Genomic DNA, 55,890 nt, shown 5'->3' on the forward strand with positions numbered 1-55,890 from the left:
GTGCCTGTCTGCCAGACGGCCAAAATCCCATCCCACAACACAGTTGCTACAGGGATGTACTTGCGGCGTGTCCCGCGAACCCAACCCGCCCGACCCAGACACATGACCCGCATTTCGCGACCAACCACCCGCCACGAGGGGCTGCGCCGTTGGCCGACAACCGCTCAGTCGTCCGCAGACACCGTCCGCCCCGACGCCCACTCACGCAGCCCCGCCACCTGCTCGGCCATCAGCACCGACAACGGACGTGTTGCACGTATCTCGGTCATCAGCAGCCCGGTATCCAGCGGGCGGCCTTCGGCGTGCGCCGAATACAGGCCGGCCACGATCGCCTGCTCGATCTCCGCGCCGGAAAACCCGTTCGCGGCCGCCGCCAGCGCGGGCAGGGCGAAGTCATCGGGATTCAACTGGCGCCGACCCAGATGCAGGCGCAGCAGCTCCACGCGCGCATCCGGCGTGGGCAGATCAACAAAGAAGATCTCGTCGAAACGGCCCTTGCGCAGCAGCTCTGCCGGCAGTTCGTGCACCTGGTTGGCGGTGGCCACGATGAACACCGGGGCCTTGCGCTCGGCCATCCAGGTCAGCAGGTAGCCCAGCACGCGGCGCGACACGCCGCCGTCCTCACCGCCACTGGCCAGGCCCTTCTCGATCTCGTCCATCCACAGCACGCACGGCGCCAGCTGCTCGGCCGAGGCCAGCGCCTGGCGCAGGTTGGCCTCGGTTTCGCCGTGGTACTTGTTGTACAGCGCGCCCACGTCAAGGCGCAGCAGCGGCACCCCGAAGCCGGCGGCGGTGGCCTTGGCCAGCATCGACTTGCCGCAGCCCTGCACGCCCAGCAGCAGCATGCCGCGCGGCGGGTCCAGCCCGGCCGGTGCCGAGCCTGCAATGAAGGCCACGCGGCGCTGGTTGATCCAGCGCTTGAGCCGGTTGGCGCCGGCCACGTCGCCGAAGCGCGCGCTGTCATGCTCGAAGAACAGGTGGCCGCTGCGGTTCAGCAGCTCGAACTTCAGCCGTGCCAGCTGCGGCAGGTCGTCGTCGCGCAGGGCGCCGTCGGCGTAGATCAGCTGGCGGGCAATGCGCCGGGCATCGACCAGGCTCAGGCCCTGCAGGTTCTTCAGGATCTTCTTCACCGCCTCGCTGTCCACTTCCACCCGGCGCCCGCCATGTTCGCGGGCGTAGGCATCGGCCTCTTCGCGCAGCATCTTCAGCAGTGCGTTGGCATCGGGCAGGCGCGGGTTGAAGCGCACCGCCAGGGCTTCCAGCTCGGCCGGTAGTTCCACCTTCGCGCCAATCAGCACCAGCACGTGCGGCTGGCTGTGGCGGCGCTGGATCAGGTCGCGCAGTGCCCGCTGGTGGCTGGCATAGCCCAGGTAGGGGTGGAAATCGAGCAGCAGGTAGATGCCGCGCTGTTCGGCTTGGCGGATCATCTGCAGCGCCGCGCTGGCATCGGGCGGGCCGACCGCCTCGTCCTCGCGTTCCAGGTCGATGCGGCGCAGGCCTTCGGTGATGGACCAGCGGTGCAGGGCACGCCAGACATGCATCAGCGTCTGCCGGAACAGCTCCACGATGCGACCTTCATCCTGGGTCTCGATCACGATCAGGGGCGTATTGGCGCGGATCAGCGCGCTCAGGTCCTGCAGTTCGCTCATGCGGGTTCGATCCTTCGGGGGCGCCACGATAGCAAAGGCCGGGGGCCTGGGTTCAGCACAGCGCTACCTTCCGTCACGGGCACCGGTGTACGCTCGGGGCACGTACCCGGAAGCGAGGCTGGCATGAAGACGATCCTGGTGGCCGGTTCCAAGGGCGGGGTGGGCAAGACCACCGTCGCCACCCACCTGGCCGCATACGCGGCATTGCAGGGCAAGGCCACGGTGATTGCCGACGCCGACCCGCAGGGCTCCAGCACGCGCTGGGCACAGCGCCGGGCCGGGCTGGAAAGCGCGGTGCTGCCGATCGACGTGTACCGCAGGAAGCAATGGGCGCAGAAGCTGCCCGACGGGACCGATACCGTCATCATCGATGCACCGGCGGGTGCGCTGGCCGACGATATCCCCCATTTCCTTGATGCCGCCGATGCCGTGGTGGTGCCGGTGCTGCCCTCGGCGCTGGACATCGAAGCCATCGTCGGTTTCCTCAACAGCCTGGCCAGCAACCCGCGCGTGCACAGTCGCAAGCTGCCCGTTGGGCTGGTGCTGAACCGCACCAAGCCCTGGACCCAGACCTCGCAGCAGGCCTTGCAGATGTTGGCCGAATGGCCATATCCGGTGGTCACCCAATTGCGCGACAGCCAGAGTTATGTGGTCATGACCGGTCTGGGCCGCAGTCTGTTCGATTACCGTTCGGCGCAGGTGCGCGAGCACCAGGCCGACTGGGAACCGCTGTTGAGCTGGTTGAAGCTGTAAGGCCGGTGGTGTTCCACCGTGTGTCATTCCCATAGGCCAATGGAAAACTGCAATGCGTGAACTGATCCTGCTGCGCCATGCCCATGCCGAACCGGCCACCCCCGGCCAGGCCGACCTTGACCGGCCGTTGTCGCCGGTGGGGCTGGCCGAGGCCGAAGCCGCCGGCAAGTGGCTGAAGGAAAACAACCTGCTGCCCGACTGCGTGCTGTGCTCGCCGGCGCGGCGTACCCGTGAAACGCTGGAAGCGGTGATGGCGGCCATCGGTTATGTCGAGAAGCGCCTGGAAGACAGTGTCTACGAGGCGACCCCCGGCACGCTGGCGGCGCTGGTGGATGACCGTCGCGACCTTGACCGGTTGCTGATCGTGGGCCACAACCCCGGTCTGGAACGGCTGGTGGCGCTGATGACCGAAGGCACCAGCAGCGACTACCGCGGCATGCCGCCGGCAGGCGTGGCCGTGCTGGGCTTCCCGCGTGAGGCCAGCATTGAACCGGGTGTGGCCAGTCTGAACGCATTCTGGTGGCCATGAAGCCATGAGCCTGGCGCTGCCGGGCCGCTGCCTGCTGGCTTGGCTGCTGCTTCCCGGCGCAGCCTGGGCCGCAGTGCCGGCGCCCCCTGCCTCCCTGCCAACCGTGGTCAGCGAAGCCCGGCGCGCGCTGTCGCTGGACCTGGAGCGCTCGCAGATCGGCTTCGAGGTGCGCTCGCGGCTGGGCCAGCGCATCGAAGGGGTGTTTCCGCATTTCGAAGGGCGGGTGGAGGTGCTGTCCGACGGTCGCCACCAGGTGCATCTGAAGATGTTCACCCGCACCGTCGAGATACCCGGCAAGGAACGCTACACCGGTTGGATGCGTGGACCGGAGTTCTTCGATGCCGGGCATTATCCGTTCGTGGAGTTCGATTCGCTGCCGTACTGGCCGGAAACCGTGGAACGCGGTGGCGAGATCGAAGGGCGGCTGACCCTTCGCGGGGTCAGTCATCCTGAATCGCTGAAGGTCGAGAAGGCGGAATGCGCCCGTCCCGGCTATGATTGCGACGTCGTCAGCCGCGGTACCGTGCAACGAGGCCGGTACGGCATGGACAGCTGGCAGCTTGCATTGAGTGACCGAGTGACCTTCGTATTGCGCGCACGCCTGAGCGAGGCGGCCAAACCGTGAATTTCCTGTTGCGTGTGACAGCGCTGGCAACCGTGTTGCTGGGCAGTGGCTGTGCATCGTTGTCGCATGCCCAGCGTGACCGGGCCGAAGCCATCGCGGTGCAGGCCCGCTCGGCCCAGGTCGACTGCGAGCGCGCTGACCGCTGCGCGCAGGAATCGCCCCTGCGCGCGCTGGCCGGGCGGGCGTTCAGCGAATCCACCGATACCCAGCCGCGTCACTACGCCACCCTGCTGGACGAGGGCGAGGGCGCACTGGTGGCACGGCTGAACCTGCTGCGCAGCGCCACCCGCAGCATCGATCTGCAGACGTACATCTTCGACAAGGACGACAGTGCACGCCTGGTCATCGACGAGCTGCTGGCCGCGTCCCGCCGCGGGGTGAAGGTACGGGTGCTGATCGACCAGCTGTCGGCGATCTCCGATCTGCAGATCCTTGGCGCGCTGTCCGGGGCCCACCAGAACTTCCAGCTGCGGGTCTACAACCCGACCTTCGGCAAGGCGCGGCTGAACTACTTCGACTACGCCGGCAGCGTGCTGTGCTGCTTCCGCCGATTCAACCAGCGCATGCACAACAAGCTGCTGGTGATCGACGATGCGATCGGGGTGGTCGGCGGGCGCAACTACCAGGACGACTATTACGACTGGGATCGCGAATACAACTTCCGCGACCGCGATGTGCTGATCGCCGGTCCGGAAGCGCGCGCCATGGCCGCCAACTTCGATGCGTTCTGGCGGGCCCCGCGCAGCGTGCCGGCCGAGCGCCTGAACGACGTGGGCCGCACCCTGCTGCAGCACGGCGTGCCTGCGCTGCCGCCAGCACAGTTCCGGCGCCCCGAGCGGGTGGAACGGGTCAGCGAGGAGGCCGACGATCAGGCCTTCATTGCCCGCAGCTTCGTCGACACCGCCCTGCCGGTGGCATCGGTGCGCTACGTGGCCGACCTGCCGCGCAAGCACCGCCGTGAGCGTGCCGATGCGCCGCTGGCTGGCCAGCATGTCACCGAACCGCAGCTGGACAGCCTGATTGCCGGCGCGCAGAAGGAAGTGATCCTGCAGACGCCGTATCTGGTGCTGTCCAAGCCGGCCCAGGCGCTGTTCCGCGACCTGCGCAAGCGGCCCGAGCCGCCGCGCATCGTGGTCTCCAGCAACAGCCTGGCGGCCACCGACAACCCGATCGTCTATGCGCTGTCGTACAAGTACAAGCGGCGCAACATGCGCGAACTGGGCTTCAATATCTTCGAATACAAGCCGTTCCCGCTGGACGCGCCGGTGGATTACCGCAACCTGCTGCCCGACCCGATCGCCGGCAGCGGTGCGCAGGACAGCGGCCGCAGCAGCCTGCTGGGGGGCAGTGCCGCCGGCAGCAATGCAGGTGGCAGCGATGCAGCGCCCGCCGCGCCGGCCGACAGCGAACCGGTGCGCCGGGTCCATCCGCGGCTGGGCAGTGCCTATGAAAACGGCCGTGCGCGCCGCCGCGCGGCTGGCAGCGAGGTGGAAACGCGCCTGCTGCGTACCGAAACGCGCCCGTCCTTCCTGGGCAGCAAAGCGGTGAACAAGCCGCTGCCGGTTACCCGCAAGGGCGCACGCATGGGCCTGCACGCCAAGTCGCTGGTGGTCGATCGCCGCATCGGCGTGGTCGGCACCCACAACTTCGACCCGCGCAGCGAGAACTACAACACCGAAGGCGCCGTCATCATCGACGACCCGGTGTTCGCCGAGCAGCTGGCGCAGAGCATCCTGCGCGACACCCACCCGCAGAACGCGTGGACGGTGGCCCCGCGCACCAAGCCGCCGGTGCTGTCCGGGCTGAACTACAGCGTGGGCAAAGCCTCCGAGGCCCTGCCCATCCTCGATTTCTGGCCGTGGCGCTATGCCACCGATTACGAGTTCCAGCCCGGCCCCGACTGTCCGCAGCCATTGCCGCGGCAGAGCCCGGATTTCCATAAGTGCTATGTGGCCGTGGGTGACTTCCCGGAAGTCAACGTCGGCCCGAAGTGGTTGCTGGTACGCATGCTGACTGCATTCGGCGCCGGTCTCGTTCCCATTCTCTGAAGGTGCCCCATGCCGCAGGTGTTCCGCGAAGCCGTCTCGCTCGACCAGCTCAATGCCCTCAGCGGCAATACCGCCATCCAGTCGCTGGGCATCGTCTTCAGCGCCGCCGGCGAGGACTGGCTGCAGGCGACCATGCCGGTGGACGAACGCACCCGCCAGCCGTACGGCATCCTGCATGGCGGCGCTTCGGTGTTACTGGCTGAAACCCTGGGCAGCAGCGCCGGCAACCTGTGCGTGGATACGGCCAAGCAGATCTGCGTGGGCCTGGAAATCAACGCCAACCATGTGCGTGCGGTGCGATCGGGCACGGTCACCGGCACCGCCCGCGCGCTGCACGTGGGCCGCAGCACCCAGCTGTGGGAAATCCGCATTGAAGACGAACAGGGCCGGCTGGTGTGTATCTCGCGGCTGACCCTGGCCGTGGTTGCAGCAGGCCACGGCTGAGCGCGGTGGCCGCCCTGCCCCGCAGCGCAGCCCTGCCGCTGCGCATCGTGTCCAGCGGCGCCTGGCTGCCGCGCCGGCGCATCGCCTCGACTGTGTACGACCAGCGCTGGAACAAACCCGCAGGCTGGGTCGAACGCCATAGCGGCGTGGCCAGCCGTGCCCATGCCAGTGCCGATGAACGTGCCTCGTGGATGGGCGCGCAGGCTGCGCACGACGCGCTGCAGCGGGCCGGGCTGGGGCTGGGCGATATCGACTGCATCCTGTCCGCGTGCGGCGTGATGGAGCAGGCCATTCCATGCCAGGCGGTGCTGATCCAGCGCGCGCTGGGGCTGGGTGACAGCGGTGTGCCCGCGTTCGATGTCAACGCTACCTGCCTGGGCTTCGTGATGGCGCTGGAACTGGCCGGCAGCCTGCTGGCACTGCAGCGTTACCGCCGCGTACTGATCGTATGCAGCGACATTCCCAGTGCCGGGCTCGACCCCAACGACCCGCTGACCGCGCCGCTGTTTGGCGATGGCGCGGTGGCGGTGCTGGTGGAGCGCGCCAGCGAAGACCAGTCATCGGCGGTGCTGGCCACGCGCCTGCGCACCTACGGCGATGGTGCGCAGCTGTGCCAGGTGCCGACCTGCGGCACCGGCATGCGCCTGCACGATGCGCCCGAGGCCTACCGCGCGGCGCACTACTTCCAGATGCAGGGTCGCGCGTTGTACCGCGAAGCCGCGCGCCGCCTGCCCGGCTTCCTGCAGGACCTGCTGGACAGCGCCGGTGTCGGCCTGGAAGGCTGCGATGTGATCGTGCCGCACCAGGCCAGTGGGCAGGCCCTGGACCACCTGCAGCGCGTGCTGGGCCTGCCACCGCAGCGGCTGGTGCGCATCCTGGCCGAGCACGGCAACCAGTTGGCGGCATCGTTGCCGATGGCCCTGCACCAGGCCCTGCTGGACGGTCGCCTGGTTCGCGGCGGGCACGCCCTGCTGATCGGCACCGGGGCCGGCCTGGCCCTGGGCGGTGCGGTGCTGCGTTACTGATGGCGCGCGTCCTGGTCACCGGTGCCAGCGGCTTCATCGGCCAGCACGTCGCGCGCGCGCTGGCCGCCGAAGGGTGGCAGGTGCGCGCCAACGGCCGCGATCTGGTCCGCCTGCAGCCGCTTGCGATGGAAGGCATCGAGGCCTGGCCGGGCGATCTGGCACAGGCGCCGCTGCAGCCGTTGCTGCAAGGCTGCCAGGCCGTGGTGCACTGCGCTGCGCTGTCCCAACCCTGGGGCCCCGCGGCGGACTTCCAGCGTGCCAACGTGGGGGCTACCCAGCGCCTGCTGCAGGCGGCGCAGGCCGCCAGCGTGGAACGCTTCGTACACCTGGGCTCGCCCAGCATCTACTTCCGCTTCGCCGACCAGTACAACGTGGGCGAGGCCTTCCAGCCGCCAACGCGCTGGATCACCGACTACGCGCGCAGCAAATGGGAATCGGAACTGGCCGTGGCCGAGGCCGCACGGCAGGGCCTGCATACGGTGGTACTGCGTCCGCGCGCCGTGTTCGGGCCAGGTGACCGCGCCATCCTGCCGCGGCTGCTGGCCGTGGCCGCCACTGGCCGGTTCCCGCTGATCCATGCAGGCCGCGCGATGATCGACGTGACCCCGGTGGCCGATGCCGTGCAGGCGGTGCGCTGTGCCCTGCACGCCGGACCCGGGTGCGCAGGCCGCGCCTACAACATCAGTGCCGGCCAGCCGGTGGCAGTGCGCGCGCTGGTGCAGGATCTGTTCCAGGCGATGGGGCTGCAGGTGCGCCTGCGCAGCGTGCCGCGCGCGGTTGCACTGGCTGCCGCCGGTGTGGCCGAAACCCTGGCGCGGTTGCGCCCGGGTTGCCCCGAGCCGCGGCTGACCCGCTACGGCGTGGGCGTGCTGGGTTATTCGCAGACGCTGGACATCGGTGCTGCGCGGCGTGAGCTGGGTTACCAGCCGCAGGTGGCCGTGCGGGCCGCCCTGCAGCAGTTCGCCGATCACTGGCGGCGGAATGGGGGGGCGTGATGGTGCGCTTTGAGTGGGAACTGCTGGAGGCCGGCCACTGCGTGCACCCGCAGCGTGCGGTGCGCCAGGGGGCCAGCTGGCACCGCTGTGAATTTCCCGCGCTGGTTGCGCTGCTGCGCCACCCGCAGCGCGGCTACCTGTTGTTCGACACCGGCTATTCCGAGGCGTTCCTGCAAGCCACCGCTCGCTTTCCCGAGCGCCTGTACCGCTGGGTCACGCCGGTGCACCTGGCCGCCGGACAGAGCGTGCGCGCGCAGCTTCAGCAGCGGGGTATCGGCAGCGCTGACATCGACCGGGTGGTGCTGTCGCACCTGCATGGTGACCACGTGGGAGGTGTGCTCGATTTTCCCGGAGTGCCCTTGCTGTGTTCGCGCGCGGCCTGGCAGGACCAGGCGGCACGTGGGCGCCTGCGCGCGCTCAGCGTGGGCCTGTTGCCCGCATTGACCCGCGATGCCGCCCCGCGCCTGCGCTGGCTGGAAGATCTGCCGGAAGTGGCCTTGCCCGCCGCATTCACCGCATTCGGCACCGGCCGCGATGTGTTGGGTGACCGCAGCCTGCTGACCGTCCCGCTGCCCGGCCATGCCGTGGGCCAGCACGGGCTGCTGTTTACAGCGGCCGATGGCCGCCCGGTGTTCCTGGTGGCCGATGCGGCCTGGTCCAGTGCCGCCATTGCCGATGGCGTGCCGCCCCCGCGCGTGGTCACCGCCCTGCTGGGGCATACCGCCAGCTACCGGCAGACCCTGCAGCGCCTGCAGCACGTGGGCCGCCAGGTGGATGACCTGCAGCTGGTGCCCGCGCACTGCGGGCAATGGCGACCGCGCGCCCCCCGGTAGCGTCGCGCTTGCTCGACTGCTCTTGGCGCGAAATCAACCACCGTCGAGCAAGCTCGACGCTACGGGACCTCCAGGAGCGGTCGATCACGCACGCCCCCACCACCCTACGGCGCCGCCAACAGGACACCGTGTTCCCGCCCATGGCCCCCGTCAATAGGACTTATGGCCGAAATCGGCTGGCAGCGATGGCGGCCCTCCGGTATCGTTCGCGGATGACTTCCCCCACTCCGGCCCCCCGCGGCGGCGTGGCGCGTGTGTGCCGTTACCTGTACCGCGTACCGCTGCTGTTGGTCCATATCTTCGTGTTCCTGCCGCTGACCCTGATCGGCATGCTTCGGCCGTGGGCCGATATCCGTGTCGGCCAGGTTCGCCTTGGCGCCAAGGTAGTGAACCTGTGGCAGGGCGGCCTGATGTGGATCTTCGGCTTCCGCCTGTCACGGGTGGGCGAGCCGCTGCCGGGCGCCGTGCTGTTCGTGGCCAACCATGTCAGCTGGGTCGATATCAGCATCCTGCACAGCCAGCGCATGATGGGCTTCGTGGCCAAGCGCGAAATCGCCAGCTGGCCGGTGGTGGGCTGGCTGGCCGCGCGTGGCCAGACCATCTTCCACCAGCGCGGCAATACCGAATCGCTCGGTGGCGTGATGCAGGTCATGGCCGAGCGCCTGCGCGAAGGCAAGGGCGTGGGCGTGTTCCCGGAAGGACGCACCCGCGGCGGCCACGAAGTGGGCCCGTTCCATGCGCGCATCTTCCAGGCGGCCGTGGAAACCGGCGTGCCGGTGCAGCCGGTGGCGCTGATCTACGGCACGCATGGCAATGCGCAGACGATCGTGGCGTTCGGCCCTGGCGAGAGCTTCTTCGCCAATTTCCTGCGCCTGCTGGGTGAACCGGCACGACGCGCGGAAGTGCATTTCCTGGCGCCGATCAGTGCGCAGGACCTGGAAGGCCGTCGACGCATCGCCGAAACCTCGCGCGCGCGCATCGTGGCGGCCATGGAAACGCGGTGAGGCCGTGGTGGCCATGAACCCGCCACCGCCCCCGTCGGCCGCAGCGCCGATGCTTACTGCGGCCGATTACCAGCCGCCGCGCTGGCTGCGCAATCCGCACCTGCAGTCCATGCTCAGTTCCAGCCGCATGCGCCTGCAGCGTGGCCTGCTGTTGCTGGCCGCCACCGGTGCGGTCAGCGAAGAGCTGATCCTGGATGGCGGCGATGGCGTGCGCCTGCAGGGGTGGCACAACTACATCGAAGGGCGCGAGCCGAAGGGCATGGCGCTGCTGCTGCACGGCTGGGAAGGCAGTGCCGAATCCAGCTACATGCGCATGGCCGCCGCGCGCATGCTGCAGGAAGGCTTCGACGTGGTGCGGCTGAACTTCCGCGACCACGGCAACACACACCACCTCAATCCCGGCATCTTCCACTCCAACCGCATCGATGAAGTGGTGCAGGCAACCGGCGATATCGCCCGGCGCTGGCCGGGCCTGCCGCTGGTGGCGGCCGGTTATTCGCTGGGCGGCAACTTCGTGCTGCGGCTGGCCCTGCGTGCGCCGGCTGCCGGCGTGCCGCTGCTGCAGGTGGCGTCGGTCTGCCCCGTGCTGGACCCGGCACTGACCATGGACAGCATCGAAAACGGTCCGGCGATGTACGACTGGTATTTCCGCCGCAAGTGGGCCGGTTCGCTGCGCCGCAAGCGCGATCTGTTCCCCGAACTGAGCGACTGCGACGACCGCGTGCTGAAGCTGGATATCCGTGCGCTTACGGCCTGGCTGGTGGAACGGCATACCGATTTCGGCTCGCTGCAGGCCTACTTCGATGGGTATTCCATTGCCGGTGATCGCCTGTCCGCGCTGCAGGTTCCGGCCGATATCCTGATGGCCCAGGACGACCCGGTCATTCCGTATTCCACCTTCGGCAACTGGCAGTTGCCGCAGCAGGCACGGCTGGAAACCGCGTGCTGGGGTGGGCACTGCGGGTTCCTGGAAAACTGGCGCGGCGATGGCTTCTCCGAGCGCTGGGTGGCGCAACGCCTGAGCCGCGTACTGGGCGGCTGAACCGGTGGCGGCGCGTGGCCCGCTACAATGCGGGTTTGCCCTTGAACCGGACCGCCATGCAAGACCAGATCATCCAGGCGCTGCGCCAGAACCAGGCCGACCAGGCTGTGCAGCTGGCCCAGGCGTGGACCCACGATGAACCCGGCCAGGCCCAGGCCCACCGCTGGCTGGCGCTTGCGCTGCAGCAGCAGGGCCAGCCGCAGGCTGCGCTGGACGCGTTGCAGCAGGCGCTGCAGCTGGCCCCCGACGATGCCCAGCTGCACCTGCAGCAGGCCGGGCTGCTGCTGGCGCTGCGCCAGTTCGACAGCGTTGACGAGGCGCTGCTGCGCACCACCGACCTGAACCCCAATGCCTTCCCGGCCTACCTGATGCAGGCCCACCTGGCCATCAGCCGCAACGACTTCGATGAAGCGCAGCGCCTGTCCACCCTGGCCGGCAGGCTGGAGCCGGATCATCCGGAACTGCTTACCATCGACGGCATGGTGGCCCTGCGCCGTGGCGATGCCGACCGCGCCCTGGCCCTGCTGGCGGCCGCCTCACAGGCGCTGCCGGATGACCCGCGCGTGCTGTACGCACTTGGCTTTGCCTATCTGGGCAAGGACATGCTGGCCTTCGCCGAGCAGGCGTTCCGCCGCGTGCTGGTGCTGAACCCGGCCATCACCTCGCTGCACGGCCTGGTCGTGCAGCTGGCGCTGCGCCAGGGCAACCTGGATGCCGCCGCCGAGGCCATGCAGCTGGCCCTGCAGCAGCCTTCGCTGGACGTGCTGCCGATGCGCCGCCTGGCGGGCGAGCTGGCGCTGCGCAGCGGCCAGCCGCTGCAGGCGCTGGAACACCTGCTGCCGCTGCTGGAAGCGCAGCCGGAAGACCGCCAGGTGCTGCAGCTGCTGCTGATGGCCTGGCAGCGCCTGGGCCGCGAAGAGGAGGCCCGCGCGCGCCTGGATGCCGTGCTGGAAACGCACGCCACGCTGCACGACCTGTGGCTGGCCCGCCTGGCCGTGGAAGAAGTCGGCGGCGATGCGGCGGTGGCCGTGGTCGAGCGCTGGATCGCTGCCATGCCGGCGCACCTGCCGGCGCTGGAAGCGCGCATGCGCCTGCACGACATGGCGGGCCAGCCTGCCGAGGCCGAAGCCGTGGCCGAGCGCATCGTGGCACTGGAACCGGGCCGGGTGAGTGCAGAGACCCGTCTGATCGACGGCCTGCTGCAGCGCGACCCGGAAGCGGCCATCGCCCGCGTGCAGGCCATGATCGACCGGGCCGACGCCGGTGCCCAGGCCGATCTGCGCACCTGGCTGGGCGAGGTGCAGGACCGCGCCGGCAAGCCGGCCGATGCCCTGCGCACCTGGCTGGCACTGCAGGCCGAGCAGGCACCGCAGCGCCTGCCGCTGCCGCCCCAGGCCAAGGCACCGCCGAGCTGGCCAGCGCTGGCCAGCATCGACGAGGCCACCCTGCAGAGTGGTTCGGCACCCATCTTCCTGTGGGGCGCACCAGGGTCGGGCGTGGAGCGCGTGGCCACCGGCCTGGCCGCGGCCAGCCCGGTCCTGCGCAGCGATCGCTACACCGACAACGCGCCGGACGATGCTTTCCAGAACTACCACACCCTGCAGGACCTGGCGTCGGGTGTGCTGAGTCCGGAACGCCTGGTGCAGCGCTGGCGCGAACAGCTGCCGGCGCGTGGCGTGGAAGGGGACACCCTCATCGACTGGCTGCTGTGGTGGGACAACGCACTGCTGTGGTCGCTGCGCCCGCAGCTGCCGCAGGGGCGCCTGCTGGTGGTGCTGCGTGACCCGCGCGACATGCTGCTGGACTGGGTGGCCTACGGCGCCGCCGCGCCGCTGGCGATGACCTCGCTGGGCGAGGCCGCCGAATGGCTGGCGCGTGGCCTGGCACAGGTGGCCAGCCTGCACGAGGACGACCTGTACCCGCACGTGCTGCTGCGCATCGATGCGATCGGCAACGATCCGCGCGCGATGGCCGCCATGCTGGAACAGCTGTTCGAGCGCCCGATGCCGGTGGCCCATCAGCTGGGTGCACCGCGCTTCCCGCCGGGTCACTGGCGCAACTACCGCGACGTGATGAGCGCCGCCTTCGCCCAGCTCACCCCGATCGCGGTGCGTCTGGGTTACCCGGAAGAATAAGGAGAGCCTGATGCAACTGAGCAGCCACAGCCTGGTCAACGGCGCACCGGTACCGCGCGAATTCGCCGCAGGCGATGCCAGCGGTTTCGCGCCGGACCGCAATCCGCACCTGGCCTGGAGCGAGGTGCCGCAGGGCACCCGTTCGTTCCTGCTGGTGTGTGTGGACCCGGACGTGCCGACCGTGCCGGAGACGGTTGGCCGCAGCGACATGACCGTGCCGCGCGACCAGCCGCGCTGCGACTTCGTGCACTGGGTGATGGCCGATATTCCGGCCGACGTGCACGAGATCGCCGCCGGCAGCTGCAGCGATGGCTTCGTGGTGAAGGGCAAGACCGCACCGGCCGGTCCGGTGGGCAGCCGCCAGGGCCTGAACGATTTCACTGGCTGGTTTGCGGGCAACCCGGACATGGCCGGTGACTACCTGGGGTATGACGGCCCGTACCCGCCGTTCAACGACGAGCGCGTGCATCGCTACTTCTTCCGCGTGTTCGCCCTGGATGTGGCCCGCCTGGACCTGCCGCAGCGCTTCACCGCGGCCGATGCCTACCGCGCCATGCACGGCCACGTGCTGGCCGAAGCCGCGCTGCACGGCACCTACACCCTGAACCCCGCGCTGTAAGCCCAACCGCGCCGCCGTAGAGTCGAGCTTGCTCGACTTGGCCCCCCGTAGAGTCGAGCCATGCTCGACTACGCTCTCTGTAGAGTCGAGCCATGCTCGACTGCATGAGGAACAGTCGAGCAAGCTCGACTCTACCCAGAAGCAGTCGAGCAAGCTCGACTCTACCCAGAAGCAGTCGAGCAAGCTCGACTCTACCCAGCAGCAGTCGAGCAAGCTCGACGCTGCTTATTTCTTCTCGATGGCCGATTCGACCACCATGTCCAGCACATACGCCTGCGACGGTGCATCGGCCGGCGGGTTCTTCACCGCGAAGCGCTTTACCCGCACGACGTTGCGCACGCCGTCTTCGTGGGTGTAGCCCTCGATGTTGCCGTAGAAGTTCTCGAACGCGCCTGGCGTGCCCTGCTTCAGGCCCTTGTCGTCGAACGTCACTTCACGCACCTGCAGGCACTGGTAGTCCGGAATCAGCGGATGCGAGCACTTGGCGGTCTTCGCTGCCACTTCCAGGAACACGGTCTCGCCCGGCCCGCCATAGCGGGTTTCCGCGGTGGGCTCAGCCGCAAACACCAGCACATCGCCCTTGCCCGTGGTCAGGGTCAGGCTGCCGTCGGCACCCTGGGCGGTCTTCAGTTCACCCTGCAGGCGGCTGGATACCGCTTCATCCAGCGCCATCACCGCAGCGTCGGTGCAGGCCATCTGGGTCGATGCCATCGGGCTGATTGTCAGCGTGCCATCGGCCAGGGTGTAGCTGCCGCCCATGCGGTTGCAGGTGTTGCTGATCGACACGCGGCCGTCGGCGAAATCCAGGGTGACCGGCGCGTCGCTGCGGGCGAACAGCGCATCGATGCGTGCGCCATCGGCGCCGGTGGCCTGCTGCAGGCGCCAGTGCTGGCTCTGCAGGCGCTGCGCATCCAGATGGGCCACGGCCTTCTGGTCGCCGGCCTTGGCGGCCGCCGGGGCCAGGTCGTCGCCGCCGGTGCCGGCCGGTGCGGTGGTCGGGGTCTGGCTGCAGGCGGCCAGCAGGGCCAGCGGCAGCAGCAGGGTAACGGTGCGCTTCATGGTGGATCTCCTTGGGAACCCGGATGCAAACGGATCACGGCGGGGCAGGGGGTTGGCCTGCCCCGATGATGTTCAGCTGCCGGACGGCAACCACAGCAGCAGCGCTGCGCCCAGCGCAATGCGGTAGAACGCGAACGCGGTGAAACGGTGTGACTTGATATAGCCCAGCAGCCACTTCACTACGACGAAGCCGGTGATGACCGCGGCAACGAACGCCACGCCCACGTCGGTCCAGTTCTCGCTGGCCAGCTTGCCTTCCTTGGCCAGTTCCAGGAAGGCGTAGGCACTGGCGGCGAACATGGTGGGAATGCCTACAAGGAACACGAATTCAGCGGCGGCGGCGCGCCGGCTCAGGCCCAGCAGCATGGCCAGGAAGATCGCCGAGGCTGAGCGCGAAGTCCCCGGGAACACGCCGGCCACCACCTGCGCCAGGCCCACGCCGATCGCCACCGTCCAGGTCACCTGGTCGCGGTCGGGCAGGCGCGTGGTATAGGCCTCCACCAGCAGCATCCAGATGCCGCCGATGATCAGCGCCCAGGCCACCGGGCTGACCGTTTCCGGCAGCTCCCAGCCCAGCATGCGCACCGGCAGGCCCACCACCGCGGTCACCAGGAACGCCGCGCCCAGCTTGAACACGTAGTCGCGGTTCTCGCGCTGGCCCAGGCCGGTGGCCAGTTGCCACAGGCGCTGGCGGAACACCAGCACCACCGCCACGATCGCGCCGGCCTGGATGATGATGTTGAAGAAATCCGAACGCGGGCCCAGCCAGTGCTGGGCGATCAGCAGGTGGCCGGTGCTGGAGATCGGCAGGAATTCGGTCAGGCCTTCGAGGATGCCCAGCAACAGGGCGGAGAGCAGGTCGTACATGGGCAGGGCAGGCACGTTCGGTGGCGGGAACAAGCCCGAGAGAATAGACCATCCCCACCGCACCAAACGGGTGCGCACCGGCGCGCGTGCACCCCTTTGGTGCGCCGGCCGCCGCACTCGTCTGGGGCGTGCCATTGCAAATCAAGCAGTTGCGGTCAGAAAAAAGTTGGCACGGTCATTGCTGTACCTCAGCAGGCATTCATTCCCACCCGAGGTCGTACCGATGTCCGTGGAAAACGTTGAGAAGCTGATCAAGGACAACCAGATCGAATTCGTCGATCTGCGTTTCGTGGATATGCGTGGCGTCGAACAGCACGTCACCTTCCCGGTCAGCATCGTCGAGCCGTCGCTGTTCGAAGAGGGCAAGATGTTCGACGGCAGCTCCATCGCTGGCTGGAAGGGCATCAACGAATCGGACATGGTCCTGCTGCCGGACCCGGCCAGCGCCTACGTCGATCCGTTCTACGCCGATCCGACCATCGTGATCAGCTGCGACATCCTCGACCCGGCCACCATGCAGCCGTACGGCCGTTGCCCGCGCGGTATCGCCAAGCGCGCCGAGGCCTACCTGAAGTCGTCGGGCATCGCCGAAACCGCGTTCTTCGGCCCGGAGCCGGAATTCTTCATCTTCGACGCCGTGCGTTTTGCCAATGAAATGGGCAACACCTTCTTCAAGGTGGAATCGGAAGAAGCGGCCTGGAACAGCGGCGCCAAGATGGACGGCACCAACAGCGGCTACCGCCCCGGCGTGAAGGGTGGCTACTTCCCCGTGCCGCCGACCGATTCGCTGCACGACCTGCGCGCTGAAATGTGCAAGACGCTGGAACAGGTCGGCATCGAAGTGGAAGTGCAGCACCACGAAGTGGCGACCGCTGGCCAGTGCGAAATCGGCACCAAGTTCAGCACCCTGGTGCAGAAGGCCGACGAACTGCTGCGGATGAAGTACGTCATCAAGAACGTGGCGCACCGCAACGGCAAGACCGTCACCTTCATGCCCAAGCCGATCGTCGGCGACAACGGCAGCGGCATGCACGTGCACCAGTCGCTGTCCAAGGGCGGCACCAACCTGTTCTCCGGCGACGGCTACGGCGGCCTGAGCCAGCTGGCGCTGTGGTACATCGGCGGCATCTTCAAGCACGCCAAGGCCATCAACGCCTTCGCCAACTCGGGCACCAACAGCTACAAGCGCCTGGTGCCGGGCTTCGAAGCCCCGGTCATGCTGGCCTACTCGGCCCGCAACCGTTCGGCCTCGTGCCGCATTCCGTGGGTGTCCAACCCGAAGGCGCGCCGCATTGAAATGCGGTTCCCCGATCCGATCCAGTCGGGCTACCTGACCTTCACCGCGCTGATGATGGCCGGCCTGGACGGCATCAAGAACCAGATCGACCCGGGTGCACCGAGCGACAAGGACCTGTACGACCTGCCGCCGGAAGAAGAGAAGCTGATCCCGCAGGTCTGCTCCTCGCTGGACCAGGCTCTGGAAGCGCTGGACAAGGACCGCGAGTTCCTGAAGGCCGGCGGCGTGATGAGCGATGACTTCATCGACGGCTACATCGCGCTGAAGATGCAGGAAGTGACCCGGTTCCGCGCGGCCACCCACCCGCTGGAATACCAGATGTACTACGCCAACTGACCGGGCGGCGGTGGCGGCGGGTACCCCTCCCACCCGTCGCCATCGCCTCCGATCTTTGCGGCTGGGGAGCCGCATGGCGGGCCCTGTGCCCGCCTTGGTAGAGCGGACCGTCGGTCCGCTGATCCAGGGGCAAGAGAGACCGGATACGCGACAGGGCCGCCCTCCCTCCCGCGTCGGCCGTGCAAGGAGAGAGGCACGGCCGTCCCGGCCCCGTTCGTGTCCGGTGCAACAGCCACGGCCATCGCATCGATGGCCCGTGGTTGCCTGATGCCACCGCGCAACCGCGCCGTGGCCCCATCCACCATCGGGACATGCGCATGAAACTGATCTCCGCCATCATCCGACCGTTCAAGCTCGACGAGGTCCGCGAGGCCCTTTCCGATGCCGGCGTGTCGGGCATCACTGTGACCGAAGTGAAAGGCTTCGGCCGCCAGAAGGGCCATACCGAGCTGTACCGCGGCGCCGAGTACGTCGTCGATTTCCTGCCCAAGATCAAGATCGAAACCGTGGTCACCGACGAGCGTGCCGAGGCGGTGATCGAAGCGATCCAGAGTTCGGCAGGCACCGGCAAGATCGGCGACGGCAAGATCTTCGTCACTGCCGTCGAGCAGGTCATCCGTATCCGCACCGGCGAAATCGGCGCCGACGCGCTGTAAGCCCCCTTCCGGAGATTCCCCCATGAAGATGCGCCTTCTCGCCGGGTGGCAAGCCCGGTTCCATCTGGTGTGCCTGCTGATGCTGCTCAGTGCGCTGGCCGCCGGCGTCTGGCCGGGCAGCGCCCATGCCCAGGCCCAGGTCACCCCGCTGGCCAACGAAACTGTTGCTGTTGAACCGCTGCAGGCCCCGGCCGCGGCAGCACCGGCGGTCGCCGAAGCGGCTGCGCCGGCATTCGACCACGGCGATGTCGCCTGGATGCTGACCTCGACCCTGCTGGTGCTGCTGATGGTGGTGCCGGGCCTGGCCCTGTTCTACGGCGGCCTGGTGCGTTCGAAGAACGTGCTGTCGGTGCTCAGCCAGATCCTGGTGGTGTTCTCGCTGGTGCTGCTGCTGTGGGTGGCCTACGGCTACAGCGCGGTGTTCAGCGCAGGCAACCCGTTCTTCGGCTCGTTCACCGAGTTCGCGTTCCTGAAGGGCTTCACGCCCGATTCGGTGGGCAACACGCCCATTGCCGGGCTGCCCGACTACCTGTTCGTCGCCTTCCAGTCGACCTTCGCCGGCATCACCACCGCGCTGATCGTCGGTGCCTTCGCCGAACGCATCAAGTTCCGCGCGGTGCTGCTGTTCTCGGCACTGTGGTTCACCCTCAGCTACATCCCGATGGCGCACATCGTCTGGGGCGGTGGCTACCTGGGTGAAATGGGCGCGATCGATTTCGCCGGTGGCACCGTGGTGCACATCAACGCCGGTGTGGCCGGCCTGGTCGGTGCGTGGTTCCTGGGCAAGCGCCTGGGCTACGGCCAGACCGCGCTGAAGCCGCACAACGTGCCGTTCACCTACATCGGCGCGATGCTGCTGTGGGTGGGCTGGTTCGGCTTCAATGCCGGTTCGGCCGCTGCCGCTGACACCGTCGCGTCGCTGGCCTTCCTCAACACCGTGCTGGCCACCGCCGCTGCGGTGCTGGGTTGGACCCTGGTGGAAGCCATCACCAAGGGCAAGCCGTCGGCACTGGGTGCAGCATCGGGTGCGGTAGCCGGTCTGGTCGGCATCACCCCGGCGTGCGGCACCGTCGGCCCGCTGGGCGCGATCGTGATTGGTTTCGTCGCCGGCGTGGTCTGCGTGTGGGGCGTCACCGGCCTGAAGCGCCTGCTGAAGGTGGACGACACCGCCGACGTGTTCGGTGTGCACGGCGTGGGCGGCATCGTCGGCGCCATCCTCACCGGTGTGTTCAGCGCGCAGTCGCTGGGCGGCACCAAGGCCGATCTGGATATCGGCCACCAGGTGTGGGTGCAGGTGGTCAGCGTTGGCCTCACCGTGGTCTGGTCGGCGGTGGTCACCGCGGCCATCCTGCTGCTGGTGAAGGTGGTGGTGGGCCTGCGCGTGACCGAAGAGGCAGAGCGCACTGGCCTGGATGTCACCTCGCATGGTGAATCGGCCTACGAGGCCTGAGGTAACGGCGGGCGGCCTGCGAAGGTCGCCCGCCACAGCGTCCACGCATGGCGTGGATCTACTGCATGGGCATGCATCATCGCGCCTGATCGCGCACAATCGAACGCATGCACCTGATCCGTACGACCCTCATGCTCTCGGCCTGCCTGCTGCTGGCCGCCTGTGCCTCCGCACCGCAGGAAACCCGCAATCCGCTGGCGACCTGGGTGCCTTCGCCCAACCAGAACGCGCGCGATCCGGTCGTCATCGTCATCCACCACACCGAACAGGATTCGGTGCAGCAGAGCCTGCACACGCTGCGCACCGCCAACAGCGGTGGCCGGGTCAGCGCGCATTACCTCATCGGTGCCGATGGCCACCGCTACCAGCTGGTCAGCGATGAACGCCGCGCCTGGCATGCGGGTTCCGGCCGCTGGGGCACCATCACCGATCTCAACTCGGCCTCCATCGGCATCGAGCTGGACAACAACGGCAGCACGCCCTTCACGCCGGCGCAGATCGCATCGTTGATCCTGCTGCTGCGTGACCTTACCGAGCGCCTCAATATCCCGCCGCGGCAGGTGATCGGCCACGCCGATCTCGCGCCGACGCGCAAGGCCGACCCGAGCCGCTTCTTCCCGTGGCAGCAGCTGGCCGGGGCCGGCTTCGGCGTGTGGCCGCGTGCCAGCGATGGCCCCGCACCGGACGGTTTCGATGCGTGGAATGCGATGGCGCGTTTCGGTTACCCGCTGGAGGATCGCGAAGCGGCCGTCGCCGCCTTCCATCGCCGCTTCCGCGGCAGCGACGATCTGCCCAAGAACCTGGACGCCGAAGACGCGCGCATCCTGCATTCGCTGCTGCTGCAGACGCCGTAGCCATCTGAAGGTAGCGCTGGACCATGCCCGGCGAGCGCGCAGCGCGGGATCCGCTTTCCGCCGGGCATGGCCCGGCGCCACCGGAGGTTGCTCCGCCACCCTCGGCCCCACTACATTGCGACGATGATCACTGTTAAGTCGTCTTCGCGCGCACTGCTTCTCCTGCTCGGCGCTGCCCTGCTCGCTGGCTGTGCCACCACCGGCACCCGCCCCGGCGCCCCCGTGGCCGCCAAGCCCGCTGCCGCCACCTACGCCAAGGTCGACTGGAAGGTGCTGCCGGCGGTCTCCGATGCCGACCTGCAGGCCGGCTTCGTCGCCTGGCGCAGCAGCTGCACCCGCCTGAAGAACGATGCGGTCTGGGCCCAGCCCTGCGCGACGGCGGCCACGGTGTCCGACAAGGACCCGGTGGCGATCCGCCAGTTCCTGCAGCGCGACCTCGACGTGTACGCACTGCGCGCCGGGGGCCATCAGGCCGATGGCCTGATCACCGGCTACTACGAACCCATCTACCCCGGCAGCCTCACCCGCACGGCCACTGCCACGGTGCCGGTGTATGGCACGCCCGACGATCTGATCGTGGTGCAGCTGGACAGCCTCTACCCCGAGCTGAAGGGCAAACGCCTGCGCGGCCGCCTCGACGGCAAGGTGCTCAAGCCCTACGACGACGCCGGCACCATCGCCAGCAAGGGCGCCAAAGCGCCGGTACTGGCCTGGCTGACCGACCCGATGGACCTGCAGCTGCTGCAGATCCAAGGCTCGGGCCGGGTGCGCCTGGCCGATGGCAGCCAAGTGCGGCTGGCCTACGCCGAACAGAACGGCCACCCCTATCGCGCCATCGGCCGCTGGCTGGTGGACCAGGGCGCGCTGAAGAAAGAAGACGTGACCATGGACGCGATCCGCGCCTGGGCCAAGGCCAACCCGGCGCGCGTGCCCGAGCTGCTGCGCAGCAACCCCAGCTACGTGTTCTTCGTGCGCAACGCCGACAGCCTGGAAGGCCCGCGCGGCTCGTTGAACGTGCCGCTCACCGCCGGTTACAGCGTGGCGGTGGACCGCAGCGTGGTGCCGCTGGGCAGCCTGCTGTGGCTGTCCACCACGCGCCCGGATGGCAGTCCGGTGGTGCGCCCGGTGGCCGCACAGGACACCGGCGGTGCGATTGCCGGCGAGGTGCGCGCGGACCTCTATTGGGGCAGCGGCGACGCCGCCGGCAAGCTGGCCGGCGACATGAAGCAGCAGGGCCGCCTCTGGCTGCTGTGGCCCAAGGGCGCCGCCCTGCCGAACTGAACCAGCCGGGGTCGCATCCCTTGCCGCAGGCAAGGGCTCTGACCCCGGATGCCTGATAATGGCGCCATTCCGAACTATCCGGCCGCAGCAATGAAGAACATCAAGAACAGCACCGCCAAGAAGTACTACAAGCACTGGGCCGAATCGGGCCTGGGCAAGGGCAACGTGCTGATGGAAGCCCGCGGCGAGAAGATCGTGCGGCAGGTTGAAATCTACGGCACCAAGCTGGTCTGGGCCGACGAGCACGGCCAGAGCGACGACCGCTTCGTGCTGGCCGACCAGCCCGTCTCGTTCCTGGATTTCGACGAAGACGACGAAATCAGCGCCCGCGAATTCGAAAGCGCCTGGAAGAAGGCCCGCGAAGCCACCGGCTACCCGGTCTAACCCCGCTCCACCCGCTTTTGTAGAGTCGAGCCATGCTCGACTGCTGTCTGCCAGGAGCAGTCGAGCATGGCTCGACTCTACAAAGCGTGTGGGCGAAATGTTATAGAATTACATTCTACCCACCCGCTTCCACCCCATGAAGACCCCCACCCTGGTGGCCGCCCTCGCGGCCGCCCCGTTCGTCCCCGATGCCTTCGCGCAGTCGGCCGATGCCGCGCTCACCCTCGGCAAGGTGCAGGTGCAGGTGCACCAGCACAGCGAAGGCCAGCTCAGCGCACACCAGGTGCTGACCTCGGTGGACGTGCTGGGTGCGGACCAGATCGAAGACCGCAACGTCTCACACAGCTGGGAACTGCTGGGGCAGATGCCCGGTATCCAGCTCACCGAAACCCGGCAGGGCGCCGAATCGGGCAAGGTCAGCTTCCGCGCCTTCAACGGCGAGGGCTACCTCAACGCCATCAAGACCCTGATCGACGGCATTCCCAGCAACGTCAACAGCGGCAACCAGCGCTTCATCGACATGCTGTTTCCGCTGGAAATCAGCTACATCGAGGTGGTGCGCGGGACCAACGATCCGCGCTACGGGCTGCACAACATCGGCGGCAACGTGAACTTCGGCACGCGCCAGGGCGGCAACTACACCGATGCGCGCCTGGCCTACGGCAGCTACAACACCCGCGATGCGCAGCTGGCGATCGGCCGCGAAAGCAATGGCTTCGCGCAGAACTACTTCATCGGCCAGCAGGCCAGCGATGGTTACCGCGACCACGACACCTCGAAGAAGTACGCGCTGGGCGGCAAGTGGTTTTACGGTTCGCTGGAAGACAGCCTGCGCGTGGGTGTGACCGCGCGCGCCTACCACCACGAAGCCGACGAACCGGGCTTCATGACCGCCGATGAACTGCGCACGCACCGTCGTGGCAGCGACCTGCGCAATGCAAACGATGGCGATGACCGTGACATGCGGCAGATCGCCGCGCATCTGGATCTGGCGCTCAGCGACGCGCTCAGCTTCGGCACCCGTCTGTACTACAACCGCTACGAAGACGACCGCCGCGTGACGTTCAGCGATCTGCCCAGCGGCAACCTGCCGCGCCAGCGCCGCGTGTGGGATGAGCGCCAGACCGGTCTGATCAGCACGTTGACCTGGCAGGCTGCGCCGGTCCTCACCGTCGAAGGAGGCCTGAACTACGAGCAGCAGGACAACGGCTACATCCGCGAGCGCTACAGCTACGCCGAACCCACCGATTTCAGCGTGGCGCCGGCGCGGGTACAGAACAACGACCGCCACAGCTTCGACAACTGGGGCGCCTACGTGCAGGCCATCTACCAGCCAAACGCAGCGTGGAAGATCGTGCCGGCGTACCGCATCGACCGCTTCAGTGGCACCACGCACCTGATGAACGGTGTCAGCGGCCGCCTGCAGGACTACGGCACCATTGGCCAGCCCAAGCTGAGCGTGATCCACAGCCTGAGTGCCAACACGCACGTGTACGCCAACTGGGGCCGCACCTTCCAGGTGCTCACCGGGTCCACCGCGCCGGCCTATCTGACCCCCGGCCAGGCGCCGATGCAGCCGTCCACCAACACCGGCATGGAGCTGGGTCTGAAGTACCAGCCCTTCCAGGGCGCGCAGGCGCGTCTGGCGGTGTGGCAGCAGGACGCGGAGAACGAGGTGTCCAACATGCCGGCCACCGGCACCACGGTCACCCTGGGCAAGACCCGGCGCCGTGGCGTGGATGCGCAGCTGAGCCTGCAGCTGGGCGATGACTGGATGGTTTGGGCCTCGCATGCCTACCAGGAAGCGAAGATCACCCGCGACGACCGCGATGCCAGTGTTTCCCTGCAGGGCCGCGAAGTGGCGGCCACGCCGCGCCATATCAGCAACCTGGGCGTGGATTACCAGGCCAGCGACGCACTGCGGCTGGGTCTGCAGGCACGCGCGCAGGGCGACTACTACCTGGAAGAGCGCAACGTGGCCGGCAAGTTCGGTGGCTTCGCCGTGCTCGACCTCAGTGCCGCCTACCAGATCAACCCACACTGGAGCGTGGACCTGCAGCTGAAGAACGTCACCGGCCGCGAATATGCCTACGCCTGGTACGACAGCTTCTTCTGGGACAGCGCCCGCCCGATGTTCTCTCCCGCGCCCGGCCGCAGCGTCTTCGTTGGCCTGAACATGAAGCTGTAACCGGCCACCCACCCGGTAGTGGTCGAGCTTGCTCGACCTGCAGGGGTCAGAGCCCTTCTCTGCGGAAAGGGATCCGACCCCGGACCCCGCCGCGCATGTGGGGGTCAGAGCCCTTTTCGCAGAAAAAGGCTCTGACCCCCACACCTCGTTTTGCACTACATTGGTGCAATGTCCGACCCCGCACCCCCGCCGTCCCTTGATGCCCTCGGCACGCCGCTGGCCTGGGCTGGGGCCGATGGCCGCATCATCGGCTGCAACCCGGCCTTCGCTCGCTGGCTGGGCGTCAGCGTCCGCCGCCTGCTGGGGCAGCCGCTGGCCGCGCTGGAAGTGCAGGGCGAGGCACTGGCCCATTTCCTGGCCCGCGACGAGCGCGACAGCCTGCGCCTGAACCGGTTGGCGCTGGCGGTGCCGGGGGAGGCCGCGCGCTTCGCCGAAGGCTGGATGAGCCGCCGCGATGACGGCGGCTGGCTGCTGGAAGCACACCCGGTGGATGAATTCCCCGGCCTGGACCCGACCCAGGCCCTGCCCAGCGCGCTCAGCGCCGCCTTGAAAGGTCTGGCCCACGAACTGCGCAACCCGCTGGCCGGACTGAAGGGCGCCGCCCAGCTGCTGTCGCGGCGTGCCGCCCAGCGCGATGCCAGCGAACGCGAACTGATCGAACTGATCGGCTCGGAAATCGAACGCCTCAACGGGCTGCTCGACCAGCTGCTGTCACCGGCGCCGGCCGCGCCGCACGCCCCGCTGAACATCCACGCTGCGCTGGAGCGCGTGCTGCGCCTTGCCGAAAGCGAGGCCGGCTGGGCGGTGCGCCTGCAGCGTGACTACGACCCCAGCATTCCCGAATTCGCCGGCGACGCCGACCGCCTCACCCAGGCTGTGTGGAACCTGGTGCGCAACGCCATCCAGGCCGGCGCCGGGGTCATTACCCTGCGCACGCGCGTTGAACATGGCGTGCGCATCGCCGAACAACTGCACACGCTGGCGCTGCGCCTGGAAATTGCCGACGACGGCCGCGGCGTGCCCGAAGAACTGGCCGAGCACCTGTTCCTGCCGCTGGTCAGTGGCCGCGCCGAAGGCACCGGCCTGGGCCTGGCGCTGGCCCAGCAGGTCACGCGCGAGCATCGCGGCACGCTGACCTACCGCTCGCGCCCCGGCCATACCGTGTTCACCCTGCTGCTGCCGATCGGCAACGGCACCGCCCCGGCCGAGGAGGCCCCGCGCGATGTCTGAACTCTCTCCGTCCGCGCAGCGCATCTGGGTGGTCGACGATGATCGTGCCGTGCGCTTCGTGCTGTGCACTGCGCTGCGCGAAGCCGGCTACCAGGTGGACGATTTCGACAGCGCGGCACCGGCGCTGAAAGCGTTGGCCGAGAACCCGCCACCGGCGCTGCTGTTCACCGATGTACGCATGCCCGGCGACGATGGCCTGGTGCTGCTGGACAAGTTGAAGGCGGCGCTGCCGCAGCTGCCGGTGGTGGTGATGTCGGCCTATACCGATGTGGCCAGCACGGCCGGTGCGTTCCGCGGCGGTGCCCACGAATTCCTGTCCAAGCCCTTCGATCTGGACGATGCGGTGGCGCTCGCCCAGCGCGTGTTGCCTGCGGTGGCGCCGGCCCTGGCCGCGCCCACCCCGGTCAGCGAGACGCCCAGCGACCAGCCGCCGCAACTGGTGGGTGACACCCCGCCCATGCGCGCGCTGTTCCGCGCCATCGGCCGTCTGGCGCAGGCACCGCTGGCGGTGCTGATCACCGGCGAAACCGGCACCGGCAAGGAACTGGTAGCCAATGCGCTGCATCGTGAATCGCCGCGCGCGCAGGGCCCGTTCGTGGCGCTCAACACCGCCGCCATTCCGGCCGAGCTTCTGGAAAGCGAACTGTTCGGCCACGAGGCGGGCGCGTTCACCGGTGCGCAGCGCCGCCATATCGGCCGCTTCGAGCAGGCCAACGGCGGCACCCTGTTCCTGGATGAAATCGGCGACATGCCGCTGCCGCTGCAGACCCGCTTGCTGCGTGTGCTGGCCCAGGGTGAGTTCTTCCGCGTAGGTGGCCGCGAGCTGATCCATGTGGATGTGCGCGTGGTCGCCGCCACCCACCAGGACCTGGAAGGGCTGGTCGCGCAGGGCAGGTTCCGCGCCGATCTGCTGCACCGGCTGGACGTGGTGCGTCTGCAGCTGCCGCCCTTGCGCGAACGCCGCGAGGACATCGCGCAGCTGGCCAGCACGTTCCTGGCCGCAGCCGCCCACAAACTGGACACGCCGCCGAAGCGACTGACCGCCGCCGCCCTGCAGGCGCTGCGCGAACACGACTGGCCGGGCAACGTGCGTGAACTGGAAAACGTCTGCTGGCGCATGGCCGCGCTGGCCGCGGCCGAAACCATCGGCGTGGCCGACGTGGACACCGCGCTGAACCGCAGCCGAAGCCGTCGTGGCAGCAGCGCGGGTGCTGATCCGGGGCAGTGGGAGACCCTGCTGTCCGAATGGGCGCGCCGGCAGTTGCTGGAGGGCGCCGAAGGACTGCACGCGCAGGTGCGCGAGCGGGTGGACCACGCGTTGCTGGACGCCGCGCTGCAGATCACCCATGGCCGCCGCGCCGAAGCCGCCGCACGCCTGGGCCTGGGCCGCAATACGCTCACCCGCAAACTGGGTGCCGGCCGCCGCCGCGGGGGCCATTGAACGCCCCCTGCACATGGCCCTCGCGCCCGCTTGCCGAACTGTTGATCCGCCATGGACGATGCCGTCCGTAGTGTTCCCTGCAAGGAGTTCCTGATGCGCCTGTCCTCTGCCGTCCTGCCGCTGTCCGCCGCCGTGCTGCTGTCTGCCTGTGGCAGCGCGCCGCAGAAGCCGCAGCCCACACCGCCGCCGGTCGTCACCACACCCGTGGCCCAGTTGGGCGAAGCCAACCTGGCGCCGGCCTCGGCCAGCATCGTCAGCGGTCGGCTGGTGCTGAAGCCGGAAGCGGGCGGTATCCATCTGACCGGGTTGATCGGCGGGTTGCAGCCGATGCAGCAGGCCGGCTTCCATATCCACGAGCGTGGCGACTGCAGTGCGGTCGACGCCAGCAGCGCCGGCAATCACTTCAACCCCGGCGGCAGCGCGCACGGTCGTGCTGGCAGCGGCAAACACCACCTGGGCGACATCGACAACCTGCAGTCCGATGCACAGGGCCGCGCCAACGTCGATGTGCACCTGAAGGGCGTTACCCTAGGCGGAGGCGCCGCCACCGATATCGCCGGTCGTGCATTGGTCGTGCATGCCAATGCCGATGACTATCGCAGCCAGCCCGCCGGCAACGCCGGCGTCCGCATTGCCTGTGGCGTGATCCGGGTTACCCGCTGATCGCCCGCCGGCACCCTCACCAAGGAGATTCACATGCGTCTGATCCACACCTCGCTGTTCGCGGCCATCGCCGCCCTGGGCCTGGCGGCCTGCAGCCAGCCGGCCACGCCGGAAGCCGAAGCACCGGCCACCACTCCGGCCGAAGGTTCGGCAGCACCGGCCGATCCGGCCAGCGCCCCGGCGGCTGATGCAGCGGCCGATGCCACCACCGATGCCACGGCCAGCGCCGAACTGGCGCCGACCCAGGGCAATGAAACCAAGGGCAGCGTCACCTTCAAGGTGGTCGATGGCAAGGTGCACGTCACCGGCCAGATCAGCGGCCTGAAGCCGGGCAGCGAGCACGGCTTCCACATCCATGAAAAGGGTGACTGCAGCGCGCCGGACGGCATGAGCGCCGGTGGCCACTTCAACCCGGGCAAGCAGGACCACGGCAGCGTGGCGGCCGATCCGCACCACGGCGGCGACATGCCCAACATCAAGGCCGACGACAAGGGCGTGGCCACCATCGATGGCCCGGTGTCCAGCAACGTCAACATCGGCAAGGGTGATGACTTCGACATCATCGGCCGCGGCCTGATCGTCCACGCCGACGCCGACGACTACAAGACCCAGCCGACCGGCAACGCCGGTGCGCGCCTGGCCTGCGCGGTCATCCAGAAGGCCCCGTAAGAAAGCAGAAACGCCGGCGCAAGCCGGCGTTTTTCTTTGCGGTATCGCCGGGCCATGCCCGGCGGCGCACCCTATCCGGACATCAACGCGCCAGCAGCGCGCGCGCGTCCTGTCCGGCTTCGCAGTGCACGAACAGCACCGGTACGCCGTGCGCTTCCAGCACCGCAGCCATCTGCCGCTGGCGCATCAGGAACTGCTCGTAGATGCCCTGCAGGCGATCGCAATCACCCTTGGCATGGTTGTAATACGCACACCAGCCGGCGGGATCGAACAGCGCCATGCGCGCCTCGCCCTGCACATAGCGCAGCAGCGGTTCCGGCGCCGCGTCCAGCCACTCTTCTTCGGCTGGGGCCAGGATGGCCGTCTCGATCAGCGGCCACAGTGCGGCCAGGCCCTGGTTGTCGTACTGCATCGACATCATCGCGGCCAGGTCATTGACCGTGAAATAGCGCGCGTGCTCGACCCGGGCGCCGAAGCCTTTCTGCGCCATCAGCGCGGTATCAGCGTGGGCCATGCCGTTGGCCAGCAGTGTTTCTTCCAGCGCATCGGCCACCGCGGCAATGGTGGCCGCATCGCTGCCGGTCAGCAGGAACGGCACCACGCGCAGGCCACCGCCCACCAGGGTGGCGTCGGCCTGGAACGGCAGCGGCACATCACCCTGTGCATCGGCACCGAAGGCCAGCAGGCGCGGGCCCTGGTTGCGGCCGGGCGCACGCATCTGCAGTTCTTCCAGGCGGCGGTGGATCGGCCAACCCGGGCGCAGTACTTCGGCCGGGTCGAAATGGGCGGCGGCGAACACCAGGTCCAGCTCGGCCACCTGCGGCACCAGCTTGGACAGATCGCGGCCGATACGTTCGGCCAGTTCGCCGGCCTGTTCGGCACTGAGGACCGCCTGGCCAGGAATTTCTCCGCCGGCCAGTTCCAGGGCCAGCACGCCAGGGGCGTTCATCGCGGGGTCGGGTTTGCTCATGGTTCCACGGTTGGCCCATCACAGGGCGGCAGCTACACTTGGCCCCATTATGCCTGCTCTGCCGTGCAGGCCATGTTGCAGACACCCTCATCCATGCCAGGTATCTCCATGCCCAACGCTCGTCCCGTCGCCATCCTCGGTGGCGTCCGCATTCCGTTCTGCCGCCAGAACACCGCGTATTCGGATGTCGGCAACCTCGGCATGTCGGTACGTACGCTGGGCGCGCTGGTCGAACGTTTCGGCCTGCATGGCCAGCAGCTGGGTGAAGTGGCCATGGGTGCGGTCATCAAGCACTCCAGCGACTGGAACCTTGGCCGCGAGGCTACGCTGTCTTCGGGCCTGTCGCCATTGACCCCGGGCATCACCCTGCAGCGCGCCTGCGGCACCTCGCTGGACAGCATCATCACCGTCGCCAACAAGATCGCCCTGGGGCAGATCGAATCGGGCATCGGTGGCGGTTCCGATACCACCTCCGACGTGCCGATCGTCTACGGCAAGAAGCTGCGTGCGCGCCTGCTGGCGGCCAACCGGGCCAAGACCACCGGCGACAAGATCCGTGCCCTCACCTCGGGGTTCAAGCTCTCGGAACTGAAGCCCGAGTTTCCCGGCGTGGCCGAACCGCGTACCGGCAAGAGCATGGGCGACCACTGCGAGGACATGGCCAAGGAATGGAACATCTCGCGCGATTCGCAGGACGAGTGGGCCGTTTCCTCGCACAAGAAGCTGGCCGCCGCCTATGAGCGCGGCTTCTTCAATGACCTGATCGCACCGTTCCGCGGCGTGGAGCGCGACAACATCCTGCGCGCCGATACCTCGCTGGAAAAACTGGCCACGCTGAAGCCGGCCTTCGACAAGGTCTCGGGACGCGGCACGCTCACCGCCGCCAATTCCACCCCGCTCACTGATGGTGCCGCCGCGGTGCTGCTGGCCAGCGAAGAATGGGCCCGCGCACATGGCCACGAACCGCAGGCCTACCTGCGCGATGCCCATGTGTCGGCGGTGGATTTCGTGCACGGCGAAGGCCTGCTGATGGCACCGACCGTGGCCGTGCCGGAAATGCTGAAGCGCAATGGCCTGACCCTGCAGGATTTCGACATCTACGAAATCCATGAGGCCTTCGCTGCGCAGGTGCTGTGCACCCTGCGTGCGTGGGAGAGCGAGGATTACTGCCGCAACCGCCTGGGCCTGGACGCGCCGATGGGCCGCATCGACCCGGACAAGATCAACCTGCTGGGCTCGTCGCTGGCCACCGGCCACCCGTTCGCCGCCACCGGCGCCCGCGTCATCGCCACGGCGGCCAAGCAACTGGCCGAACGTGGCGGCGGTCGTGCCCTGGTGTCGATCTGCACCGCTGGCGGCATGGGCGTGGTGGCGATCGTCGAACGCTGAGCGCATCCAACCCTGGAATTGAAAACGCCGCCCATCGGGCGGCGTTTTTATTGTCGACCCGGTGGGTGCCGACCGTTGGTCGGCACACGATCAGCGGTCTTTGGCGTCGTACACCGGCGGCTGCACCACCGTCGGCTGTTCTTCCACCGTCGCCCGCAGCGGTGCCTCGGTGCTACCGGCACGCACCAGCGCCACGCTGTCCTCGCCACGCTGCAGGCGCAGCGCGTTGGCCAGGCACTGCGTGGCCAGCGCATGCTCACCGCGCTGGGCGAAGGCTTCACCCAGCGCTTCCCATGCCGGCGCACCCGCACCGGCGGCAATCGCTTCGTGCAGGAAGGCATCGGCCGCGGTCCAGTCCTGCTGCGCCAGTGCCACCCGGCCCTGGGCCAGGCGCAGCGCCGCCGAATCGTCATGTACGTTGCGCCAGCGCTGCAGGTTGGCCTGGCGGGTAGCCAGGCGGTCTACCGGCAGGCGGCCGTACAGCGCCACCAGTTCGTCGTCCCAGCGCTGGTCCAGCGCCTGTTCCAGCGCCAGCAGGGCAGGCTCATCCCATTCCAGTGCCACCGCCCGGGTGGCGTAGGCACCCACCACTTCGGGGGTCGGCCGCAGCGCCTTGGGCGTGGTTTCCCACTGCGCGGCCAGCGCGTTCACATCGGCCGCTTCCAGCAGCGCCTGCGCGGCAAGCCGGGCTTCCAGTTCGCTGGCGGCCTCGCTGGGCAGCACCTTGCTCTGCCGCAGCGCGCCCAGCTGGCCGTATGCCTCGTGGGCACGGCCGGCGCGGGCGAGTGCTTCGGTGCGCAGCCACAGGCCACGCGGCGGCAGCGGCTGGATCGCCGCTGCATCCAGGGTGTTGATGGCGTCCACCGGCAGATCGCGGCCCAGCAACTGTTCGGCGCGCAGCAGCGCGTGCAGCGTGGCATCGCGCTCGCCCAACCGCTGCAGCAGCGTTTCACCGCCGGCGCCATCGGCACGTGCCTGCGCGCTGCGCACGGCATTGGCCAGCGCGATCGCGGTCACTTCCGAATCCTGCGCGGCACCATCCAGCAGCTTTTCCGCTCGCTGCCACTGGCCATGCTCATAGGCCTGCAGGCCATCGATCAGCCGCACCCGGCCCTGCTTGCGGCGGTAGCGGCCCCACGCGCGGAACGGCGCGGCAATCAGGCTCCACAGCAGCCACAGCACCAGTACGGCGATCACCGCCAGCAGTGCCACCTTGGGCAGGTTGCTGTGGTAGTCGTAGCCACCGTGGCGCAGGATCACCTCGCCATAGCGGTTCAGGTCTTCGGCGCCCAGCCATTGCGCGGCAACAATGCCGATGGCCACGGCCAGCAACAGCACGACCAGGGATTGCACGGGTTTCATACGGTCTTACCTCCGGTCGGTCTGGGTGCGCAGCTGCCGCAGCGTGCTGCCAAGTACGCTGCCATCGGCCTGCAGGGGCAGTTGGCGCAGGGCCTGCAGTTCAGCACGTTGCGCGCGCAGGGCTGGTGAATCCGGCCAGCGGCGCTGGGCCCACTGGTCAACGCGGGCCAGCGCGGCGTCACGGCCGCGGCCATCGCCGCGCTCAATGGCGGCACGGGCCAGGGTCAGTTCCAGTTCCAATGCCTGTTCGGCGCTGGCACGTTCGCCGGCGGTCAGGGGGCCCTGCAGGAGGCTGGGGGTGATATCCACGAACGCCGCGATGGCGGCCTGCCACCAGGGCCGCGCCACCGGCGCAACGGGCGAGGCGGGCTGCACCTGCGAAGGCAGGCGCTGCAACGCCTGTGAAACGGCATCCAAGCGCTGCAAGGCCAGCACGCGCGGGCCATCGCCCAGTGCGTCCAGCGCGTCGCGTTCCTGCACCAGCGCCTGGCGCAGGTTCAGCCCGTCGCTGTCGGGCAGCTCGGCCAGCGCGGTGGCGGCTAGGCCATACAGGCGGCGGGCACCGTCCACATCGTCGGCGAAGGCCAGGCGTTGCGCGGCCTGGGTCAGCAGCAGCTCAGCCTCATCGCGCTGCACCGCCTGGCGGCCCTGGTTCGCGCTCTCGGTCAGCTTGGCCAGGTTTTCTTCCAGCAGCGCGCTGCGCTGGGAAAGGCCCAGCATCTCGTCGCGCAGCACGCGGTTGGTGGCTGCCGCATCCTGCAGGCGCTGGCTGCTGGCGCGCTGGTCGCGGCGCAGGGCCTCCACCGCTGCTTCCAAGCCCTGCACCTGCACGGCGGCGGTCTGCGCCTGCGCCTGCTGTTCGCGCTGCTGCTGTTGCCAGTAGTACCAACCGCCATAGCCGGCTGCCGCCAGGCCGACCACCACGGCGGTGGCCAGCAGCCAGCGGGCAGGGGAGCGGGGGGCGGCAGAGGGGGGCGTGTCGTTCATCAGGCTTCCTTGTCGGCGGCGCGCCCGGGTGGGCCCGGCCGGCGGCGTTGCACACAGCATCACCGCTGGCGATCAACGCAGCAAGCGTGCGCCGGGCGCCTGTTCAGTTCGCTGCCGGGGCGGTGAGTGCGGCGTGTGCGGTGGCGACCATCTGCGCGGCCGTGGGACCGTCGCTGCGCAGCACCCGGGCCAGGCCCAGCGCCTGCGCCTGCACGGCCAGTCGTTCGCTGGCGGCCAGCACGACGGCCTGCTGGCGCAGCCGCTGCTGCCACCGCGGTGACAGCTGCTGCCAGAGCCGCTGCAACGCTTCGCCGCTGCTGACGGCGAGCAGCCACGGGGTCGCCGAGTGGGTCAGACGCGACAATGCACGACGCGACACACGCAGCGGCACCCGTTCGTACACGTCGCAACGCAGGATCTGCGCGCCGGCCTGCTGCAGCTGCGCGGCAATCAGGCCACGGCCGCCGGGGGCGGTCACCAGGCCGATCTGCAGCCCCTGCACGTTGTCCAGCGCGGGCAGGCCCAGCAGGCCTTCGCTGTCCATCCGCTGCGGCGCCTGCACGTCGGACACTCCCTGTGCGAGCAGTGCACGTGCGGTGCCTTCACCGACCGTCAGCCAGGGGCCGCGTTGTGCGGCCGGCAGCGACACCAGCGCCGCCGCAGCGGCCACCGCGGCCGGACTGGTGAACACCACCCGCGGGCAGGCCAGTGCCTGGTTCAGCCGCTGTTCCACCGCCGCGCCCTGCAACCGCCGCAGCCGCCAGGGCGACAAGGCCAGCGTGGTCCCGCCGAACGGGGCCGCCGCACGGCGCAGCACGGCGTGCTGGCCCTGCGGTCGCAGCGAAATCAGGGTCCAGCCAGTGGGTATCGTATGGTTGGGCATTGACGTCATTATGCGGGCCCTTCGTTGTCGTGGTTGCTGCTCCGATGTCCGTTGATGCCCTGACTTCCTCGCTGGCCTCCCTGCAGGACGTGCTCGACTGCATGCCGGCCGTGCGCGCCATGCAGATCCGTCTGGACGGCTACGCCGACGGCGTGCTGCGCATCACCGCGCCGCTGGCCGCCAACGTCAACGACAAGGGCAATGCCTTCGGTGGCAGCCTGGCCTCGGTGCTCACCCTGTCCGGCTGGGCCCTGGTCAGCCTGCGCCTGCGCCTGGCCGGGCACGACGCCGAGGTCTACGTGGCCGACAGCAACCTGCGCTACCTGGCGCCGGTCTACGAGGACCTGCACGCCCATGCGGCCGCGGCAGAAGGCAGCGCCTGGGACACTTTCCTGTCCACCTTCCGCCAGCGCGGCAAGGCGCGCATCAGCATCGTCGCCACCCAGCCCGGCGCCGATGGCCGCCCGGCCGCTGAATTCAGCGGTCGCTTCGTTGCCTTCGCCAAAGGGTAGGATGTCAGGCTGACGTCCTGGGGAACCCACCGATGCGCCGCCTGATCCAGATCCTGTTGTGTTCGTTGCTGCTGGTCAGTGCCGTCGCCAGCGCGGCGGCCGACGATTTGACCCGCAAGCAGCGCAAGCTGCTGGAAGAAACCCAGATCGCCTATGGGGCGACCATCCGCTGGGGCACGATGGACGACGCCATCGCCTACCTGGACCCCCAGCTGCGCAAGGACAAGCCGCCCACCCAGTTCGAGCTGAACCGCTACGCCCAGCTGCGGGTGTCGTCCTACCGCGAACGCAGCTCGGCCGCGCTGGACGGGGGGCAGGTCGAGCGCCGGGTGGAAATCGGGGTGATCAACCAGAACACCCAGGCCGAGCGCACCGTGGTAGTGACCGAGCGCTGGCGCTGGGACCCGGAAGCCAAGCGCTGGTGGCAGGCGGCCGGCCTGCCGGACCTCTGGCAGGGCCAGTGACGGCCAGCCTGCGGCTTGTGCGACAATCGGCCCCCGCTTATAGACCCGTGATCTGAGTGAATTACGAAGAGCTGCTGGCCTTTGCCGGCCGAAACCCGATGCTGTCCGCAGCCCTGGTGGGCCTGACCGTGGCCATCATCGTCACCGAGGTCCGCCGCCTGTTCCGGGGCTTCAAGGGCATCAAGCCGGCTGAGCTGACCCAGCTGATGAATGCCGGTGGTGCCGTGGTGGTCGACCTGTCGGCCAGTGGCGACTTCGAAAAAGGCCACATCGCCGGCAGCCGCCAGGCGCAGGCCAGCGCATTCGGTCCGGAGCACAAGCTGGTGGCCAACGCCAAGCAGAGCCCGGTGGTGCTGGTGTGCCGCAGCGGCAACGCCTCGGAAACCGCCGCCAAGGCGCTGAAGAAGGCCGGTTTCGAAAAAGTGTTCGTGCTCGATGGCGGCATTCCCGCCTGGCAGCAGGCCGAACTGCCGCTGGTCAAGGGTCGCAACTGATCGAACGCGGTGGCGGCATTGGCCTTGTGTGGGCCGCCTGCCGCCCCCATCGCTGTAGTTCGACCTACGTTTTCATTGCATTCATCTGGAGTTACAGGAAATGTCCGAAGAGATCACCAACGGCGCCGCTGCGCCGGTCGATGCCGCTACCGGCCCCGCTTTCACCGTCGAGAAGATCTACGTCAAGGACGTTTCCTTCGAGTCGCCGAACGCGCCGACCATCTTCAATGACCAGGTGCAGCCGGAGCTGCAGCTGAACCTGAACCAGCAGGTGCAGCGCCTGGGCGAAAACGCCTTCGAAGTCGTGCTGGCCGTGACCCTGACCTGCCAGGCCGGTGAGCGCACCGCCTACGTGGCCGAAGTCAAGCAGGCCGGCGTGTTCGGCCTGGTCGGCCTGGACCCGCAGTCGATCGACGTGCTGCTGGGTACCCAGTGCCCGAACATCCTGTTCCCGTACGTGCGCCAGCTGGTCAGCGACCTGATCCAGGCCGGCGGCTTCCCGCCGTTCTTCCTGCAGCCGATCAACTTCGAAGGCCTGTACGCCGAAACCCTGCGCCAGCGCCAGGAACAGGGCGACGCGCCGTCGCTGGCTGATTCCGAGCCGGCCGGCAACGCCTGAGCTTGGCTACGACGTCACGGATGAGCGATACCGCTGACAAAGTCGCCGTGCTTGGCGCCGGTTCCTGGGGAACCGCGCTGGCCACGCTGCTCGCCCGGCACGGTCACCCGACCGTGCTGTGGGGGCGCGATGCCGCCGTGGTCGAAGCCATCGACCAGCGCCATGAAAACCCCCGCTACCTGCCGGGCATCCCACTGCCGGACAGCCTGCGCGCGACCACCGACATGGCGGCCGCCCTGCAGGATGCCGCCTGGATCCTGGTGGTGACCCCGTCGCACGCGTTCAATGAAACCGTGCGCGCGCTGGCGCCGCTGCGACCGGCCGGTGCCGGCGTGGCCTGGGCCACCAAGGGCTTCGAACCGGGTTCGGGCCGCTTCCTGCACGAAGTAGCGCGCGAGATCCTGGGCGATGACGTGCCGCTGGCCGTGGTCACCGGGCCGTCGTTCGCCAAGGAAGTGACCCAGGGCCTGCCGACGGCGATCACCGTGCACGGCGACGTGCCCGAGTTCGCGCAGACGGTGGCCGAAGCCATGCATGGCCCGGCGTTCCGCGCCTACACCGGCGATGACATGGTGGGTGCCGAGCTGGGTGGCGCCATGAAGAACGTGCTGGCTGTGGCCACCGGCGTGGCCGATGGCATGCAGCTGGGCCTCAATGCCCGTGCCGGCCTGATCACCCGTGGCCTGAATGAAATGCTGCGGCTGGCTGCGGCCATCGGCGCCAAGCCGGAAACCCTGATGGGTCTGGCCGGGTTGGGCGATCTGGTGCTGACCTGCACCGGCGATCTGTCGCGCAATCGTCGCCTGGGCCTGGCCTTGGGCCGCGGGCAGACGCTGCAGGACGCCGTGCGCGAAATCGGCCAGGTGGTCGAATCGGTGCAGACCGCCGACGAAGTGATGCGACAGGCGCGCCGTCATGGCATCGACCTGCCCATTTCCGACCGCGTGCGTGCCGTGCTGCACGGCGAGCAGACGCCTGAAGAAGGCCTGCGCGCGCTGCTGGCGCGGGAACAGAAACCGGAGTACCCGGATACCCTGTTCAAGTGATCTGAAGAACCCCGGCCCAGCGCCGGGGTTTTTTTTGCGCGCGCGACGTCCGCCTCACTTCGCCCTTGGCGGCGCGCTGGTGTTGTCCATGTCCGAAAAAATCTTCCACGGGCCATCGCCCACGCGCTGCAACGTGAGCGTGAACTTCCCGGTATCGCCCACATTGCTGCCGTAGGTGTACGCGCCGATGATGTAGCCGGTGTTGCCCTCCACCGCGTGCGCCAAGGCGCGCAACCGCAACGGGCTGCTGCCCTGGCCGGCATAGGCGGCCTCGATGGCCGCGCGCCCGCGCACCGGTGCATGCGCGCTCTGCAGCACGAATCCATCTTCGGTGAACAACGCCGCCAGTGCCTTCGCATCGCCGGTGCGCCAGGCCTGTTCGTAATCGCGCAGCACCCGGTCCAGGTCCGCGGGCAGGGCATCGTCGGGAAGTCGCGTGGCCGGCTGTTGTGCAGCGGCAGGCCCGGCCAGCAACGCTGCACAGACCAGGATCAGGGCAAACCTTGAACAGCGCATGCGTCTGGGTCCTTGGCAGCCAGGGAAGCGGTCAGTGCAAGCCTAACGCCGGGGGATGCCCGGCGGAATACCGGCACCGCGTAGAATCCCTCCGTCGCACTCCAGACATCCAAGGACAGGGAATGACGTCCAGGAATCTCGCCATCGCATGGCTCATCGCGCTGTTGGCCGCGTGTTCGCAGGCACCGGCACCGGCACCGAAGGCAGAAGCGGCGCCTGCGCCTGCACCCACGACGACGCCCACGGCACCCGCGCCCGAACCTTCCATCGAAGATGGCGTGGACCCATCGGCGTGGGGCAACGAGGGCGAGCCCGAAGGCGAAACCCCCAGTGGCGAACTCACCTGCAAGGACCACCCGCTGGCCACCTACTTCTTCACCCTGGTGGGCGGCAACACGGTGGACGACTGCGGTCGCAAGGACGCCAGGCTGCTGGCGGCGTTCGATGCACTCATGCAGGACACCGCCGATGCCGAATCCAGCGAGCCGGGCATCGCACCGCTGCGCAAACGCCTGCTGAGCGGGCCCAGCGCACCGGGCCAGCCGCTGCAGCTGCAGGACGGCGCATGGTGGTTCTACACCGCCTGCCAGGCCCACCAATGCCCCGGTACTGCGCTGGCGGTGCTGTACTCGCCCGAGCAGGGGCGCATGGTGGGCCGGCTGTCTGCACGCTGCCAGGTGCGCTGGCTGGGCGGGCCCAACGAGGAACAGCGTGAGCGCATCGCCCAGCTGCGGCCGCTGGACCCGGCAGCCCTGCAAGGCGAGGACGCGGACTGTCGGTAAGCACGTGGTGTGGGTTACCCGTCCGGGGCAGGCGAAGACGGGAAGACGGAGTGCTACGCTGGACCACAACCGCTGCACCTGTCCGCCACGTTGTTCCGATACGGGCCCAACCCATGACAGATGCCACAACGCCGGACGACCTGTTCGCCGCACTGCGCGGCCTGCTGCGCAATGCCGCCGGTTCATTGCAGGTGGTGCACGACAGCCCCGATCACTTCTACGCCAACGGCCCGCACCCCGATGCCAGGGGCAAGCCGCAGTTCTTCGGCGCGGTGAAGGTCTCCGGGCGCAAGCACGCCTTCCACTTCATGCCGGTCTATGAATTCCCCGAGCTGCTGGCCGACATCAGCCCGGCGTTGAAGAAGCGCATGCAGGGCAAATCCTGCTTCAACTTCGACCGCTGGGACCCGCTGCTGATGGACGAACTGGCACAGCTGGTCGTGCAGGGTACTGCCCGCTACCGCGCGCTGGGTCGGCTCTAAGCCGCGCGGCTTGAACGGCAGGGCCGCGCTCAGCCTTCGTGCACGTAGCGGTCCTCGACAATCTCGGTCACCTCGTCATCCTCGTCCAGGCTGAATTCGAGATACCCGTCGTGCTCGCTGAAAACAGCCACGCCCTTCGTTTCATCAATCACGCAGAATGACAGCGGCACGGCCACGAAGAAGCCGCTGCGGCTGCGCAGTTCAACACGGCGCGTATGGCTGAAATCGCGCGCGCCCAGACCTCTTGCGCGCAGCTCCTGCGCTGAACGCCCGAGCTTTATCGACAGTTCCTCTGCCCAGTCGCGCACGACGTGCATGGGGCTGCGTAGGGGTTTGATCTGCATGATGTGCCATTCCGTCTGCGTGGACGACAAGGCTAACGTGTATGACCTGCCGGCGGAGGGGACAGCATTCCTATCTCAGCCAAAGCCCTGAAAGCATCAGGGCGCTGGCGAAGGACAGCAGACAGCGGGCGACGATCAGCATGGCTGGCTGCGCACTGCTTACCGCAGGCGCCACGTTCTTCCAGTTGTCGGCGTTGTAGGTTTCATGAAAGCGCTTGATGGAAGCACCGATGACGTTGATCAGCGCGATCAATATCGCCATTCCCCACAGGCACAGCAGGGACATCGAGACCGCTATCGCGTACTGCTTGGCCGTGGCGACCGTGAACAACGCGAGCGATTGCGCCATCCACTTGAGCAGCATGCTGATGCCCACGGTGCCTGCAAAGACCAGCAGCAACAGCACACCGACCTTGCGCCATTGCGACTTCGCGTCTGATTTCTGCCCGGTCCAGACAAGCACCAGGGCAAGCGCCTGGAAGACGGCGTAGAGCACTGCGTGCATCACTTCTGACGTCGGGCGGAATCCATGGGTTCATGAGGATTCTACGTACTTCACATCTATCGGGCCAAACCGCTGCAAGTTCCCTGAACGGAAACTTCATTCATGTACTGGTCAGTACAATATTCAGGAGCGATTTCACCAGCAAACGGATAATTCACACCTGTCGACCGCCTCCTCTCTCCCTCTCCCGGGAGGCGGCCGACGAAACCAAAAAATAATTAAAGGTGTGTCCCGATGATCAAGAATTCGCTGCTTGCCCTGGGTCTGCTGGCTGCCCTGCCGTTCGCTGCATCGGCTGCCGATGGCCTGTCGTACAACTACGTTGAAGGCGGTTACGTGAACACCGATGCCAAGGGCGGCGACGCCGATGGCTGGGGCGTGAAGGGCTCGGTTGCAGTGCACCCGAACTTCTCGGTCTTCGGTGACTACAGCAAGCAGGAAACCGACACCTTCAAGAACGATGTGGCCCAGTGGCGCATCGGTGCCGGCTACAACTATGGCATCGCACCGAACACCGACCTGGTGGCTCGTGTTGCGTACCAGAAGTTCGACCTGAAGCACGGCCTGGACTTCAACGGCTACTCCACCGAAGTGGGTCTGCGTACCGCGTTCAACCCGTACCTGGAAGGCTATGCGCTGGCCGGTTACGAGGATTACAGCAAGAAGCACGGCATCAATCCGGAAGGCGAGTTCTACGGCCGCGTCGGCGCCACCGCCAAGTTCAACCAGAACTGGGGCCTGAGCGGCGAAGTGAAGCTGGCCAAGGCCGGCGACCGCGAGTGGTTCGTGGGTCCGCGCTTCAGCTGGTAAGACATCGCCCTGTCGTTAGTGCGTGTAAGTGGCATGTGACTCTCTCTCTCTCCCGCATGCCATCCGAAGCCCGGCCTTGTGCCGGGCTTCTTTTTTCTGCATCGGGTAGAGTGCAGTGCCGCTGCGGCTCCATGCGGCGCACTGTCGATCAAGGGAAATGATGAAGACCAAAGCAATCGTCGTAATGGCGGCACTACTGCTGCTGGGCACCGCGCAGGCGCGGTCCAGTGCCGAATGGAATCTCAAAGGTGCCAGCCGCGCTGAAGGCAAGGTGGTGCTGACGCTGGTAAGCAAGCAACCAGAACTGACAGCGGACAACCGACAGGCGGCAGAGCAGACCGCCACGCGCCAGTGTGCTGCGTGGGGGCAGTCCGCCGCGGAACTTAATGGTGATATTGAGCGTATCTGCGATGGCCGTAGCCGCTTCGGCAAGTGCAAGCGATGGCGGTTCACCATGCCGTTGCAGTGTAGCGCTGTGTCGCACTGACAAGGCGTTGGCTGTGGCAGCAGAGCCACGCCATGCGTAGTTTCTTCGGTCTGCACACGCCGGCCACGCATGGCATGGCTCTACTGCAGCTGTGCCTCCAGTTCGGTCAGCCTGTCCAGCCGTCGTTGCCGGCGCCGTCCGGCCCATGCACCGGCCACTGCTGCCACCAGCACTACCGCGCCGTTCAACCACAGGTTCAGCGCCCAGGTCTGTGGTGGCAGTGCACCCGGGGCTTCAGGTCCGGCCTGCATCGTGGTGAGCGCCATCCACACCAGCCCGGCCCAAACCGCCAGCGACAGCCAGATGTTGAGGCGCCAGATGCGCAGCGAAATGCGCGCGCGCTGGCGCTCGAACGCCAGCAACGCGGCGGGCGCCAGGCCCCGGCTGTGCCACTGCCGCCGCCGCTGCACGAAGATCCAGCCCGCTACGGCCAGCACCAGCACGATCAGGCCCCAGAGCAGACCATGGGCGATCTGCCGGCGCGGGTCGAGCAGGGCGCGGATGCAATTGCCCACCGCGACCGCCGTGATCAGCAGCTCCAGTGCCGAGCGCACGCGGATCCAGCGGCTGCGGCGCTCGGCCTCAAGCTGCAAGGCGGCCACGTCAACCGTGGGCACGCCGGGCTGTTGTTGCCACAGCGCCTGCAGTTCGTTCCATTCGTTGCTGTCGGTTGCCGGATTCATTGAGTGCCTCCCATGCGTTCGCGCAGTTGCCGGCGTGCGCGGCTCAGGCGCTGGGCAACGGTGTTCTCTTCCAGCGCCAGTGCTTGGCCGATCTCGCGTTGCGAAAAACCCTCCAGTGCCAGCAGCACCACCTGGCGCAGCCCCAGCGGCAGCTGTCGTACCGCCTGCAGAAGGTCATCGTGCTGCTGTGCACGCGCGGCCTGTTGCAGTGGATCGGCATCTGGATCGGCAAACTGTTCATCTAAGCCGCTGCCGCGGTGCCGCTGTTCGCTGGCCAGTGCATCCATCGCCCGGTTGTGGGCCACCCGAGCGATGAAGGCGCGCAGCGTGCCCTCTTCGCCGCGCCAGCGTGGCAGCGCCTGCCACAGCGCGATGCTGATTTCCTGCAACAGGTCGTCGCGCCGCGCGGGCTCGCGCGCGTAGCTGCCGGCCATGCGCGCCAGCATCGGCCAGTGCGCCTGCAGCACCTCGGCAATATCGATGGACCGTGTATTGCGCAACCGTGCCGCTCCTCAGCCGATGCCGTCCGCGAAACCATCGCGGTAGACCCAATAGGATACGTAGCCGAGCAGCAGCAGGGGCAGCAGCAGCCATGGCAGGAACGGTAGGGCGACCAGCAGCGCGGCGTTGAGCAGCAGGTAGGCAACGAGCGGGCGCCAGCCATCGCGCAACAGGCCCAGGTTGTCGCGCAACGCGGCCAGCACCGGCCTGCCATCCAGTAGGGCGCGCGGCATCGTGGTCAGCAGCAGCATGCCCAGCGGCAGGCCACTGGCAAGCACCAGTGCGATCTGCAGGCGAGTGACGGTGGTGGCCAGCATCGCGCTGTCACCCAGGACGAAGGCACCCGCGGCCGCAGGCCCGGCCAGCACGCCAGCCATTGCGACCTGGCTGGCGAAGACCAGGGCCGAGACCAGCGCCAGCATGATGGCCGTCGCCGGGCTTGCGCACAGCCGACGGCCCTCCTGCAGTGGCGCGAAGCTGCCACCGCGAACGAACCGGTCCAGCATCAGCAGGGCCCACATCGACACCAACGGCACCACTAGCTTGGACAGCACTACGCCGGCGATCGGCACGACCAGCTGCAGCGCGATCTCCACCAGCATTGGCAGCAGCGCCAGCAGGAACAGGCGCAGCGGTGCACGCCGCAGCATGCGTGCGGTGAGCACCAGCCAGTGCAGCAGGCGCCGGGCGGGCCATGACCGGCTCGGTGGAGCGGTGCCGGCGATATCGGTGGCGTGCATCGGGTCTCCAGGCAAGGTGTGTTGGAAACTGGAGACGCCGCGGGCGGAAAAAACCTGACATCGCTCCCGCTGGAATCGCCCGCACGTCGCCACCGGCGATGCGCTCAGGTAGATCCACGCCATGCGTGGATGCTGTCCTCAGCCACGCATGGCGTGGCTCTACCGCAGCCGTGCTCGGGGTGGTTCGGCTATGATCGCCGCCTCCAGCCAGCAGGATGTTCCATGAATTCCCAGCCCGCCCCGATCACCGCCTTGAACCATACGCTGGACAACGAGCCGCAGCAGATCACCGCGCCGTTGACCCATTGCGCGGCCTTCCTGGTGCTGAAGGTGAAGGACGATGCCGATTCCATCGCCACGGTGCGGCAGGTGCTGGGCAGTACCGATGATCTGATCAAGAACACCGCCATCCGCGAGATCGAGCGCACATTCACCTGCAACGTGGCCATCGGCCACCGCGTGTGGGCGCCGCTGGTGGGCAGCGCGCCGCCGCGCGAGTTGAAGCCGTTCCGTGAGATCCGGGGCGCCACCCACACCGCGGTGTCCACCCCGGGCGACCTGCTGTACCACATCCGCGCGCGCACCCAGGACCTGATCGTGGCCTTCGAGCGCAACCTGCTGCTGGCCTTCGGCGATGCGGTGGAAACGGTGGATGAAGTGGCCGGCTTCCGTTACTTCGACGGCCGCGACCTGCTCGACTTCGTCGATGGCACGGCCAACCCGGAAGGGCTGTCGCTGCCGGAGGCCACCATCGTGGGCGACGAAGACCCCGAACATGCCGGTGGCAGCTACGTGGTGGTGCAGAAGTACCTGCACAACCTGGCGGCCTGGCGCGCGCAGAAGACCGAAGCACAGGAAGCCATCATCGGCCGCACCAAGCACGACAACATGGAACTGGACGATGCGCCGGCCGATGCGCAGAAGTCGCACAAGACGCTGTGCACCATTGAAGATGCCGACGGCGAGCACGAGATCCTGCGCGACAACATGCCGTTCGCGCGCCCGGGCCACAACGAGTACGGCACCTACTTCATCGGCTACACGCGCCGGCTGTGGGTGATCGAGCAGATGCTGGAACGCATGTTCATCGGCAATCCGGCGCCGTTGCACGACCGCATCCTGGATTTCTCCACGGCGGTCACCGGCGTCACCTTCTTCGCGCCCTCGCGCAAGGTGCTGGCCGACCTGGCCGAGTAGATCCACGCCATGCGTGGATGAACTTGCGCGGCCCGGCGCACCCGCACAGTCGAGCAAGCTCGACTCTACCGGGCCGAGGCGACCTGCGGTGCGCGCGCGGCGGCCTGCCAGGCGCGCAGGCCGAACACCGCCAGGCCCAGGAAGAACACGTACAGCGCGGCGGTCACTTGCAGTGACTTGAACAGGTACGTGCCCACGTACACCACGTCTACGCAGATCCACACCCACCAGCACGCCGCATGCCGGCGTGCCTGCCACCACTGGCCGACCAGGCTGAGGCCGGTCAGCAGCGCATCCAGCCAGGGCAGTGCGGCATCGGTGAAGCTGTGCATGACCGCACCCAGCGCCACGCCGCCGCATACGCCGATGGCCAAATCGCGCAGCAGCGTGCCGCGCGCCAGCGGTACGATGCGGATGCTGCCTTCATCGGCGGCATGCTGGCGCCAGTTCAACCAGCCGTAGACCAGGAAGCCGCCGAAGATCACCTGCAGCAGGGTGTCCGAATACAGCTTGGCTTCGGCGAACACCAGCCCGTACAGCGCCACCGACAGCAGCCCCACCGGCCACGCCGACAGCTGGCGCCGGGCCATCAGCCAGACGCCCAGCACGCTGCACAGCGCGGCGGTCCACTCGAGCACGGCCCCGTTCACAGCGCGAACGTCACCGACAGGCGGGCCTGTCGCGGCGCACCGGGGAACAGGTAGTAGTCACCGGCGCTGCTGCCGGTGTCACGCCAGTAGAAGCGGTTGAACACGTTGTCCACCGACAGGTTCCAGGTGACCGCACGTTCGTGCAGGCGGTGCTGGAAACGCAGGCCGGCATCGAACACCGAATAGTCCGGCGCACGCACCGCGCCATCGGCACGCGCCACGTTGGCCGATGCATAGCGCCAGCCCCCGGTCACCTGCAGGCCCTGCACGAACGGCAGCGCATAGGCCAGGTGCACGCTGGCGCGCACCTTCGGCACGTTCACCAGCTGGTGGCCTTCATAGGCGGGCGTACCGGCATCGCGTGCGCGCGCGCGCAGCACGCTGGCGCTGGCCACCACCTGCAGTGCATCGGTCAGCTGGCCGTTGGCGGTCAGCTCCAGGCCGGTGTGGGTCTGCTGGCCTTCCTGCACGAAGGTGAAGCCGACGTCGCTGTCGTCCGGCTTGGCGTACTGGTAGGGCTGGCTGATGCGGAACACCGCCGCGCCCACGCTCAGCGCCTCGTTCGGCGCGTACTTCACGCCCGCTTCCAGCTGCCGCGATTCCACCGCCGGCAGGAAGGTGTCGGCGTTGCTGGTCCAGAACGGCGCTTCCTGCCCCAGCGAAATGCCGCGTACGTAGCTGGCATAGGCATTCAGCTGGTCGGTGGCCTTCCACACCACTGCGGTCTGCGGCAGGAAGCGCGACAGGCGGCTGTGCCGCTGCGGGTTGCCGCGCTTGTCATAGGCGCGCTCGTCCAGGCGCACGTAGCGGCCACCGGCCAGCCACTGCCAGTCGTCGCCGAAGCTGAGCCGGTCCAGCGCGAAGAACGCATTCTGCCGGCTGTCCAGGCGGCGTGCGGACGGGCCCGGCTGCAACGGCGACGGATCGAACACCGGCACCTGGCCGTCGTGGTAGTTGGTGGTGCCCACGTACTCGTTCACGCTGGGGCGGCGATCCACGGTGCGGCGGTAGGTCTCGCCGCCCAGGGTCAGTTCATGGCCCACGCTGCCGGTGCTGAAGCGGCCGCGCAGTTCGGCACGGGCCTGCTGGTTGCGGCGGGTGTCGTCGGGGCTGCGGTAATCGTAGACATCGTAGTCGCCGTTGGGGGCGAAGTAGTTGCCCGGCACGCTGCCGTCGGCGCACTGCGCGGCGTAGTAGCAGCCGTAGGCGAAGGCCACGTTGTCATCGATCACCGTGCGGCTGTGGCCCAGCGCCACGCGCGACTGCCAGGCGCTGCTGAAGTCGTAGGTGTGCTGCACGGTGATGTTGGTGCTGGCGATACCCACCGGCATCTGCCACGGCTGGTAGCCCAGCAGGTGGTCACGGTCCACGCCGCGCGGCAGCTCGCTGGCACCCAGCAGCTGGTAGCCCGATGCCGAGCGCTGCGAACTGGTCTGGTAGTTGGCGTCCACTTCCAGCTTGCCGCGTTCGCCGATCAGCCAGTCGGCGGCCAGCGAATAGAAGTTGCGGCGGCCATCGAGGTGTTCGATATACGAGTCGCTGGCATCCCAAGCGGCGTTGAAGCGCACGCCGAAGCGCGGGGTCAGCCAGTGGCCCACGTCCACGGCGGCGTAGCGCGAGCCTTCCCAATCGGTGCCCAGGGTGACCGTGCGCACTTCGGCCGGGCGCTTGCCCACGTAGTTGATGATGCCGCCCGGGGCCATCACGCCCGCAGCCAGACCGGCTTCACCCTTCAGGATTTCCACCGATTCCACGTTCTCCAGCGCCAGCCGCTGTTCGCCGGCCATCGACAGGCCGTTGAAGCGGTAGCCGGTGGCGGCGTCCAGCGCGAAGCCGCGAATGGCTACGTTCTGGTAGTAGCCCACCGGGGCATAGGCATCGCCCAGCGAAGCGTCGTTGCTGGCCAGTTCGGACAGCGAACGCACCTGGCGCTGTTCCAGGTAGCTGCGGTCGAGCACGTTTACCGATGCCGGGGTGTCCTTCCAGCTGCCGCCGCCGAAGGCATTGGCGCGCGAACTGGCAGAGGTGGGCTTGCCGGCCTGCACGCGCACGGCGGCCAGATCGGTGGGCGAACGATCGGAGGTGTCGGCGGCATCGGTGGCAGCCTCGCTGGCATGCAGCGGCAGGGCGGCACACAGGGCTAGGGCGAGCAGGGTGGGGCGCAGGCAGCGGTTCATTCGGTTCGTCTTCTGACAGCAAGGGAGACGAAGCGACGGCGCACGGACGCACCGGCCCAGGGAACGGGGGTGCGACCGCTGCTCAAAGCTCCCTACGCCGGTGCAAACCGGATCAGGTTCCAAGGGACTCTCTCAGCCTGGCAGATCCAGGCACCCCCGCTTCAGGTGACCATTTCACTACAAACCGTACGGATTTGCGAGCCCGGGCATGGGAAGGGGTCATGGGAAGGGGTCAGATCCCTTTCCACCGGAAAGGGCTCTGACCCCAGGGCTGTAGGCCGCTATGCAGCGGCGTGCAGCGCCTGCAGCAGGCCCTGTCCGGCCGCGCTGTGGAACCAGGCCGGGTGGCCCAGCATGAACGGCTGCCAGGCCACGTCGGCATTGGCGGTGGAGCCGGTGATGCCTTCGAAGTACTCCACTTCGGACAGTGCGAAGTCGAAATGCACCATTGGCAGCAGGTCGGCCAGCAGGTGCACGCGCTCGGCCGACAGCGGCAGCACGTCGCGGTAGCCGACCAGCAGGGCCAGGGCGATATCGCTGCGCACCGCGTCGGCGCCGCGCTGCAGTTCCAGCCAGGCCACCGCATTGCGTTCGATCGCCGTGGCCAGGTCGAACAGTGCACTGGTGGGCGAGGCCAGGCCGAAATCCAGCACGGTGGCGATCTGCCCGTCGCTGTTCCACAACAGGTTGGAGACGTGCCAGTCGTTGTGCGCCCACAGCCGTGGCTCGTGCTGCAGCCGCTCGGCCAGGCCGGCGTGCCAGGGCAGCACGTGCTCGCGCAGCTGCGCCTGCCAGGGAATGCGCGCCAGGTAGCGGGCCAGGCCGGGGCGATCGGCCAGGCTGGCCTGCAGCGCGGTGATGGGATCGTGCGCGCGGATCAGATCATCGCGCGCCACCAGGATATGGGTATCGCGCTGCGGCGCGTGGTAATCGGCCGCGGCGCGGTGCAGTCGGGCCAGCACGCGGCCGGCTTCCTGCGCCTGGGCGATGTCGGTCAGCAGGGTCCACGAGGGTGCATCGCGATACAGGTCCGCGCCGGCGCCCACCGCGTGCAGTTCATAGGTCCAGGGCCCGTGCTCCAGCGCGGTCTGCCCGTTGTCTGCAGCAAGCACCTGCACCACCGGTACCTCGCGCGCCGCCAGGTGGGCAATGAAGCGGTGTTCTTCCTGCAGCACGGCGGCGCTGCGCACGCTGTGGTGGTGGCGTTTGATGAAAACGGCGCCGTGTTCGCCGCGCGCGATCGCCGCGGCCGAGAGCGGGCGCGGGCTGTGCCATTGCAGCGTGGCCGTGTTGCCCAGCGGCGTGTAGCGCCGCCCCAGCCAGGCCAGGTCCTGCGCGGAAATCGCCGGCCAGTCGGCCGCGACCTCATCGTTGTTCAGGCCCTGCACGCGGTGGGAGGTATCGGTCATGGTGGTGCGTTCGCAGATCGGGTGGGCAGCAGCACAGCGCGCCCATGGTAGCGCCCGCATTGCGTTCCTGCGCTGGACCAGTGAAGAAGGCGCCTGCACGCGCCGGTTACACTGGCAGGCTTCCGTTCTGAAAACAGGGAGGCACCGGAACACACCCGTGCGATGTTATTTCCCCATTTTTATCGGCGTGCTGGCGTGCGCCTCGGCCGGCCCGGCGCTGGCACAGCCCCACGATCCCAATGCGGAACCGTGGTTCGACGCAGGCGGCGCCGTCCGCTTCAACTATGGGTGGCTGGACTACGGCCCCACCAGTGGCCTGCAGCTGGAGCTGCTGCGTGCCGACATCGATGCCGGTGCCGGGCCGCTGTTCTTCTCGGCGCAGTACCGCTGGTACGACGGCTTCAATGCAGTCCACCATGCCTATGCAGGCTGGCAGTTCAACGAAGATACCGATCTGCGTGCGGGTATCCAGCAGGTGCCGTTCGGCCTGCTGCCCACGGCTTCGCAGAGTTTCTGGTTCGGCTCCGGCTACTACCTGGGCATCGAGGATGACTACGATCCGGGCCTGGTGCTGCAGCATCGCAGCGGCCACCACCTGTGGCACCTCGGCTGGTTTGCCGGCGATGAGTACGGCGACGCGGCGCGCTACGACCGCTATTCGTTCGATGTGGCGCGTACGCCGGAGCTGCCCTATCGCGAGCGCGACCGGATAAACCTGCGTTACGAGCATGACCGTGACTGGCACGGTGGAACCCTGCTGCTGGGTGCGTCGGCGTTCAGCGGTTCGGTGCAGAACGTGGAAACGCGTCGCCATCATGAACACCACGGCATGGCCGTGCATGCGCAGTGGGCGCGCGATGGCTGGACCACGCAGCTGCAGTGGGCGCGCTACCACTATGGTGTGCCGGGCGCGACCATCGCCTTGTCGGCCTTCCAGGCGCCGTTCGAGATTGCACGCAAGGCCGATGTGCCCAGCGTGAATGTGGCCTATTCGTTCGGCGAACGGCGTTGGCTGGATGACATTACCTGTTATAACAACCTGAGCATGACCCGCCCGCTGCAGCGCCAGCCCGGCATGCGCTCGTCGTGGCAGAACGTCACCGGCTGCAGCCTGGGCAAGGGCAGCATGCTGACCTACATCGACTGGATCGCCGGAAAGAACATGTGGTTCGCCGGCGGCGATGGCATCGGCCTGGACCCGCAAGGGCCCTCACGCTGGCACTCACGCCTGAACCTCAATATCGGTTTCTACTTCTAGGACGCCCTTCATCGCGGTCCGCCGCGTATTCCCTTCACGCATTTCCGTTCACGGAGGACGACATGCCGAGCTCCGCTCCGCACCCCACCCCCGTCAGGCAGCGCATCCTGCCGCAGGTATTCATTCCCACCGCGGCGATCGTCATCGCCCTGCTGGCCCTGGCCATCTTCGCGCCGGACCTGGCCACACGCTGGTTCACCGCCGCCAAGAACTGGACCGCCAACGATGCAGGCTGGTTCACCATCCTGGCCGTGGCCGGCTTCCTGGTGTTCGTGGTGGGCGTGGCCGTCAGCGGCTATGGCCGCATCAAACTGGGCCCGGACCACAGCCGCCCCGATTACAGCTATGCCTCGTGGTTCGCGATGCTGTTCGCCGCCGGCATGGGCATCGGTTTGATGTTCTTCGGCGTGGCCGAACCCATCATGCATTACGCCACGCCGCCCACCGGCACGCCGGAATCGGCCGCAGCGGCGCGCCAGGCCATGCGCATCACCTTCTTCCACTGGGGCGTGCATGCCTGGGCGATCTACGCGGTGGTGGCACTGGCCCTGGCGTACTTCGGCTTCCGCCACAACCTGCCGCTGCGCGTGCGCTCTGCGCTGTATCCGCTCATCGGTGAACGCATCCACGGGCCGATCGGCCACACCGTGGATACCTTCGCCGCGCTGGGCACCATCTTCGGCCTGGCCACCTCGCTGGGGCTGGGCGTGATGCAGATCAACTCCGGCCTGAACTACCTGTTCGGGCTGGAAGTGAGCACGCTGGTGCAGGTGGTGCTGATCGCTGTCATCACCCTGGTGGCCACCGGCTCGGTGGTGGCGGGCCTGGACAGCGGCGTGCGCAGATTGTCGGAATTGAACATGATCCTGGCGGCGGCACTGCTGGCCTTCGTGCTGGTCTGCGGGCCCACCGTGCACCTGTTGCAGGTGCTGGTGCAGAACACCGGCATGTACGTGTCGCAGCTGTTCTCGATGACCTTCAACCTGTACGCGTATGAGCCCACCGGCTGGCTGGGTGGCTGGACCCTCTTCTATTGGGGCTGGTGGATCGCGTGGTCGCCGTTCGTGGGCATGTTCATCGCACGCATCTCGCGTGGCCGTACCGTGCGCGAATTCGTGGTGGGCGTGCTGCTGGTGCCGCTGGGCTTCACCTTCCTGTGGATGACCATCTACGGCAACACCGCCTTGTTCATGGTGCGCACCGAGGGTGTACAGGAACTGGTGCAGACGGTATCGGCAGACAGTTCGATGGCCCTGTTCGAGTTCCTGCGCCACCTGCCGTGGACGCTGGCGACCTCGTGCCTGGCGGTGCTGCTGGTGGGGTTGTTCTTCGTCACCTCGGCCGATTCGGGGGCACTGGTGATCGACATGCTCACCTCCAAGGGCGAGGAAGAATCACCGCTGTGGCAGCGCATCTTCTGGGCGTTGCTGGTGGGTGCGCTGGCGGTGGCGCTGCTGTTTGCCGGTGGCCTGGAATCGCTGCAGGCGGCGACGATCGCCAGCGCGTTCCCCTTCACCCTGGTGATGATCCTGATGTGCTGGGGCCTGCTGAAGGCGATGCGCCTGGATGCCACCAAGCGCTCGATCATCCGCGACGCACGCATCCTGCCGGGCACCAGTGACGACTGGCGGGCACGCCTGCGGCTGCTGGCGCACAACCCGGTGCAGGCCGAAGTGTTGCGCTTCATCGACCAGCAGGTGATGCCGGCCCTGCAGGACGTGGCCGGTGAACTGCGGCGACAGGAGCTGGAGGTCGAGGTGACCTTGGGCGAGGACGGCCGCGCCTGGCTGCAGGTCGGCCATGGCCAGGAAATGGACTTCTTCTATTCGGTGCGGCCGCAGCCGTATGAGCCGCCCAGCTTCACCCTGCAGGACCCGCGCCGTGCGGCGAAAGCCGGGCGTTACTTCCGCGCCGAGGTCTACCTGCGCGAGGGCGGCCAGGACTACGACGTGATGGGCTGGACCCGGGTGCAGCTGATCCACGATGTGCTGGACCAGTACGCACGCCACCGGCAGTTCCTGGACCACGTGCGCTGAACAGCAGAACGCCGGCCGTCAGTGCGGCCGGCGTTCGGGGTGTTGCCGGGAGGGCTTACCAGCCGCGGTGGCGACCGCGGTCGTGGCGGTAGCGGCGATCATCGTGGCGGTAGTAACGGCGGTCGTGGCCGCGGTCGTAGCCATGACGGCGGTCATAGCGGCGATCGTAGCGACGGTCGTCGTGACGGTCCTTGGTGGTCAGGTTGCCGATCGCACCACCGGCCACGGCACCGCCCACGGTTGCGGTGGGATCGCCGTTGGAGATCAGGTGACCGGCCACGCCGCCCACCACGGCACCGACCACGGTGCGCTTGTCCTTGCGCGACATCGCGCTGGCATCGCTGACCACGGCCATGCCGGCCAGCAGCGCCAGGGCGAGGCCGAGGCTGCGGAAGCTGAGTGAGGACGTATTGAGCATGTTCGGGTCTCCAGTTGGGGGCATGCCACGCGGGGCAGGGAAGGCGCCGGGGCGCCGTGGCTGCCGCAGGTACCACGCTGGGCTTCGGACATTGCCGGAACATTGCGTGGGCCACCCGGTCGGCGTGCGCATTCATCTAGCGTCATGCGCCATGAAGCCCGCCTGAAAGAACAAAGCTGAACAGAAGGGTCACAGCCCTTTCCGCAGGAAAGGGCTCCGACCCACAGCCGGCAACACCGGCCTCAGTGCCCCATCGCGCGCTGGGCCTGGCGCACCTGCTCGTGTTGCGGTTCGTCCTGCAGCTGCAGCACGTTCGGTGCGCCCTGCACCGCGCCGCTGCTCAGGGCCACGCTCTGTTCGCTTGCGGCCTTGGCATCGACCGAGGCGCGCACCGCGGCCGGGTCGCCCATCGCGCCCTGCACGGCGAACAGACGCTCACCGTTCATGCTGGGCACCACCGAATCGATGCGCTGCAGGCCGGCGGCGTGCGCATCGCGGGTGAGCGTGGCGGCGGTGGCTTCCAGCGCGTGGCGATCCTTGAACGTACCCGGCGGCAACTGCTCCAGACCGTGCACGGCCTGGTTGTACATCGGGTTGCGCGGGTGGCGTTCGTCATTCAGCAGCGGACGTTCGCGCGCATCGTTGATGGCATCGAGCGTCTTCGGGCCGATGATGCCGTCCACGGCCAGGCCGTTGTCCTTCTGGAATTCGCGCACGGCCGCTTCGGTGTTGCGGCCGAACTTGCCGTCCTCGAACAGCGGCTTGCCGTCGGCGCCCACGTAGCCCAGGTGGCCCAGCTGTTCCTGCGCCTTGCGCACGCCTTCGCTGTGGTCGCCATTGCGATGGATCTCGCTGCGCGGCGCACTGGTGGCGGACTGCGCAGGTGCGTCCTTGCCCTGTTCGTGCTGCTGGGTGTGGCTGCGGTTTTCCAGCAGGTCGCGCGCCTTGTGCAGCGGGTCTGAGGCGAACAGCTTCCAGTTCGGGTGGTTTTCCACCTGCTTCAGGTAATCCTCAACCGGCATGGTGTGCACGCCCAGCTTGCCGGTGGACTGGCTGATCAGCAGCTTGTCGGTGTTGGGATCGCGCACCACCATCACGATGTGGTCGATGCCGTTCCAGTGCTCGTGCTTGGTCTTGGCCGTATCCAGGCCGATCACCATGCCTTCCTGCAGCGCGCCCGGCTTCAGGATGTCGTCGCGCTGCAGCAGCACGCCCGAATCCTTGTAGGCCTGCTGCACGATGCCACCGGAACCGGCGAAGCCGAGCTTGATCTTGTCGGCATCGCCATAGACGGCGTGGCCGGCCTTCTGGTTGATCTCGTCCTGGGTCTTGTTCAGCATCGTGCCGACCCAGCCGGAGCAGTCCACGTAGCCCTGGTCCACGTTCTTGCCGGTGATGCCGTTGCCACGGTAGTACTGGCTGGAGGCGATGTTGATCGCGTACTTCACATCGTCGTACTTCACGCCGGCGTCGTAGGCGGCGGTCAGGGCGATGCCCGGCTTGTCCTGGTTGGCGGCAGCGGCGGCCGAGACGGTGGCGGCGGTCGGCGCCGGCACGCTCTGGGTCGGGCCCGCAGCCGCCTGCACCGGTGCACTGCGCGCCGGCGCATCGGCGCTGATCGCGGCGATGTTCTTTTCCGGAATGCTGATGCCGTCGTACTTGCGGTCGTAGTACTGGGCGAAGGTGCTGGCCAGGTCCTTGTCGGTCATCGTGCGCATTTCCGCACGGGTGTGGCCGGTCAGCGCTTCGATGTCGCTGCCGATCTGGCCCATGATGCGCGGGCGCATGTCGATCGGGTTGCCGCGGCCGTCGCGCACCATGCCGAAGGTGCCGGTGGCAATGGCGGTCTGGATGGAACCGTAACCGGCCGCACCCTGCTGGTGCGCCAGGTACAGGTCCAGGCCGGTGGGCGATGCTTCACCGGACAGGTACGGGTGGCCGGTGCGCGCGTGGCGCTTTTCCATGTCGGCCAGGTTGCGCTGGAACATGTCCGCGGCCGCTTCGGTGTTGCGGGTCGGGTCGTACTCGTGCCCGCTCAGGCCGTACTGGCGCGCCGACGACGGCAGGAACTGGAACAGGCCCTTGGCATCGGTGCGGCTGTTGTGGGCGCGTTCGTCGAACTGGCCGCCGGTCTCGATATGGGCAAAGCGCAGGAAGTCCTCGCTGGGAATGCCCTTGCGCTGCGCCACCTGTTCGATGATGTCGAGAACTTCCTGTCTGCTGTAGTCACGTTGTGCCATGACGTTTACCTCTTGGGTTGATGGAGCGGCCACTGCCGCGTTTCGCCAACCGGACTCATCCATGAGTCATCAACATGTCGGTCAACAGGTACTGCGTGAATCGATTACGGAGCGACGTAGGCCTTGCGGGCAGCGTCGTACTGATAGCGGCGCGCGTCAGCGGCGCCCAGTGCACGGGTCTGCCCTGGCGCGTCGATGGTGGTGCCGGTGGCGGCCACGGTGATGGCCGGCAGATCGCTGCCTGGCACGGCGCTGAAGCTGAGCGTGCCCTGGCTGCTGATGCAGGGCATGACCGCGCCGTCGTCGCAGGCGGCCGAATTGTCTTCGCCGGTGTGGACGGTGCCGGCGCTGGCCCAGACCTGGCCATCTTCGGAATTCTCGTAGTCCGGGTTGAACACGAGGATCTCGTAGCCTTCCACGCTGGTGCCGTTACTGAAGCTGCGGGTGGGCACGGCCAGCACCAGCTTGCCGGCGGCGGTGCGGTGTTCCAGCGGCTTGCGCTTGCCGTCCACATCCGGGGCCGTGCCATAGGCGCCGATAGCACCGATCCACGGCTCCACACCCTTCAACACCCAGGGGCGGTCGGGCTTGTCACCGCTCAGGGTGAAGGTGGCTTCGGACAGCGTTACACGGCTTTCCGGGCCCACGTCGTCTTCGCCGGGCTTGCCGAACTTCTGCGGCGTGTTCCAGGCGAAACCGGTGTAGTAGCGGGTACCGGCCACTTCATAGCTGTGGCCGAACCAGAAGGTCGCCACGGCGCCATTGGCCACTTCGTAGGACACGGCGCCATCGCCGTCCACCTGGTAGATGAAATACAGCACGCTGCCCGCGTCGGGCGGGGTGGCGACGGCAGCGGGGGTCGCGGCGGCGGTAGCGGAGTTCTGCATGGGGGCAACTTCCTGTCGTGGCGCGGCGGCGCCCTGGGGTGACGCGGTCGAGGTCGAGGGAGTGCAAGCGCTGGCCAGCAGCGAAACGGCCAGGCCAGCCAACGCCAGGCGCAATCGCGGGCGGGCAGGGGCCGGACGGAATCGGGGGAAATGGGTCATGCGCCTCTCCATGGTGTGCGGGCGTCGGGCCGGATGGCCAACGCAGAATGCCAGCCACCCGAAAGCCGGGCAGCGTGGTGTCGGGCCGGTCGATTCCTTCGACCTCGCATGGGAAAGCCCAGTGGCGCGGATCATGGCACAGGTGTGCCGGCGATCACAGGGTCGGCCGGCGACCTTCACGGCGAAACCGTGATTTGGTTCTCAAATTTTGCCGTCGCGCAGGTAGTCGAACAGTTCCGCATCACCCTTCAGTCCCAGCTTCAGCATGGCGTCGCCTTTCTGCCGGCTGATGGTGCTGACGCTCTTGTGCAGCTGCAGCGAGATTTCCTTCACGGTCATGCCGGTGCCCAGCAGGCGCAACACTTCCACTTCACGCGGCGACAGTGGTTTTCCGTCGCCTTCGCGCATGCGCCAGCTGCCGGCCTCTTCCACGCGCTCGCGCAGACTGCGGCTGATGTAGGCCTGGCCGCGATAGACCGCCTGGATCGCCTGCGGCAGTTCTTCCATGGAGGAGCTCTTGTCTACCAGGCCCAGTACGCCGCTGTCGAGCACCATGCGCAGGATGGCCAGGTTGTTGGACACGCTGAGCAGCAGCACGGGCAGGTCGGGATAGCGGCGGCGGATCATGCCGATCATGGCAAAGCCATCGGCCTGCGCGCTGCCGGGCATCGAGTAGTCGGTCACCAGCAGGTCGCAGGGTTGGTTGGCCAGCAGGGCAATCAGCGCCTGGGCATTGTCGGCTTCGCCAACCACCCGGCCGACACCGCTGGATTCAATGACGGCGCGGGTTCCGATGCGGACCACCGG

At 67.8% G+C, this 55,890-nt stretch carries 56 protein-coding genes and 1 riboswitch (1 of these 57 only partly in view); of the genes, 36 read left to right on the forward strand and 20 right to left on the reverse strand.

From position 1 onward, the window contains the following. Positions 1–164: 164 nt before the first annotated feature. Positions 165–1,649, reverse strand: coding sequence for an AAA family ATPase (locus RTY46_RS13140; RefSeq protein ID WP_312708864.1), 1,485 nt, complete (start codon positions 1,647–1,649; stop codon positions 165–167). 123 nt (positions 1,650–1,772) lie between these two features. Between RTY46_RS13140 and RTY46_RS13145 the strand changes: the two genes are divergently transcribed. The 12 genes from RTY46_RS13145 to RTY46_RS13200 all read left to right on the forward strand — a co-directional run bounded on the left by RTY46_RS13145 (position 1,773) and on the right by RTY46_RS13200 (position 13,701). Continuing rightward, on the forward strand, positions 1,773–2,402 hold the full coding sequence (locus RTY46_RS13145) for a ParA family protein (RefSeq protein WP_312708865.1): 630 nt from the start codon (positions 1,773–1,775) through the stop codon (positions 2,400–2,402). Between the two features lie 52 nt (positions 2,403–2,454). Then, positions 2,455–2,931 (forward strand): histidine phosphatase family protein, encoded by a 477-nt coding sequence (locus RTY46_RS13150; protein WP_312708866.1) that lies wholly within the window; start codon positions 2,455–2,457, stop codon positions 2,929–2,931. 4 nt (positions 2,932–2,935) lie between these two features. Beyond that, positions 2,936–3,556 carry a YceI family protein gene (locus RTY46_RS13155; protein WP_312708868.1) on the forward strand — a complete coding sequence of 207 codons (621 nt, stop codon included), beginning with the start codon at positions 2,936–2,938 and terminating at the stop codon, positions 3,554–3,556. Continuing rightward, on the forward strand, positions 3,553–5,604 hold the full coding sequence (locus RTY46_RS13160) for a phospholipase D family protein (protein WP_312708869.1): 2,052 nt from the start codon (positions 3,553–3,555) through the stop codon (positions 5,602–5,604). The genes RTY46_RS13155 and RTY46_RS13160 overlap by 4 nt, the downstream gene beginning before the upstream one ends. A gap of 9 nt (positions 5,605–5,613) precedes the next feature. Beyond that, positions 5,614–6,048: a hotdog fold thioesterase gene (locus RTY46_RS13165; protein ID WP_312708870.1), complete on the forward strand. Its 435-nt coding sequence runs from the start codon at positions 5,614–5,616 to the stop codon at positions 6,046–6,048. Positions 6,049–6,053: 5 nt separating this feature from the next. Then, the gene (locus RTY46_RS13170) at positions 6,054–7,073 is read left to right on the forward strand and encodes a 3-oxoacyl-[acyl-carrier-protein] synthase III C-terminal domain-containing protein (RefSeq protein WP_312708873.1); all 1,020 of its coding nucleotides are present in this window, start codon (positions 6,054–6,056) and stop codon (positions 7,071–7,073) included. Continuing rightward, positions 7,073–8,068 (forward strand): NAD-dependent epimerase/dehydratase family protein, encoded by a 996-nt coding sequence (locus RTY46_RS13175; protein WP_312708874.1) that lies wholly within the window; start codon positions 7,073–7,075, stop codon positions 8,066–8,068. The genes RTY46_RS13170 and RTY46_RS13175 overlap by 1 nt, the downstream gene beginning before the upstream one ends. Continuing rightward, positions 8,068–8,901 (forward strand): MBL fold metallo-hydrolase, encoded by an 834-nt coding sequence (locus tag RTY46_RS13180; protein ID WP_312708875.1) that lies wholly within the window; start codon positions 8,068–8,070, stop codon positions 8,899–8,901. Before RTY46_RS13175 ends, RTY46_RS13180 begins: the two co-directional genes overlap by 1 nt. 212 nt (positions 8,902–9,113) lie before the next feature. Continuing rightward, positions 9,114–9,905 carry a lysophospholipid acyltransferase family protein gene (locus RTY46_RS13185; RefSeq protein WP_312708876.1) on the forward strand — a complete coding sequence of 264 codons (792 nt, stop codon included), beginning with the start codon at positions 9,114–9,116 and terminating at the stop codon, positions 9,903–9,905. A gap of 49 nt (positions 9,906–9,954) precedes the next feature. Beyond that, positions 9,955–10,947: an alpha/beta fold hydrolase gene (locus RTY46_RS13190; protein WP_312708877.1), complete on the forward strand. Its 993-nt coding sequence runs from the start codon at positions 9,955–9,957 to the stop codon at positions 10,945–10,947. Between the two features lie 56 nt (positions 10,948–11,003). Next, positions 11,004–13,082, forward strand: a complete 2,079-nt coding sequence (locus RTY46_RS13195; protein WP_312708878.1) for a tetratricopeptide repeat protein — start codon at positions 11,004–11,006, stop codon at positions 13,080–13,082. 10 nt (positions 13,083–13,092) lie between these two features. Then, entirely contained in the window at positions 13,093–13,701 is a 609-nt protein-coding gene (locus tag RTY46_RS13200) for a YbhB/YbcL family Raf kinase inhibitor-like protein (RefSeq protein WP_312708879.1), read from the forward strand. A gap of 225 nt (positions 13,702–13,926) precedes the next feature. On the opposite strand, the gene RTY46_RS13205 is transcribed toward RTY46_RS13200, so the two are convergent. Further along, complete coding sequence (locus RTY46_RS13205) at positions 13,927–14,760, reverse strand: META and DUF4377 domain-containing protein (RefSeq protein ID WP_312708880.1); 834 nt, start codon at positions 14,758–14,760, stop codon at positions 13,927–13,929. A gap of 72 nt (positions 14,761–14,832) precedes the next feature. Continuing rightward, positions 14,833–15,627 carry an undecaprenyl-diphosphate phosphatase gene (locus RTY46_RS13210; RefSeq protein ID WP_108748030.1) on the reverse strand — a complete coding sequence of 265 codons (795 nt, stop codon included), beginning with the start codon at positions 15,625–15,627 and terminating at the stop codon, positions 14,833–14,835. A 223-nt stretch (positions 15,628–15,850) separates the two neighbouring features. On the opposite strand from RTY46_RS13210, the gene glnA reads away from it, so the two are divergent. From glnA to RTY46_RS13265, 11 genes are all read left to right on the forward strand, one after another. Further along, on the forward strand, positions 15,851–17,260 hold the full coding sequence (glnA, locus tag RTY46_RS13215; RefSeq protein WP_312708882.1) for a type I glutamate--ammonia ligase: 1,410 nt from the start codon (positions 15,851–15,853) through the stop codon (positions 17,258–17,260). A gap of 317 nt (positions 17,261–17,577) precedes the next feature. Next, entirely contained in the window at positions 17,578–17,916 is a 339-nt protein-coding gene (locus RTY46_RS13220; RefSeq protein ID WP_164275288.1) for a P-II family nitrogen regulator, read from the forward strand. Positions 17,917–17,938: 22 nt separating this feature from the next. Next, positions 17,939–19,366 (forward strand): ammonium transporter, encoded by a 1,428-nt coding sequence (gene amt / locus RTY46_RS13225; protein ID WP_312708883.1) that lies wholly within the window; start codon positions 17,939–17,941, stop codon positions 19,364–19,366. A gap of 107 nt (positions 19,367–19,473) precedes the next feature. Further along, complete coding sequence (locus tag RTY46_RS13230) at positions 19,474–20,220, forward strand: N-acetylmuramoyl-L-alanine amidase (RefSeq protein ID WP_312708885.1); 747 nt, start codon at positions 19,474–19,476, stop codon at positions 20,218–20,220. A gap of 123 nt (positions 20,221–20,343) precedes the next feature. Beyond that, positions 20,344–21,501: an MltA domain-containing protein gene (locus RTY46_RS13235; protein ID WP_312708886.1), complete on the forward strand. Its 1,158-nt coding sequence runs from the start codon at positions 20,344–20,346 to the stop codon at positions 21,499–21,501. A gap of 90 nt (positions 21,502–21,591) precedes the next feature. After that, a complete protein-coding gene (locus RTY46_RS13240; protein WP_312708975.1) occupies positions 21,592–21,885 on the forward strand; it encodes a hypothetical protein in 294 nt (97 codons plus the stop codon). Between the two features lie 136 nt (positions 21,886–22,021). Next, the gene (locus RTY46_RS13245; RefSeq protein WP_312708888.1) at positions 22,022–24,073 is read left to right on the forward strand and encodes a TonB-dependent receptor; all 2,052 of its coding nucleotides are present in this window, start codon (positions 22,022–22,024) and stop codon (positions 24,071–24,073) included. A 168-nt stretch (positions 24,074–24,241) separates the two neighbouring features. Then, positions 24,242–25,303, forward strand: a complete 1,062-nt coding sequence (locus RTY46_RS13250) for an ATP-binding protein (protein WP_312708890.1) — start codon at positions 24,242–24,244, stop codon at positions 25,301–25,303. Next, positions 25,296–26,744 carry a nitrogen regulation protein NR(I) gene (gene ntrC, locus RTY46_RS13255; RefSeq protein ID WP_312708891.1) on the forward strand — a complete coding sequence of 483 codons (1,449 nt, stop codon included), beginning with the start codon at positions 25,296–25,298 and terminating at the stop codon, positions 26,742–26,744. The genes RTY46_RS13250 and ntrC overlap by 8 nt, the downstream gene beginning before the upstream one ends. A 93-nt stretch (positions 26,745–26,837) precedes the next feature. Beyond that, complete coding sequence (locus RTY46_RS13260; RefSeq protein ID WP_312708893.1) at positions 26,838–27,407, forward strand: superoxide dismutase family protein; 570 nt, start codon at positions 26,838–26,840, stop codon at positions 27,405–27,407. A 33-nt stretch (positions 27,408–27,440) separates the two neighbouring features. Further along, entirely contained in the window at positions 27,441–28,076 is a 636-nt protein-coding gene (locus RTY46_RS13265; protein WP_312708895.1) for a superoxide dismutase family protein, read from the forward strand. 82 nt (positions 28,077–28,158) lie between these two features. Here RTY46_RS13265 and RTY46_RS13270 read toward each other — a convergent pair whose 3' ends face one another. Continuing rightward, complete coding sequence (locus RTY46_RS13270; RefSeq protein WP_312708896.1) at positions 28,159–29,046, reverse strand: hypothetical protein; 888 nt, start codon at positions 29,044–29,046, stop codon at positions 28,159–28,161. A 93-nt stretch (positions 29,047–29,139) separates the two neighbouring features. Between RTY46_RS13270 and RTY46_RS13275 the strand changes: the two genes are divergently transcribed. After that, positions 29,140–30,435 carry an acetyl-CoA C-acetyltransferase gene (locus tag RTY46_RS13275; protein ID WP_312708897.1) on the forward strand — a complete coding sequence of 432 codons (1,296 nt, stop codon included), beginning with the start codon at positions 29,140–29,142 and terminating at the stop codon, positions 30,433–30,435. A 90-nt stretch (positions 30,436–30,525) separates the two neighbouring features. Here RTY46_RS13275 and RTY46_RS13280 read toward each other — a convergent pair whose 3' ends face one another. The 3 genes from RTY46_RS13280 to RTY46_RS13290 form a co-directional block, all read right to left on the reverse strand. Further along, entirely contained in the window at positions 30,526–31,797 is a 1,272-nt protein-coding gene (locus tag RTY46_RS13280; protein ID WP_312708898.1) for a heme biosynthesis HemY N-terminal domain-containing protein, read from the reverse strand. 6 nt (positions 31,798–31,803) lie between these two features. Then, positions 31,804–32,784, reverse strand: coding sequence for a uroporphyrinogen-III C-methyltransferase (locus RTY46_RS13285; protein ID WP_312708900.1), 981 nt, complete (start codon positions 32,782–32,784; stop codon positions 31,804–31,806). Positions 32,785–32,887: 103 nt separating this feature from the next. Then, positions 32,888–33,676 carry a uroporphyrinogen-III synthase gene (locus tag RTY46_RS13290; protein WP_312708901.1) on the reverse strand — a complete coding sequence of 263 codons (789 nt, stop codon included), beginning with the start codon at positions 33,674–33,676 and terminating at the stop codon, positions 32,888–32,890. A gap of 35 nt (positions 33,677–33,711) precedes the next feature. Here RTY46_RS13290 and RTY46_RS13295 point away from each other — a divergent pair, with 35 nt between their 5' ends. The 5 genes from RTY46_RS13295 to RTY46_RS13315 all read left to right on the forward strand — a co-directional run bounded on the left by RTY46_RS13295 (position 33,712) and on the right by RTY46_RS13315 (position 36,802). After that, positions 33,712–34,179 carry a YiiD C-terminal domain-containing protein gene (locus tag RTY46_RS13295; protein ID WP_312708903.1) on the forward strand — a complete coding sequence of 156 codons (468 nt, stop codon included), beginning with the start codon at positions 33,712–33,714 and terminating at the stop codon, positions 34,177–34,179. 32 nt (positions 34,180–34,211) lie between these two features. Next, positions 34,212–34,643: a hypothetical protein gene (locus tag RTY46_RS13300; protein ID WP_312708905.1), complete on the forward strand. Its 432-nt coding sequence runs from the start codon at positions 34,212–34,214 to the stop codon at positions 34,641–34,643. A 56-nt stretch (positions 34,644–34,699) separates the two neighbouring features. Further along, a complete protein-coding gene (locus tag RTY46_RS13305; protein WP_108748050.1) occupies positions 34,700–35,137 on the forward strand; it encodes a rhodanese-like domain-containing protein in 438 nt (145 codons plus the stop codon). Positions 35,138–35,237: 100 nt separating this feature from the next. Continuing rightward, positions 35,238–35,756 carry a protein-export chaperone SecB gene (gene secB / locus RTY46_RS13310; protein WP_004153553.1) on the forward strand — a complete coding sequence of 173 codons (519 nt, stop codon included), beginning with the start codon at positions 35,238–35,240 and terminating at the stop codon, positions 35,754–35,756. A gap of 20 nt (positions 35,757–35,776) precedes the next feature. Continuing rightward, complete coding sequence (locus RTY46_RS13315) at positions 35,777–36,802, forward strand: NAD(P)H-dependent glycerol-3-phosphate dehydrogenase (RefSeq protein ID WP_108748051.1); 1,026 nt, start codon at positions 35,777–35,779, stop codon at positions 36,800–36,802. A 54-nt stretch (positions 36,803–36,856) separates the two neighbouring features. Here the strand turns inward: RTY46_RS13315 and RTY46_RS13320 are convergent, their stop codons facing one another. Further along, positions 36,857–37,318 carry a nuclear transport factor 2 family protein gene (locus tag RTY46_RS13320; protein ID WP_312708906.1) on the reverse strand — a complete coding sequence of 154 codons (462 nt, stop codon included), beginning with the start codon at positions 37,316–37,318 and terminating at the stop codon, positions 36,857–36,859. 122 nt (positions 37,319–37,440) lie between these two features. Here RTY46_RS13320 and RTY46_RS13325 point away from each other — a divergent pair, with 122 nt between their 5' ends. Together RTY46_RS13325 and RTY46_RS13330 are read left to right on the forward strand one after the other, a co-directional pair. Then, positions 37,441–38,100 carry a hypothetical protein gene (locus RTY46_RS13325; protein WP_312708907.1) on the forward strand — a complete coding sequence of 220 codons (660 nt, stop codon included), beginning with the start codon at positions 37,441–37,443 and terminating at the stop codon, positions 38,098–38,100. Between the two features lie 113 nt (positions 38,101–38,213). Further along, complete coding sequence (locus RTY46_RS13330; RefSeq protein WP_312708909.1) at positions 38,214–38,582, forward strand: hypothetical protein; 369 nt, start codon at positions 38,214–38,216, stop codon at positions 38,580–38,582. A 29-nt stretch (positions 38,583–38,611) separates the two neighbouring features. Here the strand turns inward: RTY46_RS13330 and RTY46_RS13335 are convergent, their stop codons facing one another. Beyond that, entirely contained in the window at positions 38,612–38,926 is a 315-nt protein-coding gene (locus RTY46_RS13335; protein WP_312708910.1) for a hypothetical protein, read from the reverse strand. A gap of 70 nt (positions 38,927–38,996) precedes the next feature. Then, positions 38,997–39,422 carry a hypothetical protein gene (locus tag RTY46_RS13340; RefSeq protein WP_312708912.1) on the reverse strand — a complete coding sequence of 142 codons (426 nt, stop codon included), beginning with the start codon at positions 39,420–39,422 and terminating at the stop codon, positions 38,997–38,999. A 246-nt stretch (positions 39,423–39,668) separates the two neighbouring features. Between RTY46_RS13340 and RTY46_RS13345 the strand changes: the two genes are divergently transcribed. Then, a complete protein-coding gene (locus tag RTY46_RS13345) occupies positions 39,669–40,241 on the forward strand; it encodes an Ax21 family protein (RefSeq protein ID WP_199911434.1) in 573 nt (190 codons plus the stop codon). Between the two features lie 160 nt (positions 40,242–40,401). Then, the gene (gene yecR, locus RTY46_RS13350; RefSeq protein ID WP_312708913.1) at positions 40,402–40,728 is read left to right on the forward strand and encodes a YecR family lipoprotein; all 327 of its coding nucleotides are present in this window, start codon (positions 40,402–40,404) and stop codon (positions 40,726–40,728) included. An 80-nt stretch (positions 40,729–40,808) separates the two neighbouring features. Here the strand turns inward: yecR and RTY46_RS13355 are convergent, their stop codons facing one another. From RTY46_RS13355 to RTY46_RS13365, 3 genes are read right to left on the reverse strand one after another with little or no spacing between them, the layout of a single operon-like run. Continuing rightward, complete coding sequence (locus RTY46_RS13355; protein WP_312708915.1) at positions 40,809–41,411, reverse strand: hypothetical protein; 603 nt, start codon at positions 41,409–41,411, stop codon at positions 40,809–40,811. Continuing rightward, a complete protein-coding gene (locus RTY46_RS13360) occupies positions 41,408–41,911 on the reverse strand; it encodes a sigma-70 family RNA polymerase sigma factor (protein ID WP_312708916.1) in 504 nt (167 codons plus the stop codon). The genes RTY46_RS13355 and RTY46_RS13360 overlap by 4 nt, the downstream gene beginning before the upstream one ends. A 12-nt stretch (positions 41,912–41,923) precedes the next feature. Continuing rightward, positions 41,924–42,652 (reverse strand): hypothetical protein, encoded by a 729-nt coding sequence (locus tag RTY46_RS13365; protein ID WP_312708918.1) that lies wholly within the window; start codon positions 42,650–42,652, stop codon positions 41,924–41,926. A 222-nt stretch (positions 42,653–42,874) separates the two neighbouring features. On the opposite strand from RTY46_RS13365, the gene RTY46_RS13370 reads away from it, so the two are divergent. Further along, entirely contained in the window at positions 42,875–43,849 is a 975-nt protein-coding gene (locus RTY46_RS13370) for a Dyp-type peroxidase (protein ID WP_312708920.1), read from the forward strand. 65 nt (positions 43,850–43,914) lie between these two features. Here RTY46_RS13370 and pnuC read toward each other — a convergent pair whose 3' ends face one another. The 3 genes from pnuC to RTY46_RS13385 all read right to left on the reverse strand — a co-directional run bounded on the left by pnuC (position 43,915) and on the right by RTY46_RS13385 (position 48,085). Next, the gene (pnuC, locus tag RTY46_RS13375) at positions 43,915–44,487 is read right to left on the reverse strand and encodes a nicotinamide riboside transporter PnuC (protein ID WP_312708921.1); all 573 of its coding nucleotides are present in this window, start codon (positions 44,485–44,487) and stop codon (positions 43,915–43,917) included. 8 nt (positions 44,488–44,495) lie between these two features. Then, entirely contained in the window at positions 44,496–46,676 is a 2,181-nt protein-coding gene (locus RTY46_RS13380) for a TonB-dependent siderophore receptor (protein ID WP_312708923.1), read from the reverse strand. A gap of 72 nt (positions 46,677–46,748) precedes the next feature. Further along, a riboswitch (TPP riboswitch) is annotated at positions 46,749–46,844 on the reverse strand. Positions 46,845–46,957: 113 nt separating this feature from the next. Next, entirely contained in the window at positions 46,958–48,085 is a 1,128-nt protein-coding gene (locus RTY46_RS13385; RefSeq protein WP_312708925.1) for a phosphotransferase, read from the reverse strand. A gap of 157 nt (positions 48,086–48,242) precedes the next feature. Here RTY46_RS13385 and RTY46_RS13390 point away from each other — a divergent pair, with 157 nt between their 5' ends. After that, a complete protein-coding gene (locus tag RTY46_RS13390; RefSeq protein ID WP_312708927.1) occupies positions 48,243–49,343 on the forward strand; it encodes a hypothetical protein in 1,101 nt (366 codons plus the stop codon). 62 nt (positions 49,344–49,405) lie between these two features. Next, a complete protein-coding gene (betT, locus tag RTY46_RS13395) occupies positions 49,406–51,379 on the forward strand; it encodes a choline BCCT transporter BetT (RefSeq protein ID WP_312708929.1) in 1,974 nt (657 codons plus the stop codon). Positions 51,380–51,434: 55 nt separating this feature from the next. Here the strand turns inward: betT and RTY46_RS13400 are convergent, their stop codons facing one another. The 4 genes from RTY46_RS13400 to RTY46_RS13415 all read right to left on the reverse strand — a co-directional run. After that, a complete protein-coding gene (locus tag RTY46_RS13400) occupies positions 51,435–51,797 on the reverse strand; it encodes a glycine zipper 2TM domain-containing protein (RefSeq protein WP_312708930.1) in 363 nt (120 codons plus the stop codon). Positions 51,798–52,039: 242 nt separating this feature from the next. Further along, positions 52,040–54,037, reverse strand: coding sequence for a peptidoglycan-binding protein (locus RTY46_RS13405; RefSeq protein ID WP_312708931.1), 1,998 nt, complete (start codon positions 54,035–54,037; stop codon positions 52,040–52,042). Between the two features lie 104 nt (positions 54,038–54,141). Then, a complete protein-coding gene (locus RTY46_RS13410) occupies positions 54,142–54,924 on the reverse strand; it encodes a hypothetical protein (protein ID WP_312708933.1) in 783 nt (260 codons plus the stop codon). A gap of 360 nt (positions 54,925–55,284) precedes the next feature. Next, positions 55,285–55,890 carry the 3' portion of a response regulator transcription factor gene (locus RTY46_RS13415; protein WP_312708934.1) on the reverse strand. Its footprint extends 33 nt past the window's final position, so the window shows 606 of its 639 coding nt (coding positions 34–639); its start codon lies off the right edge, out of view — the gene reads right to left on this strand; its stop codon occupies positions 55,285–55,287.

The organism is Stenotrophomonas sp. (genome assembly GCF_032056425.1).
Classification (GTDB): Bacteria; Pseudomonadota; Gammaproteobacteria; order Xanthomonadales; family Xanthomonadaceae; genus Stenotrophomonas.

Coding starts and splice junctions, on each gene's coding strand:
- RTY46_RS13140 (WP_312708864.1), bottom strand. CDS start 1,649: ATGAGCGAACTGCAGGACCTGAGCGCGCTGATCCGCGCCAATACGCCC.
- RTY46_RS13145 (WP_312708865.1), top strand. CDS start 1,773: ATGAAGACGATCCTGGTGGCCGGTTCCAAGGGCGGGGTGGGCAAGACC.
- RTY46_RS13150 (WP_312708866.1), top strand. CDS start 2,455: ATGCGTGAACTGATCCTGCTGCGCCATGCCCATGCCGAACCGGCCACC.
- RTY46_RS13155 (WP_312708868.1), top strand. CDS start 2,936: ATGAGCCTGGCGCTGCCGGGCCGCTGCCTGCTGGCTTGGCTGCTGCTT.
- RTY46_RS13165 (WP_312708870.1), top strand. CDS start 5,614: ATGCCGCAGGTGTTCCGCGAAGCCGTCTCGCTCGACCAGCTCAATGCC.
- RTY46_RS13175 (WP_312708874.1), top strand. CDS start 7,073: ATGGCGCGCGTCCTGGTCACCGGTGCCAGCGGCTTCATCGGCCAGCAC.
- RTY46_RS13180 (WP_312708875.1), top strand. CDS start 8,068: ATGGTGCGCTTTGAGTGGGAACTGCTGGAGGCCGGCCACTGCGTGCAC.
- RTY46_RS13185 (WP_312708876.1), top strand. CDS start 9,114: ATGACTTCCCCCACTCCGGCCCCCCGCGGCGGCGTGGCGCGTGTGTGC.
- RTY46_RS13190 (WP_312708877.1), top strand. CDS start 9,955: ATGCTTACTGCGGCCGATTACCAGCCGCCGCGCTGGCTGCGCAATCCG.
- RTY46_RS13195 (WP_312708878.1), top strand. CDS start 11,004: ATGCAAGACCAGATCATCCAGGCGCTGCGCCAGAACCAGGCCGACCAG.
- RTY46_RS13200 (WP_312708879.1), top strand. CDS start 13,093: ATGCAACTGAGCAGCCACAGCCTGGTCAACGGCGCACCGGTACCGCGC.
- RTY46_RS13205 (WP_312708880.1), bottom strand. CDS start 14,760: ATGAAGCGCACCGTTACCCTGCTGCTGCCGCTGGCCCTGCTGGCCGCC.
- RTY46_RS13210 (WP_108748030.1), bottom strand. CDS start 15,627: ATGTACGACCTGCTCTCCGCCCTGTTGCTGGGCATCCTCGAAGGCCTG.
- glnA (WP_312708882.1), top strand. CDS start 15,851: ATGTCCGTGGAAAACGTTGAGAAGCTGATCAAGGACAACCAGATCGAA.
- RTY46_RS13220 (WP_164275288.1), top strand. CDS start 17,578: ATGAAACTGATCTCCGCCATCATCCGACCGTTCAAGCTCGACGAGGTC.
- amt (WP_312708883.1), top strand. CDS start 17,939: ATGAAGATGCGCCTTCTCGCCGGGTGGCAAGCCCGGTTCCATCTGGTG.
- RTY46_RS13230 (WP_312708885.1), top strand. CDS start 19,474: ATGCACCTGATCCGTACGACCCTCATGCTCTCGGCCTGCCTGCTGCTG.
- RTY46_RS13235 (WP_312708886.1), top strand. CDS start 20,344: ATGATCACTGTTAAGTCGTCTTCGCGCGCACTGCTTCTCCTGCTCGGC.
- RTY46_RS13240 (WP_312708975.1), top strand. CDS start 21,592: ATGAAGAACATCAAGAACAGCACCGCCAAGAAGTACTACAAGCACTGG.
- RTY46_RS13245 (WP_312708888.1), top strand. CDS start 22,022: ATGAAGACCCCCACCCTGGTGGCCGCCCTCGCGGCCGCCCCGTTCGTC.
- RTY46_RS13250 (WP_312708890.1), top strand. CDS start 24,242: ATGTCCGACCCCGCACCCCCGCCGTCCCTTGATGCCCTCGGCACGCCG.
- ntrC (WP_312708891.1), top strand. CDS start 25,296: ATGTCTGAACTCTCTCCGTCCGCGCAGCGCATCTGGGTGGTCGACGAT.
- RTY46_RS13260 (WP_312708893.1), top strand. CDS start 26,838: ATGCGCCTGTCCTCTGCCGTCCTGCCGCTGTCCGCCGCCGTGCTGCTG.
- RTY46_RS13265 (WP_312708895.1), top strand. CDS start 27,441: ATGCGTCTGATCCACACCTCGCTGTTCGCGGCCATCGCCGCCCTGGGC.
- RTY46_RS13270 (WP_312708896.1), bottom strand. CDS start 29,046: ATGAGCAAACCCGACCCCGCGATGAACGCCCCTGGCGTGCTGGCCCTG.
- RTY46_RS13275 (WP_312708897.1), top strand. CDS start 29,140: ATGCCAGGTATCTCCATGCCCAACGCTCGTCCCGTCGCCATCCTCGGT.
- RTY46_RS13280 (WP_312708898.1), bottom strand. CDS start 31,797: ATGAAACCCGTGCAATCCCTGGTCGTGCTGTTGCTGGCCGTGGCCATC.
- RTY46_RS13285 (WP_312708900.1), bottom strand. CDS start 32,784: ATGAACGACACGCCCCCCTCTGCCGCCCCCCGCTCCCCTGCCCGCTGG.
- RTY46_RS13290 (WP_312708901.1), bottom strand. CDS start 33,676: ATGACGTCAATGCCCAACCATACGATACCCACTGGCTGGACCCTGATT.
- RTY46_RS13295 (WP_312708903.1), top strand. CDS start 33,712: ATGTCCGTTGATGCCCTGACTTCCTCGCTGGCCTCCCTGCAGGACGTG.
- RTY46_RS13300 (WP_312708905.1), top strand. CDS start 34,212: ATGCGCCGCCTGATCCAGATCCTGTTGTGTTCGTTGCTGCTGGTCAGT.
- secB (WP_004153553.1), top strand. CDS start 35,238: ATGTCCGAAGAGATCACCAACGGCGCCGCTGCGCCGGTCGATGCCGCT.
- RTY46_RS13315 (WP_108748051.1), top strand. CDS start 35,777: ATGAGCGATACCGCTGACAAAGTCGCCGTGCTTGGCGCCGGTTCCTGG.
- RTY46_RS13320 (WP_312708906.1), bottom strand. CDS start 37,318: ATGCGCTGTTCAAGGTTTGCCCTGATCCTGGTCTGTGCAGCGTTGCTG.
- RTY46_RS13325 (WP_312708907.1), top strand. CDS start 37,441: ATGACGTCCAGGAATCTCGCCATCGCATGGCTCATCGCGCTGTTGGCC.
- RTY46_RS13330 (WP_312708909.1), top strand. CDS start 38,214: ATGACAGATGCCACAACGCCGGACGACCTGTTCGCCGCACTGCGCGGC.
- RTY46_RS13335 (WP_312708910.1), bottom strand. CDS start 38,926: ATGCAGATCAAACCCCTACGCAGCCCCATGCACGTCGTGCGCGACTGG.
- yecR (WP_312708913.1), top strand. CDS start 40,402: ATGAAGACCAAAGCAATCGTCGTAATGGCGGCACTACTGCTGCTGGGC.
- RTY46_RS13355 (WP_312708915.1), bottom strand. CDS start 41,411: ATGAATCCGGCAACCGACAGCAACGAATGGAACGAACTGCAGGCGCTG.
- RTY46_RS13365 (WP_312708918.1), bottom strand. CDS start 42,652: ATGCACGCCACCGATATCGCCGGCACCGCTCCACCGAGCCGGTCATGG.
- RTY46_RS13370 (WP_312708920.1), top strand. CDS start 42,875: ATGAATTCCCAGCCCGCCCCGATCACCGCCTTGAACCATACGCTGGAC.
- RTY46_RS13380 (WP_312708923.1), bottom strand. CDS start 46,676: ATGAACCGCTGCCTGCGCCCCACCCTGCTCGCCCTAGCCCTGTGTGCC.
- RTY46_RS13385 (WP_312708925.1), bottom strand. CDS start 48,085: ATGACCGATACCTCCCACCGCGTGCAGGGCCTGAACAACGATGAGGTC.
- betT (WP_312708929.1), top strand. CDS start 49,406: ATGCCGAGCTCCGCTCCGCACCCCACCCCCGTCAGGCAGCGCATCCTG.
- RTY46_RS13400 (WP_312708930.1), bottom strand. CDS start 51,797: ATGCTCAATACGTCCTCACTCAGCTTCCGCAGCCTCGGCCTCGCCCTG.
- RTY46_RS13405 (WP_312708931.1), bottom strand. CDS start 54,037: ATGGCACAACGTGACTACAGCAGACAGGAAGTTCTCGACATCATCGAA.
- RTY46_RS13410 (WP_312708933.1), bottom strand. CDS start 54,924: ATGCAGAACTCCGCTACCGCCGCCGCGACCCCCGCTGCCGTCGCCACC.